The organism is Pseudodesulfovibrio sp. S3, assembly GCF_004025585.1.
Classification (GTDB): domain Bacteria; phylum Desulfobacterota; class Desulfovibrionia; order Desulfovibrionales; family Desulfovibrionaceae; genus Pseudodesulfovibrio.
This window is the reverse complement of sequence record NZ_QTZO01000008.1, coordinates 1-57,671: the sequence shown is the minus strand read 5'-3', so window position 1 is coordinate 57,671 and position 57,671 is coordinate 1. Positions and strand designations below refer to the sequence as shown.

At 57.3% G+C, this 57,671-nt stretch carries 53 protein-coding genes, 1 tRNA gene and 1 pseudogene (1 of these 55 running past the window's edge); 30 read left to right on the top strand and 25 right to left on the bottom strand.

Annotated features, from left to right (window positions below; translation table 11 throughout):
* The 3 genes from DWB63_RS10550 to DWB63_RS10540 form a co-directional block, all read right to left on the bottom strand.
* Window positions 1-50, bottom strand: partial view of a septal ring lytic transglycosylase RlpA family protein gene (locus tag DWB63_RS10550; RefSeq protein ID WP_128328803.1) — the start only. The gene continues 706 nt to the left of window position 1, outside the view; the window shows 50 of its 756 coding nt (coding positions 1-50); its start codon is at window positions 48-50; its stop codon lies beyond the left edge, outside the window.
* Window positions 51-468: 418 nt separating this feature from the next.
* Complete coding sequence (gene aspA, locus DWB63_RS10545) at window positions 469-1,878, bottom strand: aspartate ammonia-lyase (protein ID WP_128328802.1); 1,410 nt, start codon at window positions 1,876-1,878, stop codon at window positions 469-471.
* A 12-nt stretch (window positions 1,879-1,890) separates the two neighbouring features.
* A complete protein-coding gene (locus tag DWB63_RS10540) occupies window positions 1,891-3,120 on the bottom strand; it encodes an aromatic amino acid transport family protein (RefSeq protein WP_128328801.1) in 1,230 nt (409 codons plus the stop codon).
* Between the two features lie 172 nt (window positions 3,121-3,292).
* Between DWB63_RS10540 and typA the strand changes: the two genes are divergently transcribed.
* The 4 genes from typA to DWB63_RS10520 all read left to right on the top strand — a co-directional run bounded on the left by typA (window position 3,293) and on the right by DWB63_RS10520 (window position 8,220).
* Entirely contained in the window at window positions 3,293-5,140 is a 1,848-nt protein-coding gene (typA, locus tag DWB63_RS10535; RefSeq protein WP_128328800.1) for a translational GTPase TypA, read from the top strand.
* A gap of 216 nt (window positions 5,141-5,356) precedes the next feature.
* Entirely contained in the window at window positions 5,357-6,337 is a 981-nt protein-coding gene (wtpA, locus tag DWB63_RS10530; RefSeq protein WP_128328799.1) for a tungstate ABC transporter substrate-binding protein WtpA, read from the top strand.
* Between the two features lie 39 nt (window positions 6,338-6,376).
* Entirely contained in the window at window positions 6,377-7,171 is a 795-nt protein-coding gene (locus DWB63_RS10525) for an ABC transporter permease (RefSeq protein WP_241648784.1), read from the top strand.
* A complete protein-coding gene (locus DWB63_RS10520; RefSeq protein ID WP_128328798.1) occupies window positions 7,168-8,220 on the top strand; it encodes an ABC transporter ATP-binding protein in 1,053 nt (350 codons plus the stop codon). Before DWB63_RS10525 ends, DWB63_RS10520 begins: the two co-directional genes overlap by 4 nt.
* A 3-nt stretch (window positions 8,221-8,223) precedes the next feature.
* Here DWB63_RS10520 and DWB63_RS10515 read toward each other — a convergent pair whose 3' ends face one another.
* Together DWB63_RS10515 and DWB63_RS10510 are read right to left on the bottom strand one after the other, a co-directional pair.
* On the bottom strand, window positions 8,224-9,162 hold the full coding sequence (locus DWB63_RS10515; RefSeq protein WP_128328797.1) for a multidrug resistance efflux transporter family protein: 939 nt from the start codon (window positions 9,160-9,162) through the stop codon (window positions 8,224-8,226).
* A gap of 12 nt (window positions 9,163-9,174) precedes the next feature.
* Window positions 9,175-9,567 carry a DUF202 domain-containing protein gene (locus DWB63_RS10510; protein ID WP_164879848.1) on the bottom strand — a complete coding sequence of 131 codons (393 nt, stop codon included), beginning with the start codon at window positions 9,565-9,567 and terminating at the stop codon, window positions 9,175-9,177.
* A 122-nt stretch (window positions 9,568-9,689) separates the two neighbouring features.
* Between DWB63_RS10510 and DWB63_RS10505 the strand changes: the two genes are divergently transcribed.
* Window positions 9,690-10,616: a 4Fe-4S binding protein gene (locus DWB63_RS10505; protein ID WP_128328795.1), complete on the top strand. Its 927-nt coding sequence runs from the start codon at window positions 9,690-9,692 to the stop codon at window positions 10,614-10,616.
* Between the two features lie 75 nt (window positions 10,617-10,691).
* On the opposite strand, the gene DWB63_RS10500 is transcribed toward DWB63_RS10505, so the two are convergent.
* On the bottom strand, window positions 10,692-11,072 hold the full coding sequence (locus tag DWB63_RS10500) for a pancreas/duodenum homeobox protein 1 (protein ID WP_128328794.1): 381 nt from the start codon (window positions 11,070-11,072) through the stop codon (window positions 10,692-10,694).
* A gap of 105 nt (window positions 11,073-11,177) precedes the next feature.
* Window positions 11,178-12,464, bottom strand: coding sequence for a DUF401 family protein (locus DWB63_RS10495; RefSeq protein WP_128328793.1), 1,287 nt, complete (start codon window positions 12,462-12,464; stop codon window positions 11,178-11,180).
* A 198-nt stretch (window positions 12,465-12,662) separates the two neighbouring features.
* Between DWB63_RS10495 and DWB63_RS10490 the strand changes: the two genes are divergently transcribed.
* Window positions 12,663-13,130 (top strand): hypothetical protein, encoded by a 468-nt coding sequence (locus DWB63_RS10490; RefSeq protein ID WP_128328792.1) that lies wholly within the window; start codon window positions 12,663-12,665, stop codon window positions 13,128-13,130.
* 67 nt (window positions 13,131-13,197) lie between these two features.
* Here the strand turns inward: DWB63_RS10490 and DWB63_RS10485 are convergent, their stop codons facing one another.
* Complete coding sequence (locus tag DWB63_RS10485; RefSeq protein WP_128328791.1) at window positions 13,198-13,728, bottom strand: tetratricopeptide repeat protein; 531 nt, start codon at window positions 13,726-13,728, stop codon at window positions 13,198-13,200.
* A 92-nt stretch (window positions 13,729-13,820) separates the two neighbouring features.
* Here DWB63_RS10485 and DWB63_RS10480 point away from each other — a divergent pair, with 92 nt between their 5' ends.
* From DWB63_RS10480 to DWB63_RS10470, 3 genes are read left to right on the top strand one after another with little or no spacing between them, the layout of a single operon-like run.
* Window positions 13,821-15,572: an aldehyde ferredoxin oxidoreductase C-terminal domain-containing protein gene (locus DWB63_RS10480; RefSeq protein WP_128328790.1), complete on the top strand. Its 1,752-nt coding sequence runs from the start codon at window positions 13,821-13,823 to the stop codon at window positions 15,570-15,572.
* Complete coding sequence (locus DWB63_RS10475) at window positions 15,569-16,741, top strand: class II aldolase/adducin family protein (RefSeq protein ID WP_128328789.1); 1,173 nt, start codon at window positions 15,569-15,571, stop codon at window positions 16,739-16,741. Before DWB63_RS10480 ends, DWB63_RS10475 begins: the two co-directional genes overlap by 4 nt.
* Window positions 16,734-17,615 carry a CPBP family intramembrane glutamic endopeptidase gene (locus tag DWB63_RS10470; protein WP_128328788.1) on the top strand — a complete coding sequence of 294 codons (882 nt, stop codon included), beginning with the start codon at window positions 16,734-16,736 and terminating at the stop codon, window positions 17,613-17,615. The genes DWB63_RS10475 and DWB63_RS10470 overlap by 8 nt, the downstream gene beginning before the upstream one ends.
* Window positions 17,616-17,848: 233 nt before the next feature.
* On the opposite strand, the gene DWB63_RS10465 is transcribed toward DWB63_RS10470, so the two are convergent.
* The 6 genes from DWB63_RS10465 to DWB63_RS10440 all read right to left on the bottom strand — a co-directional run bounded on the left by DWB63_RS10465 (window position 17,849) and on the right by DWB63_RS10440 (window position 21,792).
* On the bottom strand, window positions 17,849-18,004 hold the full coding sequence (locus tag DWB63_RS10465; RefSeq protein WP_128328787.1) for a rubredoxin: 156 nt from the start codon (window positions 18,002-18,004) through the stop codon (window positions 17,849-17,851).
* Between the two features lie 86 nt (window positions 18,005-18,090).
* Entirely contained in the window at window positions 18,091-19,077 is a 987-nt protein-coding gene (gene ruvB, locus DWB63_RS10460) for a Holliday junction branch migration DNA helicase RuvB (protein ID WP_128328786.1), read from the bottom strand.
* The gene (gene ruvA / locus DWB63_RS10455) at window positions 19,074-19,685 is read right to left on the bottom strand and encodes a Holliday junction branch migration protein RuvA (RefSeq protein WP_128328785.1); all 612 of its coding nucleotides are present in this window, start codon (window positions 19,683-19,685) and stop codon (window positions 19,074-19,076) included. Before ruvA ends, ruvB begins: the two co-directional genes overlap by 4 nt.
* 197 nt (window positions 19,686-19,882) lie before the next feature.
* A complete protein-coding gene (gene ruvC, locus DWB63_RS10450; RefSeq protein ID WP_128328784.1) occupies window positions 19,883-20,386 on the bottom strand; it encodes a crossover junction endodeoxyribonuclease RuvC in 504 nt (167 codons plus the stop codon).
* Between the two features lie 9 nt (window positions 20,387-20,395).
* Entirely contained in the window at window positions 20,396-21,142 is a 747-nt protein-coding gene (locus DWB63_RS10445; protein WP_128328783.1) for a YebC/PmpR family DNA-binding transcriptional regulator, read from the bottom strand.
* A gap of 50 nt (window positions 21,143-21,192) precedes the next feature.
* A complete protein-coding gene (locus DWB63_RS10440; protein ID WP_128328782.1) occupies window positions 21,193-21,792 on the bottom strand; it encodes an RlmE family RNA methyltransferase in 600 nt (199 codons plus the stop codon).
* Window positions 21,793-21,904: 112 nt separating this feature from the next.
* On the opposite strand from DWB63_RS10440, the gene DWB63_RS10435 reads away from it, so the two are divergent.
* The 3 genes and pseudogenes from DWB63_RS10435 to DWB63_RS10425 all read left to right on the top strand — a co-directional run.
* A complete protein-coding gene (locus DWB63_RS10435; protein WP_164879847.1) occupies window positions 21,905-23,380 on the top strand; it encodes a glycosyltransferase in 1,476 nt (491 codons plus the stop codon).
* Between the two features lie 61 nt (window positions 23,381-23,441).
* Window positions 23,442-23,517: transfer RNA gene (locus tag DWB63_RS10430), tRNA-Ala, on the top strand.
* 140 nt (window positions 23,518-23,657) lie between these two features.
* Window positions 23,658-24,242 (top strand): annotated as a pseudogene (locus tag DWB63_RS10425) (IS1595 family transposase); the annotation flags it as partial.
* A gap of 229 nt (window positions 24,243-24,471) precedes the next feature.
* Here the strand turns inward: DWB63_RS10425 and DWB63_RS10420 are convergent.
* The 5 genes from DWB63_RS10420 to DWB63_RS10400 form a co-directional block, all read right to left on the bottom strand.
* Window positions 24,472-25,779: an RHS repeat-associated core domain-containing protein gene (locus tag DWB63_RS10420; RefSeq protein WP_128328780.1), complete on the bottom strand. Its 1,308-nt coding sequence runs from the start codon at window positions 25,777-25,779 to the stop codon at window positions 24,472-24,474.
* Between the two features lie 273 nt (window positions 25,780-26,052).
* The gene (locus DWB63_RS10415) at window positions 26,053-26,778 is read right to left on the bottom strand and encodes a hypothetical protein (RefSeq protein WP_128328779.1); all 726 of its coding nucleotides are present in this window, start codon (window positions 26,776-26,778) and stop codon (window positions 26,053-26,055) included.
* A gap of 303 nt (window positions 26,779-27,081) precedes the next feature.
* Complete coding sequence (locus tag DWB63_RS10410; protein WP_128328778.1) at window positions 27,082-27,312, bottom strand: hypothetical protein; 231 nt, start codon at window positions 27,310-27,312, stop codon at window positions 27,082-27,084.
* Window positions 27,313-27,677: 365 nt separating this feature from the next.
* The gene (locus DWB63_RS17475) at window positions 27,678-29,669 is read right to left on the bottom strand and encodes a methyl-accepting chemotaxis protein (RefSeq protein ID WP_241648782.1); all 1,992 of its coding nucleotides are present in this window, start codon (window positions 29,667-29,669) and stop codon (window positions 27,678-27,680) included.
* Between the two features lie 301 nt (window positions 29,670-29,970).
* Window positions 29,971-30,630 carry a transporter substrate-binding domain-containing protein gene (locus DWB63_RS10400; RefSeq protein WP_128328776.1) on the bottom strand — a complete coding sequence of 220 codons (660 nt, stop codon included), beginning with the start codon at window positions 30,628-30,630 and terminating at the stop codon, window positions 29,971-29,973.
* A gap of 329 nt (window positions 30,631-30,959) precedes the next feature.
* Here DWB63_RS10400 and DWB63_RS10395 point away from each other — a divergent pair, with 329 nt between their 5' ends.
* From DWB63_RS10395 to aguB, 13 genes are all read left to right on the top strand, one after another.
* The gene (locus DWB63_RS10395; RefSeq protein WP_128328775.1) at window positions 30,960-32,666 is read left to right on the top strand and encodes a sigma 54-interacting transcriptional regulator; all 1,707 of its coding nucleotides are present in this window, start codon (window positions 30,960-30,962) and stop codon (window positions 32,664-32,666) included.
* A gap of 394 nt (window positions 32,667-33,060) precedes the next feature.
* Window positions 33,061-34,362, top strand: a complete 1,302-nt coding sequence (gene gabT, locus DWB63_RS10390; RefSeq protein ID WP_128328774.1) for a 4-aminobutyrate--2-oxoglutarate transaminase — start codon at window positions 33,061-33,063, stop codon at window positions 34,360-34,362.
* A gap of 4 nt (window positions 34,363-34,366) precedes the next feature.
* Window positions 34,367-36,163 (top strand): aldehyde ferredoxin oxidoreductase family protein, encoded by a 1,797-nt coding sequence (locus DWB63_RS10385; protein WP_128328773.1) that lies wholly within the window; start codon window positions 34,367-34,369, stop codon window positions 36,161-36,163.
* Entirely contained in the window at window positions 36,153-37,175 is a 1,023-nt protein-coding gene (locus tag DWB63_RS10380; protein ID WP_128328772.1) for an ABC transporter ATP-binding protein, read from the top strand. The genes DWB63_RS10385 and DWB63_RS10380 overlap by 11 nt, the downstream gene beginning before the upstream one ends.
* A complete protein-coding gene (locus DWB63_RS10375) occupies window positions 37,168-38,088 on the top strand; it encodes an ABC transporter permease (protein ID WP_128328771.1) in 921 nt (306 codons plus the stop codon). Before DWB63_RS10380 ends, DWB63_RS10375 begins: the two co-directional genes overlap by 8 nt.
* 1 nt (window position 38,089) lies before the next feature.
* Complete coding sequence (locus DWB63_RS10370) at window positions 38,090-38,908, top strand: ABC transporter permease (protein ID WP_128328770.1); 819 nt, start codon at window positions 38,090-38,092, stop codon at window positions 38,906-38,908.
* Window positions 38,901-39,953 (top strand): spermidine/putrescine ABC transporter substrate-binding protein, encoded by a 1,053-nt coding sequence (locus DWB63_RS10365; RefSeq protein WP_128328769.1) that lies wholly within the window; start codon window positions 38,901-38,903, stop codon window positions 39,951-39,953. The genes DWB63_RS10370 and DWB63_RS10365 overlap by 8 nt, the downstream gene beginning before the upstream one ends.
* Window positions 39,954-40,002: 49 nt before the next feature.
* Window positions 40,003-41,556, top strand: a complete 1,554-nt coding sequence (locus tag DWB63_RS10360) for an amidohydrolase (protein ID WP_128328768.1) — start codon at window positions 40,003-40,005, stop codon at window positions 41,554-41,556.
* Window positions 41,557-41,617: 61 nt separating this feature from the next.
* On the top strand, window positions 41,618-42,970 hold the full coding sequence (locus DWB63_RS10355; protein ID WP_128328767.1) for a putrescine aminotransferase: 1,353 nt from the start codon (window positions 41,618-41,620) through the stop codon (window positions 42,968-42,970).
* Window positions 42,971-42,978: 8 nt separating this feature from the next.
* Window positions 42,979-44,733: an aldehyde ferredoxin oxidoreductase family protein gene (locus DWB63_RS10350; RefSeq protein ID WP_128328766.1), complete on the top strand. Its 1,755-nt coding sequence runs from the start codon at window positions 42,979-42,981 to the stop codon at window positions 44,731-44,733.
* A 14-nt stretch (window positions 44,734-44,747) separates the two neighbouring features.
* A complete protein-coding gene (locus DWB63_RS10345) occupies window positions 44,748-45,269 on the top strand; it encodes a 4Fe-4S dicluster domain-containing protein (RefSeq protein ID WP_128328765.1) in 522 nt (173 codons plus the stop codon).
* Complete coding sequence (locus tag DWB63_RS10340) at window positions 45,270-46,340, top strand: agmatine deiminase family protein (RefSeq protein WP_128328764.1); 1,071 nt, start codon at window positions 45,270-45,272, stop codon at window positions 46,338-46,340.
* A gap of 8 nt (window positions 46,341-46,348) precedes the next feature.
* Window positions 46,349-47,233 (top strand): N-carbamoylputrescine amidase, encoded by an 885-nt coding sequence (aguB, locus tag DWB63_RS10335; RefSeq protein ID WP_128328763.1) that lies wholly within the window; start codon window positions 46,349-46,351, stop codon window positions 47,231-47,233.
* Between the two features lie 84 nt (window positions 47,234-47,317).
* Here the strand turns inward: aguB and DWB63_RS10330 are convergent, their stop codons facing one another.
* On the bottom strand, window positions 47,318-47,638 hold the full coding sequence (locus DWB63_RS10330) for a thioredoxin family protein (protein WP_128328762.1): 321 nt from the start codon (window positions 47,636-47,638) through the stop codon (window positions 47,318-47,320).
* Window positions 47,639-47,799: 161 nt separating this feature from the next.
* On the bottom strand, window positions 47,800-50,670 hold the full coding sequence (locus tag DWB63_RS10325) for a sigma 54-interacting transcriptional regulator (RefSeq protein ID WP_164879846.1): 2,871 nt from the start codon (window positions 50,668-50,670) through the stop codon (window positions 47,800-47,802).
* Window positions 50,671-50,812: 142 nt separating this feature from the next.
* On the opposite strand from DWB63_RS10325, the gene DWB63_RS10320 reads away from it, so the two are divergent.
* From DWB63_RS10320 to DWB63_RS10305, 4 genes are all read left to right on the top strand, one after another.
* Window positions 50,813-51,055 (top strand): hypothetical protein, encoded by a 243-nt coding sequence (locus DWB63_RS10320; RefSeq protein WP_128328760.1) that lies wholly within the window; start codon window positions 50,813-50,815, stop codon window positions 51,053-51,055.
* Between the two features lie 185 nt (window positions 51,056-51,240).
* Entirely contained in the window at window positions 51,241-51,612 is a 372-nt protein-coding gene (locus tag DWB63_RS10315; protein ID WP_128328759.1) for a response regulator, read from the top strand.
* 57 nt (window positions 51,613-51,669) lie between these two features.
* Window positions 51,670-52,902, top strand: a complete 1,233-nt coding sequence (locus DWB63_RS10310) for a glycosyltransferase (RefSeq protein ID WP_128328758.1) — start codon at window positions 51,670-51,672, stop codon at window positions 52,900-52,902.
* Window positions 52,903-52,931: 29 nt separating this feature from the next.
* Window positions 52,932-53,477: a peptidylprolyl isomerase gene (locus DWB63_RS10305; RefSeq protein ID WP_128328757.1), complete on the top strand. Its 546-nt coding sequence runs from the start codon at window positions 52,932-52,934 to the stop codon at window positions 53,475-53,477.
* A gap of 61 nt (window positions 53,478-53,538) precedes the next feature.
* Here the strand turns inward: DWB63_RS10305 and DWB63_RS10300 are convergent, their stop codons facing one another.
* The 4 genes from DWB63_RS10300 to DWB63_RS10285 form a co-directional block, all read right to left on the bottom strand.
* Window positions 53,539-55,428 carry an AMP-binding protein gene (locus tag DWB63_RS10300; RefSeq protein WP_128328756.1) on the bottom strand — a complete coding sequence of 630 codons (1,890 nt, stop codon included), beginning with the start codon at window positions 55,426-55,428 and terminating at the stop codon, window positions 53,539-53,541.
* A 123-nt stretch (window positions 55,429-55,551) separates the two neighbouring features.
* A complete protein-coding gene (locus DWB63_RS10295; protein WP_128328755.1) occupies window positions 55,552-56,241 on the bottom strand; it encodes an aspartate/glutamate racemase family protein in 690 nt (229 codons plus the stop codon).
* 10 nt (window positions 56,242-56,251) lie between these two features.
* Window positions 56,252-56,578, bottom strand: coding sequence for an AzlD domain-containing protein (locus DWB63_RS10290; protein WP_128328754.1), 327 nt, complete (start codon window positions 56,576-56,578; stop codon window positions 56,252-56,254).
* Window positions 56,563-57,327 (bottom strand): AzlC family ABC transporter permease, encoded by a 765-nt coding sequence (locus tag DWB63_RS10285; protein WP_347231970.1) that lies wholly within the window; start codon window positions 57,325-57,327, stop codon window positions 56,563-56,565. Before DWB63_RS10285 ends, DWB63_RS10290 begins: the two co-directional genes overlap by 16 nt.
* 86 nt (window positions 57,328-57,413) lie before the next feature.
* Here DWB63_RS10285 and DWB63_RS10280 point away from each other — a divergent pair.
* A partial coding sequence (locus DWB63_RS10280) for a winged helix-turn-helix domain-containing protein (protein WP_164879845.1) occupies window positions 57,414-57,671 on the top strand: 258 nt, incomplete at its 3' end.

Below are 57,671 nucleotides of genomic sequence, written 5' to 3'. Positions count from 1 at the left end.
GCCATGGTCAGCAGGACAAATCCCGCGATCAGAACTACGACATAACGCATATTGCCTCCATCCGCTCCGAGTCACAGAAACAAGTAAAAATCTCAATTTTATCTAGAAAACAATAATGGAAGTCGCCGCAAAAGGCAACAGCCGACACAGGCTCAGCCCCAAAGGGAATGACGGCAACAGGATGCCCCGCGTGGCGTCGGAAGACGAGACCCCGCCCACAGGGAACGGCCGGATTCGAAGGCTACCGGGAATCAGGAACGAATGAAGACTGGCGATTCCAGTACTCTCTGACAGGAATATGGGCGAACAGCCTTTTCATCGCCGAGCGCGTACCACGGACTGCGCTTCCCACGACTCGTCCGTGGTCCCGCGCCTCAGGATGGCGTTTCCCGGGCAAGTGACGGCACGGCAGCATTCCCTGCCGAAGAAAAGGCGGTGCAAAACCGGCCTCAGCAAATGATAAAAACCTTAGGACCGCTTGATATACCTCGGCTTGACCATGTTCTCGGGCTTGAGGATATCATCCAGCTCTTCCTGGCTGAGATACCCCTTGGCCAAAACTATCTCGTAGACCGAACCGCCCGTGGCCATGGCCTCCTTGGCTATTTCCGCAGACTTCTCGTACCCTATGAACGGGTTCAGGGCCGTGACCAGGCCAATGGAGTTCTCCACCATCTCCCGGCAATGTTCCCTATTGGCCGTGATGCCGGACACACATTTGTCCGCCAGGGTGAGACAGGCCCTTCTGAGCATGTTCATGGACTGGAACAGGGAATAGCCGATGACCGGTTCCATGACGTTGAGTTCCAACTGCCCGGCCTCACAGGCCATGGTGACCGTGACGTCGTGACCGATGACCGTGAAGGCCACCTGATTGACCACCTCTGGAATGACCGGATTGACCTTGCCCGGCATGATGGAGGAACCGGGCTGCATGGGCGGCAGGTTGATCTCGTTCAGACCGCAGCGCGGCCCGCTGGAAAGCAGACGCAGGTCGTTGCAGATCTTGGAAATCTTTACGGCCACGCGCTTGAGTACGCCCGAGAGCTGAACATACACACCCGTATCCTGGGTGGCCTCGACCAGATCCGGCGCGGAGATAAGTTGCAGGGTCGTTGACTTTACAAGTTTTTCCGTGACGGTCCTGGTGTAGTCGGGATGGGCGTTCAGCCCGGTGCCGATGGCCGTGGCCCCCATGTTGATTTCGTGAACCAGGGCCTGAGCCTCGTCCAGCCGCTGCATATCCTCGCCTACCATGACCGACCATGCCGAGAACTCCTGCCCCAGGGTCATGGGCACGGCGTCCTGCAACTGGGTGCGCCCCATCTTGAGCACGTCGGAAAATTCCTCGCCCTTGCGTTTCAACGCCTTGCGCAGATAGTCCATGGCATCGACCAGCTCCCGGATATCAAGAATCAGGGCGATGTTCAGGGCAGACGGATACACGTCGTTGGTGGACTGGGACATATTCACGTCGTTGAGGGGATGAAGCTTGTCGTACTGCCCTTTCTCATGCCCCATGAGCTCCAGCGCCCGGTTGCAGATGACCTCGTTGGCGTTCATGTTGGCCGAGGTGCCCGCCCCGCCCTGCATGACATCCACCACGAACTGATCGTGCAGTTTGCCGTCGAGAATCTCCTCGCAGGCGCGGACTATGGCCCGGCTCTTGTCCTCGTCCAGCATTCCCAGGGAGGCATTGGCCTCGGCTGCGGCCATTTTGACGTAGGCGAGGGCGTTGATCATCCTCGGATAGTGGGCCATGGTGATTCCCGAAATATGGAAATTATCCAGGGCCCGCATGGTCTGCACGCCGTAATAGGCGCTTGCCGGGACTTCCGCCTCACCGAGACTGTCATGTTCATGCCTGTATTGTCCCATCAGAATCCTCCCCTATTTGAACACATGTTGTGACCAGTACTCCACATCCGGACTGATGTGCAGCATGCCGAATTCCTGGGCCAGCTCAACCATCAGAACGCAACCGAAAAAGGCCACCAACGCCCATCCGGAACGACGCATTGCCGATCCGGCGGTTCCCTGCCGTATGAGCAGAAGGCCCGGCAGGATACCAAAAAGTGTTCCCACACCGAACCCGCCGACAATGTTCAGGGCCTTGAGAAAGATATTCGGAAACAGGATGCCGATGCCAACGGGCGGAACAAACGCCATGAACCAAATCACGACCCGGCTTCGAATCGTCGTTCCTGCCACATCCTTGAGAAAGGCGAGCAGCGACACGCCCGTGGCCATATACGAAGTGGTCATGGCGACCACGGCGAACGCGATGGACGCATTGACGAACCAGGGCGATCCTATGAGGTTGTTGAGTGGCACTGTGGCGGGTACTCCCGCCTGGAACGCCGCAATGATCGACACACCGTCAGCCGCCTCCATGGGGAGCGTCAAAATGACGGCCACTGTCCACAAAAGGGTCATGAACGCACCTATTCCGGACCCCAGCCAAATGGCAATAGTAATGGACCGGCGGTCATGATCAAGCACACGGCAAAGGGTCGGTACCACGTTGTGAAAATTGAAAGCGGTCACGAGAATGGGCAGGCCCGAACTGAAGAACATGATGTCCCCGGCCCTGAGGTCGATCCCTCTGAAATGAGGCACGACCATGACCAGCAGCAACCCGAACAACAGCCACATGGCCCCCATGAGCAGGGCATTGCCCCGGCGCAACACAGCACTGCCGAAGGATGCAAGCAGCGTTGCTATGCAGAAGTAAACGAGCATCATCCCCCATTCGGGGATACCGACATCAAACGAACTGACCGCCACGGAAGCGACTCCGGCCAGATAGGCCGTGAGCAATCCGTAGAGAATGACGAGGTTGGCCCCGACACTGAGCCACTTTCCCGCCGGACCAAGTACGGCCCCGAAGAACGTGGGCAAATCGGCATCCCTGTTTTGAGCCAGGAACGGCTGCCGGGCGATGATCAACCCGGTACACGTCATGACAACCCATACGGCCAAAGCGCCGGACAGTGCGGGCAAAATACCGGCCGGACCAATATTGATCGGAAGCGCCAAAATACCCGCGCCAACCATGTTTCCTGTGATTATCAGCGCCGTGGTAACGATTTTGCCCCTGGAGGAACCGCCGCTATTCATACGAGTCTCCGATTCAGTATGGTAAATGATAGTTGCCGGTTACCCTATACCAAGGGATGATGATTTCAAAAGGTTTTCTAACTCGGCGCAAAATCTCCGCTTGCCAGCCGACGCGCTTTCGGTTAACCGCTTCCCTGCGCCTTTGCGCCTATTACATATTAATGGAGCACCCATGAGCAACAAAGTACAGAATACCGGACTTCGCAATATCGCCATCATCGCCCACGTCGACCACGGCAAGACCACCCTGGTGGATGCCTTGTTCAAACAGTCGGGCCTCTTCCGCGAGGGTCAGGATGTGGACGAACGCATCATGGACTCCATGGACCTGGAACGTGAACGCGGGATCACCATCGCAGCCAAGAACTGCTCGGTCTCTTGGAAAAACACCAAGATCAACATCATCGACACCCCCGGTCACGCCGATTTCGGCGGCGAGGTCGAGCGTTCCCTGTCCATGGCCGACGGCGCCATCCTGCTGGTGGACGCATCCGAAGGTCCCCTGCCCCAGACCCGCTTCGTGCTGAAGAAGGCCCTTGAGCAGGGACTGACGCTGATGGTGGTCATCAACAAGGTCGACCGCCAGGATGCCCGTCCCGACGAAGTGCTGAACGAAATTTACGACCTGTTCATCGACCTGGACGCCAACGAAGACCAGCTCGACTTCCCCCTGCTCTACGCCATCGGCCGCGACGGCATAGCCATGGAGACCCCGGAAGAACGCGGCGAGAACCTGCACATCCTGCTCGACATGATCGTGGACCGCGTCCCCGGCCCCATATTCGATCCCGAAGAGCCTTTCCAGATGCTGGTTTCCGACCTTTCCTACTCCGATTACCTGGGCCGTCTGGCCATCGGCAAGATCCACCACGGCACGGCCAAGTCCAACGACCAATTGCTCTGCCTGGCTGACGAAGGCAAGATCATTCCCCTCAAGGTGACCAAACTCCAGACTTACGACGGCCTCAAGGTCGTGCCTACCGAGATCTGCCAGTCCGGCGACATCATCGTCATCGCGGGCATTGAAGACGTGCATATCGGCGACACCATCTGCACCAAGGATTCCCCCAAGGCACTGCCCCGCATCACCGTGGACGAACCCACCGTGGCCATGCGTTTCGGCATCAACACCTCTCCACTGGCAGGCAAGGAAGGCAAACACGTCCAAACCAACAAGATCCGCGAGCGGCTGCACAAGGAAACCCTGCTCAACGTGGCCATTCAGGTGGAAGACACCGATGGCCGCGACGCATACCTTGTCAAGGGACGCGGCGAATTCCAGATGGCTATCCTGGTGGAGCAGATGCGCCGTGAAGGCTTCGAACTTTCCGTGGGCCGTCCCGAGGTCATCTTCAAATTCGACGACAACGGCAAGAAGCTGGAACCCATCGAGCACCTGTACGTGGACTGCGACGAGGCCTTCATGGGCGTCGTCACCGAAAAGATCCAGATCCGCAAGGGACGCATGACCAACATGGTCAACCACGGCACCGGCCGAGTGCGCCTTGAATTCTCGGTCCCTTCCCGCGCCCTCATCGGCTATCGCGACGAATTCCTGACCGACACCAAAGGCACCGGCATCATGAACTCCTACCTGGAGGGCTACGGCGAGTACCGCGGCGAATTCGCTTCCCGTTACACCGGGTCCCTGGTGGCCGACCGCGCAGGAAAAGGCGTGGCCTACGGTCTCTTCAACCTGGAGCCGCGCGGCCGCATCTTCATCGTGCCCGGCGACCCCCTCTACGAAGGCATGATCATCGGTGAGCACAATCGTGAAAACGACATCAACGTCAACCCCGCCAAAGAAAAGAAGCTGACCAACATGCGTGCTTCCGGCAAGGACGAGGCTGTCACCCTGACCCCGGTCAAGAACATGACCCTTGAATACGCCTTGAACTTCATCAAGGATGACGAGGAAGTGGAAGTCACTCCCCTGTCCATCCGCCTGCGCAAGACCGAACTCTCCGCCCTGGTTCGCCATCGCGAGGAAGGCAAGAAAAAGAATCCCAAGGACGTTTAGTCCGAAGAAAAGCACTACCGTCATGAGCGGGCTGCGATCTGATCGCAGCCCGCTTTGTCTTTCCCGCTCATCATTCCATTGGGACTTTTCTTCACACGAATACAGACCAAAAAGGTCTGAATTAACAGTATAATTGACGCACTATCTGTGATTATGCATAGTTTTTTCCATGTAACATACCCGGTGCAATGCACCCCACCTTCAAGGAGAAAACACATGACACGCCTCCTCACCTCCCTATTTCTGGCAGCAATCCTGGCCCTGCCCATACTGCTGGCACCTGAAGCCGCCCAAGCCGAACCTTCCGGAAAACTCATCGTGTTCCATGCCGGAAGCCTGTCCGTGCCCTTTGCCGCCATCGAGAAGAACTTCGAAGCAATGTACCCGAACGTGGATGTCCTGCGCGAATCCGGCGGTTCGACCAAAATGGCCCGCATGATCTCGGAAGTGGGCAAACCCGCCGATATCATGGCCTCCGCAGACTATGAGGTCATCGACAAGACCCTCATTCCCGGATTCGCATCCTGGAATATCCGGTTCGCATCCAACCAGATGGTTCTGTGTTACACGGAAAAATCCAAATTCGCGGACGAAATCAACGGCGACAACTGGACCGACATTCTCGGCAGAAAGGGTGTGGTATGGGGCCATTCCGACCCGAATCTGGACCCGTGCGGCTACCGTTCCCTGATGGTCCTGCAATTGGCCGAAAAATTTTACGCCAAGGCTGGCCTGTATGATGCGCTGATAGCCAACCGCCCCGAAAAGAACGTCCGTCCCAAATCCGTGGAACTGATCTCCCTGCTCCAGGCCGGACATATGGACTATGCCTGGGAATACCTTTCCGTCGCCGTGCAGCACGGCCTGAAATACGTCACCCTGGACAATCATCTCAACCTCGGCGATTTCGCCATGACTCCCTACTACGAATCCGCCAGGGTCCAGGTCACCGGAGCAAAACCCGGAACCTTTATCGAGCGCGTCGGTAAATCCATTACCTACGGCATCACCAAGATCGACAAGGCTCCCAACTCTGAAGCCGCCGACGCCTTCCTGGCCTACCTCTTCGCGCCCGATGGCGGCCTGAAGATTCTCAAGGACATGGGCCAGCCCCCGTTTGTTCCCGTCCGTACCGACGCCGCAGGCATGGCCAAGCTGCCCGAGTCCCTCAAACCCCTGGCCACTGTGGACAAATAGTTGATAAACTCTCTCGAAATCAACCGGGGAGGTGGTCGCTTGTTGCGGTCCCTCCCCGGCCGGATGTTCCTCTTCTGGAACGCCCTTGCAACGGGTATCGTACTGCTCTTCATCGCCGTCCCCCTCGGGACCACGCTGACCTCCCCGAGCCTGGAGGTGTTGACAGAGACCCTGGCCGATCCCGAGGTGCTCGCTTCCGTCTGGCTTTCCATGTCAGCCTCGGCCACGGCGGCGGCCATCGCCTTTGTCTTCGGCACTCCGCTGGCCTATTTCCTGGCCCGCAAGGACTTCCCCGGAAAGAAGATCGTGGAAAGCCTGGTGGACCTGCCCATAATGATCCCACACCCGGTGGTGGGCATCGCCCTGCTGACCATGACCAGCCCCAATGTCTGGCTCGGACGGTTTCTGCAATCCCTCGGCATCGAGATAATGGGAACGTCCACGGGCATCGTGGCCGTGCTTGTCTTCGTGGGGATGCCCTTTTACGTGAACGCAGCCAAATCCGGCATCGAATCCATCCCCCGACGGCTTGAAAACGTGTCCCGTTCACTTGGCGCAAACGCAGCTTCCACTTTTTTCCGGGTTACCCTGCCCCTGAGCTGGCGCTACATGCTGGTGGGCATGATCATGTGCATGGCCCGAGCCATTTCCGAATTCGGCGCCATCATCATCGTCGCCTATCACCCGATGGTCGCGCCGGTTCTCATGTACGAACGGTTCACCGCCTACGGCCTGAAATATTCGCAGCCCGTGGCCGTCATTCTCATCGTGGTCAGCATGGTCTTCTTCATGCTGCTGCGCACCCTGTCGCTGCCTGAAAGGAGAGATCGATGATCCGGCTGACCGACCTGCACATGACCCTGCCGGGATTCACCCTGGACAAGGTAAGCCTCCACGTGCGTGCCGGAGAATTTTTCGCACTCATGGGATCGACGGGGTCCGGCAAGACCCTGGTACTCGAAACCGTAGCCGGACTGACAAAACTCGACGGAGGCACCGTCGAACTCGACGGCCGGGACGTTACCAAACTTCCCCCGGAAAACCGTGCGGTGAGTCTGGTATACCAAGACCACTCTCTTTTCCCGCACCTGACCGTCCTGCAGAACGTCATGTTCGGTCAGCGGTATCACGGCATCGACACGACCAAAGGCCGCAAAGAAGCCCGCGCCCTGCTCTCCACCCTTGGCCTGGATCGTCTGGAAAACCGGAAACCGACACACTTGAGCGGCGGAGAAAAGCAACGGACCTCCCTGGCCCGCGCCCTGGCCTGCCGACCGGACGTCATCCTGCTGGATGAGCCTCTCTCATCCCTTGACCCGCAGTTCCGAGGCGAATTGCGCCTCACCCTCAAGGATATCCATGAGCAGACCGGTGCAACCTTCCTGATGGTCACCCACGACTTCGCCGATGCCCTGACACTGGCTGAACGCGCGGCGGTCATCCAGAACGGCTCACTGCTGCAACAGGATACCGTCGAGAACATCTTCCGCCACCCGGCCACGCCCTTCGTGGCCTCATTCGTGGGCATGACCAATGTCTTTCCCGCCAATTACTGCAACGGTGCGTGCTGTTTCGCCGGAACTTCGCTCACGGGACTGCCGGGACTGCCGGAGTGGGAGCACGGCTTTGCGGCCTTGCGTCCCGAAGACGCGGTGGTGGGAACGGCCACAGACTTTCCCGACGACTGGTACATCCTGAGGGGTACCGTTGAACGGCTGGAACGCGAGGGATTCACCTGGACTGCCATCGTGAAGTGCGGCGACCGGACAATCACCGCCATGGTGGACCGCCACCTGGTCCTGAATCGCGGCCTGGGCAACGGGTCACAAGTGGCCGTGGGTTTCTCCGGGAGACACCTGCACCACATGCCTGAAGCGGTCTGATCCTCAGCGCCGACTCTGCACCGTCACATACAGGGTCAGGCCGACCATGGTCAAAAGGATACCGGCCCACCCCATGAGGCCGGGCATCACATGGCCCAGCAGGACAGCTTCCCCGGCCAGCGAAAAGACCACTTCCATGGACTGGGTGCAGTCGGCTGCGGCCAGCTCGGCCGTGGACCCGGCGCTGTGACGTGCGACCAGAAACAGGCTCGTGGCGATGACGCCGGAACACAGTGCCACCAGGGCAGTCTGTGCCACCTGGCCCATGGACGGGGGCGGCGGCGCAGTGCATAGAATCAGCACAGCCCACAGGGGCAAAGAGCCGAGGGTGAGCAGCAAAACCCGGCAAAACGGGTCGTCCATGGCCGGGTCGTCGATGGACGGCAGAAAGGACTTCTCGCCCCTGCGCGCCTCCCAGACCAATTGATTGCCGAAGGGGTAGGCAAACGCAGCCACCAGCACGGGCAACGCGCCCATGAGCACCTCGCGAACGCCGGACTGCGATGCCTGTTCGAGGTTGACCAGGACCACGCCCGCAAAGATGATCAAAGTCAAAGCCAGGGCCTTGAGCGGCACCCTGCGACCGAAGCCGAGCAGCACCAGCGGTGTGGCCAGGATGGTGGTCTGCCAGGTGGCGGCCACCACCCAACCGGGCGCAAACACCGAACTGAAAGTGATGAGCGCATAGAACACCCCGAACCCGACGCTGCCCGCCACGGTCCAGAATATCCAATGCCGGAAGAAGAGCCTGAACGCCGACAGGCCGAGACGGGCCTTGCCCGTGACTGCCAGCCAGACCACAAGCATACCGAGCATCCAGAAATATCGCAGACTGGCGGACCAGACCCAGTGTCCGCCCTCCAGGCTCATGGCCCGGTTGAGCACAAAGGTGGAACTGAAGAACAGGGCGGCAAGGACACCTATGAGAATGATTCTAAACATGAACTCAGGGTGTTATAAAAAAACGTATATGATCGCACTGCCGAGGATCACCCCGAACAGGAGCATTTCCGGGATAACGTACAATTCGGCCCGATCAAACCCCAGCTCCTTCTCAAGCCGGTAATATCGCCAGCCCGCAAAAAGCATCAAAACCGGGCCTCCCATGAAGGCAAACTTTCCCAACGTCCCCAGTTCGCTCAGCACGACCTTGGAAATGGACGCATTATTGGACATCAGGAATGCGTCCACCTTCTCCAACAGAAAACCGAACGTCATGAAGGACAAAGACGTCCTGCACCAGGCCAAAAAAGTGCGGCGGTTGGCCAAACGCGTCCGGTTCCGCGCCAGTTCATTGCGCTCCCGAGCCATTGCCGTCCGCAAATCTTCGTGATTCGAATCTGTCATTGTGCCCTCCGCTATCCCACCTACCAGAAGTTGTTGGAAAAGTCGCTTCCTTGTTGTTGACTTTATCTCTCCAAGTAGTAACAATTTACCACATCGTTGCACCATCAACATTTGCAGGCACAATGAAAATTCCTTTCCTCAAGCAGTCCACCATCGACTATTACCGCGCCAGCCGGGAAAAGGGCATGTCCTTATTCGATTTCATCCATGGCTATGTCTATGGCCGTTGGTGTTTCCATTATATCGGACTGGCCGGGGACAAAGAACCATGGTGGCGCTACCTTTGGGTGCCCTTTATCGCTCTCATCAACTGTCACCGTCCGTTCCGCGCCACCCCGGAAAACCAGACCGGCGATCCCAACCAGAAAAAGGTCACCTGGGGCGACGCCTACCACGGCAAACCCCTGCCCCTGAACGAAGCCGTCAAATTGGTCAAGCTGGACCGCCCGGTGAACACCGAAGTTTCGGAGCACGTCCTGCCTTACACCCGCGCCCGAGAGATCATCCTGAGCAATCCGGAAAAGATCATCCTTCTGGATTGCCCGTGCCGTGCAGGCATGAAGAATCCCTGTACGCCCACGGATGTCTGCCTTCTGGTCGGCGACCCGTTCGCCACCTTTATGCTGGAACACCACCCGACCAAGACCCGGCCCATAAGCGCAGACGAGGCTGTAAACATCATCAAGGCCGAGCAAACACGAGGCCATGTTTCCCACGCCTTTTTCAAAGACGTCATGCTCGGCCGATTCTATGCCATCTGCAATTGCTGCTCCTGTTGCTGCGGTGCCATGAAGGCCCACGCAATGGGCATCCAGATGCTCTGTTCCTCCGGCTATCTGGCCGAGGTGGATGAAGAGAAGTGCGTCAAATGCGGAATTTGCGCTGAAAAATGCCAGTTCAAGGCTATCGGTTTCAACAGGAACAGCGCCTTTGTCCGCGAAGACCGATGCATGGGGTGCGGAGTGTGTACATTGTCCTGCGCCAAGGAAGCCCTGACCCTCAGGCTGGCCCCGGAAAAGGGCGAACCGCTGCTGGTGGACAAACTTTGACGATGAACATGACGCATGAAAAAACCGGCTCAAGGTAATCCTTGAGCCGGTTTTTCTTGATTTACAAGCAGCGCATCAGCCGAGGGTGATTTTGAGAGGAATGACGTGCAGTTCCCGCGACATCTCACAGGTGGCTCCCAGCTCCCAGGACGCGGAACTGCTCCCGACCGCCTCTCCTACGGCATTGGCAATGCCGGCAAGGTTGATCACTGGATGACGCGAAAAGACCTGCGGCAACCCATAGGTCAAATTACAAGCCAGACACTTGCCCGGTCGCTGAACAAGCCTGAGTTCGAAGTTCAGGTTTGTTTCTTCTTCTCCTACAAAAGCCAATGCGATATCGTAACTTCCCTCTTCAGCATCGCCGAACAATGCTTCGAAAAAAGCATCTGTACGCGATTCCGGAAAAATAGTTTTCAAACTCTCCTCAGTGAAGATCTCACCGTATCGACTCATGAATGCCCCCCATATGACTCTATTTCAGGAATGGTTCCGCCAGCAAAAAAAAGTCTGTACCTAATATCCTTGGACTGGGCAAGCGAGACGATCAACCCATGCTTCTTACAGATAAAAGAAAAACAGTCCGATACCCGAGCCCAGAAAAACCAGGCACGGCGCCACCAGCTTGCGCCAGGTCCGGGCCATGTCGCACTGAAAATATTCACACGTCAGGATGAAGCAGATATGCAGCGGCGAGATCATGACCCCGGTAAACCCGCAAAAGGTCGCCAGCACGAGGTAGGGGATCATCTGATCCTGCATGCCGAGCGAGGACAACACGCCGAGCAGCAACGGGAAAGTGGCTCCGACAAAGGCAACGTTGATGCCCGCCACCATTCCCACCAAAAACGGCAGAAACGCGGCCGATGCAAACAGGGCGGCCTCGCCCCCGGCAACACGCGCCATTTCATCCACCACGCCTGCAGCCTGCATGACGTCCTTGAACACGAAAATAGCCACAATGACGAAGAGCATCGACCAGAGGGACTTCTTCGCGAGCACTTCCTTCAGGAACTTCAGACCGAGTTGGGTGTTTTGCAGCATGACGCAAATCACACTTGCACCCAGGGCAGCGACCACTCCGAGCTCGAAAGGGATGGACGGAGCAAAGGCGGCAATGGTGGTCTCCAGGCCGATGGCCCCGACAATAGCGGTCAGAAGCGGCAATCCCTCCTTGAACGCTGCGCTCTTGCTGCGGGTGACGGGCAGATCGGGTATGACCAGATCCTTGGCGCCAAGTACGCCCGGACGCAAAAAGAAAATCCAGCCGGCCACAAGCATGATCGGTGTTCCGGGCCAGGTGTAGGCAATGAGATCCACAATCTGGATGTCGGCCAGGGCCAGGGTCAGGATGATGCCGGGATACAGCGGCCAGACCAGTTCCCATACATGCCTGAACCAATAATTGAGTACGGCCCGATCAGAATTGCGAATCTTCATGCCCTGGGACACGGTCTTGACCATGGGGGCCGAAAACACCGCTCCGCCGGGCATGGGCAGCAGCCCGATCAGGGCAGGAAAGAAGATGAGCCGAAGCCGTGGGCTGGTCAGGAAACCGGACAACGCCTCCATGAGCCGCCTGGACTGCCCGGACCGCTCCATGGCGTCGGAAAGAATCAAAATGAGTCCGACAATGGCCGCAAGAAAAATAAATTTTTCCTGGGTCAAGGCCATGATTCCCGTTTCGAAAATGGGCAAAGGTCCCAACCCGAACAACAATCCCATGGCAGCTCCACCGGCCAGTATGGAGGGGGCCAGACCGGCCTTGAGACGCATGCCCGTCAGCATGAGCAGAAAAGCGAACAGAACCTTGAGAAACGGTGCCAGCGTGGTGAAAAGCGATTCCATGTCGAGTATCCTTTGACCGGTTTCAAAACCCCGTATGGGGCCACCCCTACCCTCTTTCCTCCTGAAAGAAAACGGGAAAATCCCTTTCCGCATGTTCAGAACAGCAGGCTCATGCCGATCTGCCTCTTGCCCGGTCGGCCGCATTGAGCTATGAACTATGTGATTGAACGATCAATTTTCATTTGAAGAGGCGCATCCATGACCCCGAAACAGATACGAAAGCATATCTTTGCCACCATCATCAGCAAGGTGGAAGAACAGGATGAAGCCAAACGCCTGGAGGCCTTGAACGAATTCATGTCCGTCACCGGTACGGCGGGCAATGCTTCCGAGCAGGTGTCCAGCCTCATCCCGCCCATCATGCACGACCTCTACGTGAAGTGGATTACCATGTTCATAGACCGCCTCATGGAAACCGTCGGCCCGAAAAACATCGGACTGCTCTGTGACGGCTCCGAGGACAACAACGCCGCCTTGGTGCTGGCCTACATCATGTTCCTGGAATCGGCCCGCATGGAAAAACAGATAGACGAAGACTTGAAACAGCACGGCATGAACACGTCCGGAAACGACGAACTCGGCGACCTGGCCGCCAGTTATATCCGCACCCAGATGGCAAAAATCGCCCGGCAGGCCAACGACGAAAAGCCCAAGGGCAACGCCTAAAACACGTTTGAATAAATGATAAAGCCCTGCTTCTTTTGAGAAACAGGGCTTTTCTTATGCGGATTCGTCAACCGACGTCGCTCCCGGACCGGGCAATGGCCGCTTCCACGGCCTGGGCGATGACCTCCACCGGGTCCGGCTGCCCAGATTCGAGCAATCCCATTTGCAGATTCAGCTCCCGTTGGACCACCACGGCCTTGGGGTTGAAGTATCGGGTCCACAGGGCCGGAGCCTTTTCCGGCCGATCGAGTCGAACCAAAGTCAATCCCAGATAGAGAAAAGCATCCATATATTTCTGGTCAATGCGCAGACAACGCTCGAACTCCAACTTGGCCTGACGGTACTTGCCCACCTTATAGGAACAGACCCCCAACCGATACCGCACGTCCGCATCGTTCTTGTCCTCCGTGAGGTACTCCTTGTACCTCAGGCGCGCCTCCTCCCACTGCTCGTCGACATACAGCCCGTTGGCTTCCTTGATGATATCGATGGCTCCGGCGGTAGACGCCACGGGCTGATCCACATCCTCGTTTTTCAGACGGTGGACCGCACCAAACAAAAAGTTGCGGCGGGACTTGTCTATTTTCTTCTCGGCCATGATTCCTCCGGTCCGCAGAATACCCGTTTCACCTGTGGGGTCAAGATGCCCAACCGGTTGCCTTTTCATACGGTTCATGAAAGATTCTCCGCATGAACGAACGCTTCGGCTGGACCGGCTCGGTCCTGCACATCAACCTGACCTCGGGCACGATCTCGCACGAGCATCCCCACACTGCCCTGTACGATAAATATCTGGGCGGAAAGGGCCTGGCCGGGCACTACCTGCGCCCCCACGCCGCAAGGGAGTACACAGACCCCCTGCTGCCGCTGCTCATTTTCACCGGTCCCTTGACCGGAACCATAGCCCCGACCTCGGGACGCGGCACCATCATGTCCCGCTCCCCCCTGACCGGGACCATCTGCGACGCCTCGGTAGGCGGCAGGCTGCCCACCCAGTTGAAACGGGCCGGGTACGATGGACTGGTCATCACCGGACAAAGTGATTTTCCCTGCGGCATCGAAATCCGTGACTCCGATGTCCGCCTGGTCGAGACCGGCCTGTGGGGCGAGACTACGGATACGGTTTTCACCAAGCTGGAAACCATGAATCCCAAAGGCGTGTCCATAGCCTGCATCGGACCGGCAGCAGAAAACGGATCGCGCATGGCCTCCATCGCCGTGGACCGCCGCCACGCAGCCGGACGAGGAGGATTGGGCCTGGTCTGCGCGGCCAAGAACCTCAAATACCTGACCGTCATGGGCACCGGGAATATCCGCGTACACAACCAAGCCGCCCTCACGGAAGCGCGGGAGGAAATCCTGCGGCTGACGGCTGCATCACCCGTGCTCATGGGCCAACACGGTTTTTCCCGCTGGGGAACCGGAGCCCTATTCGACCTGATCGATGCCCGCCGAATGATGCCCACGGACAATTTCACGAAAACCCGGTTCGAGGACACTCCCCGCATCAACGCCGCCGCCTACAACCACCGATTCTCACCCCGAAGCCATGGTTGCATGGGCTGCCATATTCTCTGCCGGAAAATCGCCGAAGACGGACGAAACATGCCTGGATTCGAGACCATGTCGCACTTCACGGCACTCATCGGCAACACGGACATGGAATTGGTGTTGGCGGCCAATGACCTGTGCGGCAGGCTCGGGCTTGACCCTGTCTCGGCAGGATCGACCCTGGCCTGTTACCGCGAAATTACCGGACAGGATTTCACGCCGCATAGCCTGCTCAATGCCCTTCATGAAATGGCTCAGGGCGGCGACCTCGGCCAGGGATCATCGACTTTTGCACAAACCTGCGGACACCCGGAAGCCTCCATGACGGTCAAGGGCATGGAACTGCCCGCCTATGATCCGCGCGGGGCCTACGGCATGGCGCTTGCCTATGCCGTGAGCACTCGGGGCGGCTGTCACTTGCGAGCCTACCCCATCAGCCACGAAATTCTTCGAAAGCCCGTGGCCACGGACCGTTTTTCCTTCAGCGGCAAGGCGCGCATCATCAAGATCGCCGAAGACATGAATGCAGTGGTGGACTCCCTGACAGCCTGCAAATTCACCTTTCTCGCGGCTGGTCTGGAGGAATACGCCAAGGCCTTCACCGCTGTCACCGGCCTGGAGACATCGGGCCAAGCCCTGCTCGAAATCGGCGAACGCATCTATTACAATGAACGCATCATGAACGCGGAAAACGGATTTTCGGCCGAAGATGATGACTTGCCCGAACGCTTTTTCACCGAACACGGCACTTCCGGCGGCGGCGTCACGATCAAGCCCATCGACCGCCAAGAATTCATCCAGGCCCGAGAGAATTACTACACAGTGCGCAGACTGGACCACAACGGCAGGCCCATCCCGGAGATGATCAAAAAACTGGGGCTTGAAGCATGAAAAAACTGTGCGACAAATACGCCGCCAAACTGGCCGCCCAGGGACTGACCGCATCAAACGGACCGGACGCGCCGCTCATCGGCGGGCTGGATGCGAAGCTGGTCTGGAACCGCGAAGACCAGCGCACCAAGGAACTGGAGAAGCTCTTCGACCTCCTGTCCATCAATTCCCTGGTCTTTTCGCGGCCTGCCGAGCCGTACCGGACCATCCTCGATTTCCTGGCCCGCCGCCATCCCGACACCATCCGGCCAGAAGACACTGAAACGCGCACCTTCCTGCACGACATCCCGATCTGCCATGAATTTTCCGCAGCAGCCATCGCCAAGGGACTCAAAAAACGCAAGGCCGTCATCCTTCCGGGCCAGGGGATCATCTCCTGCGGCACGGTCAGCCCTGAGCAGGGATTCGTATTCTACTCCTCCACCATCTTTTCCTGTTTCGTGCTCTTCTTCTCCGACTACCTGACCCAGGCCAGACTCGGGACGCTGGACCCGGAGTACCGCGAGACCTTCAAGCTGGTTGCGAGCCAATTGCCCACGCCGCGCACCGTACCGCCCAAACTTGCCCAGGGTCCGCTCGACAACGATGAAAATGTGCTTGCAGCCATGACAGAAGCGGGCCGTCAAGTGGTCGGCTATGGCCTGGTGGACTCCTTTTTCGGCAACATTTCCTTTCGGTTGGATGATATCGTCTTCATATCTCAGACCGGCAGTTCACTGGACGAGCTTGCAGGATGCATTGACGCCTGTCCCATGGACGGCAGCGCCACCACCGGGCTGACCGCGTCATCCGAGTTGACCGCCCACGAAGATGTCTACCGCCGCTCCGACTACGCCTGCATCCTGCACGGCCACCCCAAGTTCTCGGTGATCATGTCCATGGACTGCGCCCGCGACCAGTGCCCCAACCGGGGCCAGTGCCACATCAAATGCACTGAATGCCGGACCGTGGACGGCATCCCCATCGTGCCGGGCGAGGTCGGCACCGGCCCCACCGGACTGTGCAACACCCTGCCGCCTGCCATGGCCTCCCACGGCGCGGCCATTGTACACGGACACGGCCTGTTCGCAGCGGGCGAAACAGACTTCAGCCAGGCCTTTTCCCGACTGCTGGACATCGAAAACCAGTGCCGGGAACGCTACTTCAAACGGGTGAGAGAATATGACTAGCACCACATCTTCCGGCTTTCGGCCAGTTCCCGTTCTCGCTTTTCTGGCCCTGACCCTGGGCTTCACCTGGACCCTGGAAATCTTACTCATCAGCGATGGGCTACGCTTCGACGACCTGGTCGCCCAATCCGCGCCCGCCCTCTGGCTGATGGGCGTCATGTGGATTCCGGGACTGGTCGGGCTGGCCGTGGCCGGATTCATGGAACGCACACGCCCCGGCGGCTTGGTTTCGTCCCTGAACCTGCGGCTCGGGTCCGTGGGGCCGTATTTCGCAGTAGTCCTCCTGATTCCCCTGGCCTACGGCATCATGTACCTGCTCACCTATGGGGCCGGACTGTCGGGATACGACCCGAATCTCTCGCTGTTGGCCGCGCTGACCGGCACCGAAATCGACCCGGCCTCCGTGTTCGAAGTCATGCTGCCCCTGTCCGTGGTGCTGGGACCGCTCATAAACTTCACTTTCGGCCTGGGCGAGGAACTGGGCTGGCGCGGCTTCCTGCTGCCGCGGCTCATGCCGCTGGGCAAGCCCACGGCCTACGTCCTCCTCGGACTGCTCTGGGGCCTCTGGCACGCACCGCTCATTTACGCAGGGTTCAACTATCCGGGCTATCCGGTGGGCGGCATGATCATGATGTGCCTGCTCTGCACGGCCTTTGGACTGTTCCTGAACGAAATGACCCTGCATTACCGCTCGTCCCTGCTGGCCGGTTTCATCCACGGCACTGCCAACGCCCAGGGATACGGCATCTGGATGTGGCTGTTCCCGGACGCCCACCCGCTCCTTGGCGGTTCCGCAGGACTGACCGGCGTGCTCGTCTGGCTGGTCGTATCCGGGCTGGCCATGGCTGCCCTCTCCCGACTGAAGCGCGACTAATCCGCCTTCCCATAAAAGAAGCCCCCGCTCTGCGGGGGCTTAAAACATGTTTTCTGCTGGAGGTTACCGGATGACGGGCCTCTACCAAAGGATCATTGTTTGTTAAAAGGTTGCCTTGAAACACTGTCCGATTCGATGAATCTTACGGGTTGTGGCGTTACCTGGAAACACTCCTTTGACTTGATTCAACCATACGCCATCGGCGAAGGATTGCAAGAGGCTTTTACGACTTTCTAGAGTTTTTCGAAATATTCCTTTTCCGCACCACACTGGGGACAAACCCAGTCTTCCGGCAGATCCTCGAACTTGGTGCCGATGGCAATATTATGCTCAGGGTCACCTTCTGCCGGATCATACACATAACCGCAAGGGCATTCCCATTTATCCATAACTGATTCCTCCGTGTTTTTTTCGTTCAAAACAACCGTAGCAAATCAGGATTGAGTTTCAACCCTTTTCAGAGAATAACCATTATTTATAACAAGGGAAGCTGATCGTCTTCCATGCGCATCTTCAAATGCTGGTATGCCTTGGCCGTGGCCACCCGGCCACGCGGCGTACGCTTCAGGAACCCGCATTGGATAAGATACGGCTCATAAATGTCCTCAATGGTCCGCACCTCTTCAGCACAGGCTGCAGCAATGGTCTTCAATCCCACAGGACCGCCGTTGAAATTCTCGACCATCAGGGAAAGAATCTTGCGGTCCATGTTATCCAGCCCGTACTGATCCACTTCCAGCCGTTCCAGCGAGGATTCAGCCAGTTCCTTGGTGACAACGCCGTCCCCGTGAACCAGGGCATAATCACGCACACGCCGGAGCAGCCTGTTGGCAATACGTGGAGTGCCGCGCGCGCGGCGGCCGATAGCCAGGGCACCGTCGGGCTCCACTTCCACACCCAGAATGACTGCAGCCCGCTCCACGATGCGCCCCAGTTCCTCGGGAGAATAGAATTCGATGCGGAAGATACAGCCGAACCGGTCGCGCAGAGGCGAGGTGAGCAGTCCGAGCCGGGTGGTGGCCCCCACCAGAGTGAACGGCTCCAGGTCGAGCTTGACCGTGCGCGCACCCGGACCGGAACCGATGACCAGGTCGATCTGAAAATCCTCCATGGCCGGATAGAGCACTTCCTCCACGGTGGCGGGCATACGGTGAATCTCGTCGATAAACAGGATGTCACCCCTATCAAGATTGGTCAGAATGGCCGCCAGATCGCCGGAACGCTCCATAACCGGACCGGAGGTGGAGACCATGTTCACGCCAAGTTCCGAGGCCATGATGCGGGCCAGGGTGGTCTTGCCCAGACCGGGATTGCCATAGAAAAGGGTATGGTCAAGTGAGCGGTCACGCTCCTTGGCGGCCCTGATGAACACATCAAGGTTGGTACGCAGGTCCACCTGCCCGATGAATTCGGAAAGACTTCTGGGACGGACGTTTTCCTCTGGGAGGGTGCATTTGCTCATGAGCGTGCCGCGTTGATCTTCTTGAGCACCGCACGGATGGCACCGGCGGCATCGAGATCGGGTTCTTCATCGAAGGTCTCGATAATCATGGGTCGAATTTCATCTTCAGAGTAACCCAGGCCCTTGAGTCCCGCAAGGGTATCCAGGTATTCACCCTGCGGTCCCTGCGGCGCGCTTCCGGCCTTGACTGTCACGCTTTTCAACTTGTCCACCTTGTCCTTGAGATTCCACAAAATCTGCTTGGCGGATTTGGGACCGATGCCCGGCACCGTGGAGAGCGTGTCCACATCCTCGCGGAAGGCGATCTCGCGCAGGTGGTTTGCATCGAACATGGACAGGATGGCCAAAGCTTTCTTCGGTCCCAATTTATCAATGGATATGAGGGTGCGGAACAGGTCCAGGTCGTCGGCAGTAAGGAAGCCGAACAGGTCGATGGCCTTCTCTGCCACCTGGGTATGCACGAACAGCTGCACCTCACCGCCCCGACCCGGCAGTTTGGCAATGACCGAGGTGGGCGCGGCCACTTCATATCCCACCCCACCCGGGGTGAGCAGAACCAGCCCTCTTTCGTCGGCAGACAGCAGTTCACCCTGCAAATATGCGATCATGGAAATCCTCCGTTGCAGGACATTATATGATTAGCCGATGCAATTCAAAGGGAATCCTCTGTGACCGCCAAGCACGATTCGGGAGCGGGAAAAAGGAAAGCAAGGAGGGCACGAAACGGAACCATCCTGCTGCAAAAGAGTACAGGATCACCTGATTTACCCAGGGGGAAGTTAGGCATTTGTAGAATTTTTCCGGATCACATGCCGGTCAGCTTGCGCATCCGCCGTTCGTTCAGATGGCAGATGGCCACGGCCAATGCGTCAGAGGCGTCTTCGGGCCAGTCCGGTTTTTTCAGCCCCAGGCAGTTGGCAACCATGAAAGCGACCTGGGACTTGGGCGCACTGCCCACGCCGACCAGGTTCTTCTTGACCTTGGTAGGCTCGTATTCACCCATGGAGATACCGTTGACGGCACAGGCGGCCATACAGACCCCCCTCGCCTGCCCGAGCTTGAGGGCTGACGAGGGGTTTTTTGATACGAATACATTTTCGATGGCAGCCTCGACCGGGCAATGCTGCCGGATAAGAACCTGCAGCTGCTCGAATATGACGCCCATGCGGGTCGCCATATCCTTTTTCACCGGGGTGCGGATGGTACCGGTGGCCACCAGTTCTGCCTGACCGGAAATCTCCCGGACAAAACCGTAGCCCGTCACCCGCGTTCCGGGGTCCAGACCGAGGACGACCAGGCCTTCCGCCATTCCGACCGCCTAGTCTTCGTCGTCAAACATGCCGTCGGGGAAATCGGCATTCATATAGACGTTCTGGGTGTCTTCGTTGTCGTCCAGCGCATCGAACAGGGTCATGACCTTCTTGCCTGTGGCTGCATCCACGGGAATGAGATTTTCGGGGACCTGGTTGAATTCGGCGGATTCGAACTCCATCCCGGCTTCCGTGAATGCCTGCTGGACAGCCATGAAATCGTTGGGTTCGGTATGCACGGTGAAGGACTCGCCGTCATCGATGATATCTTCGGCACCGGCTTCGAGGCCGACTTCCATCAGTTCGTCTTCGGTGTACTTGTCCTTGTTGAAGACAATGACGCCCTTGCGGTTGAACATGTACGAGACCGCGCCGTTTTCAGCCATGTTGCCGTTATGCTTGGTGAAGGCGTGACGGATTTCAGCCACTGTGCGGTTCTTGTTGTCCGTGGCGACTTCCACGAGCATGGCCACGCCGCCGGGACCGTATCCCTCGTACATGGTCTCGAACAGATCGCCGCCGGCCAATTCGCCGGTACCCTTCTTGATGGCGTTGTCGATCTTGTCCTTGGGAAGGTTGACCTGCTTGGCCTTCTGAATGGCCAGGCGCAACGTGGAGTTGTCTTCGGGGTTGCCGCCGCCAGCCTTGGCTGCCAGGATGATATCCTTGGCTGCCTTGGTGAAAAATTTCGCTTTTTTGGCGTCCTGACGCCCCTTGCGATGCTGAATGTTAGCCCATTTACTATGTCCGGCCATATTCCCTCCTGAATATCTCGATAAAAATTAGTGTCGGTTGGTCCAATCTTCTACCCGTCAACGCCCTTAAAGCCAAGTGCCACGATAAATATCTCTTTGCTTTCGGCACGGGAGCTGTGGGGTTTGAAATTTTTCAATGTATTGAAGTACGGCCTGACCATGTTGCGATAATCCCCGATCTCGCCGCCCTCAAAAATCTTGACCGCAAAATTCCCGCCCTTTTTGAGGTATTTCAACGCCACCTCAAAGGCCCGTTGGCACAGTTCCAGGGAGTTGGCCTGATCCGCGAATTTTATTCCGGTTGTCTTGGGGGCCATATCGCTGATAATGACATCAAAAGGCATGAGCGGCTCCATGGCCTCCAGCAATTCCGGCGAGTCCGAGAACACGTCTGCCTGCAAGAAGGTGATGTTGTCCTCAAAGGCATGCCGGGTTTCCTGAATGTCCACACTGAGGACTCGGCCTTCCCTGCCGACCTTTTCCCCGGCGAACTGAGTCCAGGAACCGGGGGCTGCGCCCAGGTCAAGCACGGTCTGGCCCCTCTTGAAGATGTGGAATTTTTTATCCATCTCCTTGAGTTTGTAGACCGAGCGGGCGGCGTAGTTTTCCTTTTTGGCCCGTTTGAAGTATTTGTCCTGATATTGTTTCATGGTGTCGCTCCTAAAGTCCGGCGTGGAGCGACTTACTAGCCGAATCCGCCGCAAAAGCCAAGTGAACGAAGTGTCCAGAACCCGACATATAACCGTTATCGATGAAATTGGCATGACCAAATCCATGCCCGCCACCAAAACTCAATTCGAGTGGCGCGTCAACCGGACTCTTGACGAGGCCCCTGTGGTCTTTCTCGGGCTTGGACCGGAGCCGAACAAGCTCCCGGAATGGTTTGATTTACCAAACGAGGAAATCTACTATTACCTTGAGAGTCAGGACTTCATTGACCAGGTGGACGGATGGGAGCAACTCGTCCCGACGAATTTCGAACGCATCACCCCCGAAGAGTTCACCATCGAATCTTCAAGCAATGCCCATGTAACCCGCTACCTGCCGGTGCAGAAAGCCTTCCCGTCATTCTTTGCCCCGCTCACGGCACGGCTCTCGCTCCACAGCGGCACCCGCCCCCGGTTGAACAAGACCGTCTGGCTGCCCACGGGCGACGACGACCTTTTGGTCAAGGAATTGGCCCATGCATTCAGGGCCAGGGGATACTCGGTGACCCTGATCGACCACGAAGCCTTGGGAAAATATCCGGGCAGCACCCTGCCAGACCTGTTGCAGCAAGGCGTGCCCGACCTTTTTTTCTCAGTCAACTTCAAGGGGCTGGACCACTTCGGCCTGGGCCATGCCATTCTGCGCGAAGCCGGGGTCCAGGTGGCTGTCTGGCTGGTGGACAACCCGTTCAATATACTGACCACGGTCAAATCCGCCTACTGGAAAGACATCCGTCTCTTTGTCACGGACCACAGTTTCATCGGCCCACTCATCGAGATTGAAGCCCGCTGGGTGACGCACCTGCCGTTGGCCACATCGCGTGACATCTTCGAGGCCTCCGGCACCCTTCCGGACCACGCCACTGGATTGGAGGGCCATCTGATCTTTGTGGGCCGTTCCCGATTCCCGAAGATGGACCAATTCTTTGCCGGAGAAACCATAGACAGCACTGATGTGGACGAAGTCCTAAGCGACAGCGGGTCCACGCGATTCGACTACCACTGGTGGCGGGAACGGCTGGGCATTACCCCGCTCTGGCCGGGCAACCAGGGCCGGGCCGTGGGTGCAGGCACGGAATTCGCCTCACACAACTGGAAACGGCGCTGCCTGGAGTCGGCCGGCAAGGTCATCATCTTCGGCGACGACGGCTGGAAAGGCATCAAAAACGCGGACGTGCGCCCCTTTGTGGACTACTACGCCCACCTGCCCGCCATCTACCGGACCGCAGCGGTCACCCTGAATGTCACAGGTATGCAGCTCCCTGCCGGACTGACCCAACGCCACTTCGACGTCTGGTGCGCGGGCGGCTTTCTCATCACCGATGCCCACCCCGGCCTCAAAATTTTCCCAGACGAACTGGTCGCCCCTGTCTCTTTCACCCGGCCCGACGAAATACACGACCTGGTCATCCGTTTTCGCGAAGACACCAAAGCCAAACAGGAGCTGCGCCGAGCCTGGCAGGAATGCATCCAACAGAATCACACCTACCTGAACCGTGTGGATACCGTACTCACGGCCTTGAGCCTCTGATCACCCCCTTCTCAAAGTGCTTGTGGTCACGCCCAAAAAGCGATAACAACCGAGCACCAATGGGGACGTAGCTCAGCTGGGAGAGCACTGCCTTCGCAAGGCAGGGGTCGAGAGTTCAAATCTCTTCGTCTCCACCAAATAAAACAAGGACTTACGGAGACAATCCGAAAGTCCTTTTTTGCTCGGTAATACTGGGCGGCAATACAAATGGTATCTTTTTGATACTGTTGTTGGCCCTATTGTCACTCCCCTTATTCGGCTGCGCAACACGCCCACCACTGCCCGCTGTGCGGCCGATCTGGTTGGGGTGAACTTCAAAACAGCCACCTTTTACTTTCATCGGCTCCGAGAAATTATAGCGGAAGAAGAGTCCAATGAAGAAATGGACTTTGGCGAATTCGAGGTCGATGAAAGCTACTTCGGCGGCAAGCGCAAAGGTAAACGAGGTCGTGGGGCCGCAGGCAAAGTACCTGTTTTTGGAATCCTCAAAAGAGGCGGGAAGGTATACACGCAGGTAATTCCCAACGCGAAGAGCAAAACCTTGATGCCGATCATTCGAAAGAAAGTTCGGCCGGACAGCATTGTTTATTCAGACGCGCTATACAGCTACAATGTGCTGGATGTCTCGGAGTTCAAACATTTCAGGATTAACCATTCAAAACTGTTTGCCGACAAGCTGAACCATATCAATGGAATTGAGAACTTTTGGAACCAGGCCAAGCGTCACATGAAGAAATTTAATGGTATCCCAACCAAAAACTTTCCTCTATTTTTGAAGGAATGTGAGTGGCGGTTTAATACACCAAGTCCACGAACACAGTTTAGGCAACTGAAACAGTGGGTTAAAAAGCATATGGGCTAGTTATCTGGTACAGCCCCTTTTTATTTATCTTTCGGATTGCTACGTGAGGGGGAGCGTAAAAACCAAGCCAAAACGGGAACGGCTATTCCTACCCCAATTAGCATCCATGCGAACAGCTTCGGATACATAATTGGGACATCGTAATGGTGCATAGTCCCATTCAGTAATCCAAACGTTCCTGCTGCAACTAGGGTCAGCCCCAGACCTATTTCAGACACTTTCACTCGCATTATTTCTTCTTTCTCCAATCGTTATACTCATCATACGCTTTACGTGTCCCGCTGCCCCAATAGCCAGGCCAAGACGCAGGAGGCGGTCCCGGCTCCAAAGCACCGGAGGCAAAGTCTGACGCAGCTTTCGAGCCCGCCGCCAACTTATCCGGATGCTGCATCGCAGCCGCCACAGCCGCAGGAGCCGCCTTTGCCGCACCTGCCGCGCCGACAATGCCGGAATTGATCCCGATCACCTTGTCCATGGCATCATGGACGCCCTCGGTGGCCGTGGGCTTGTCCGTGCCGTAATCCTTGTCGGTCTTCTTGCCGAACCAATCCGCAGCCTTGGCCGCCAGGTACGATCCGGTGGCACTGATGGCGGTCGCGCCTGCCATGCCTGCCACCAAGGGCAGGAGAATCGGCAGTAGTCCTCTCGGATCGTTGGCATTGACCGGATCATCCAAGCAGTACCCATACCAGTCCGGGTCGCCGCCCCTGTCCCCGATGGGATCGGGCGCGGTCCACCTGCCGGTGAAGGGGTCGTAGTCCCGCCAACCGAAGCGGACAAAGCCCAGGTCCCGGTCATGCAGGCCGCCTGCAAAGCCGATGGGCACGCGCAGGCCCGGATTGGTGTCCTCGATGATCCCACCGAAGGGATCGTAGAGGACTTCCTTTATCACGTCGCCGTCCGCGTCGGCAACCACGCGTAGGGAGCCGACCTGGTCATAGTGCAGGGTGAATACGCCCCCGTCCCCGCGCCGCATGGCCGAGGGCAGCCGCTCGTCGGCCCCGTACCCGAACTCGTAGCCCATGCGCCCGTCGTGAAACGCGCCGAGCCGGACGAAGTCGATCCACCGGTAGGCCTCGACGAGTTGGCCGTTGAAATACTTGGCGGCCCGCCTGCCGTCCTCGTCGTGGCGGTAGGCGTAGACGCGGCCCCGGTTCTCCACCTCCATCTTGAGCAGCCGGTAGTCCGGCGCGTACTCGTACAGGTGGTACGTGCCACCGTTCGACCAGATGGAACGGAACCCGTTGTCGTCGTGCGTGTACCCGTTGTTGCCAGCGCTCATAAGCCGGTTGTCCAGAGTATAGCGATAATCGCGATAGCCGGATCCCACGGTGGCAGGGAAGTAATCCCGCTGTCGGCGGCCTTCCCGGTCGTACCAGCACTGGCAGATGAGCCGGTTGTCCAGGTGCGCCTCGAAGAGCCTCCCGGCCTTGTCGTAGGCATACTTCCAAACAACGGGTCGATCGGCCACGGTTTCGATTTTCTCCACGATTCGACCGTTCCGGTCGTGCTTCAGCCTCATTTCAAATACGCTCATATGAATCTCCCTCGGGCCACTGAGCTGACGGCCCTGTCTTTGTTTGCGGAGAGCATACCACGGGTTTTCCGGCCCAAATGAGCGAAACACGGCGTTGTCGGCTAAATGCATTCTCATGTCGGTGAAAAACATTCTCATGTCGGTGAAAAACATGTTTCGGTCGACCGATTGTGCTTGACAGCTTTTAAAGCCCCGCAAATCAACCGCCTCAACCGCCCGAGCTGCCATCGAAACGGGCAGTCTGGGAGTATCCCCAGACTGCCCTGATTTTGCTTATTCGAAGAACTGACCATTGCTGATGCTCACATTGGAACTTGCAGCAGGGGCGGCTTTTTCATTGGTTATTGTGATGAGGCGCTCTCCTCCTTTCTGTCGGTCAACTTTTATACCTGACTTTCTCAGGAAAGCCTGACAGCGAGTCAACCGCTTACCAAGAGCCGATGGGGTTTGCGGCCAGAACCTCAGTCTGGTGATACGCTCATCCACAACTCCATCAAGCGCCTGCAAAAGGGCCGAGGGAGTACCTTCCCACTGGGCCGCCTTTGACATCAACGAGTGGATCGCATTGGCGACATGATCAGAGTCCAAAGCGCGTTCGATGGACTCGTCCTGATTGCTTCCATAGGCTTGCTGGAACTCTCCAGGCTCCCATGGCATTACTTCTTCACCCGCGACGCACCAGTGCGTGAAGTCCGCCATCCTCGGTGGATTTTCGACCTGAACGGTATGCTTGTTCTTCAGGGCGCACACGACACCATCACACAGACCACCTAGTATTTTGGGAGCGGCTGCATCGATTGCCAGCGACAACTCCAATTCCGTCAGCCTGTTTTCAGGTTTTATCACCGGCAGAGTGACTCGGAGACTCCGATCAGCCAGATCATGACGGTCTGCAACCTGATCGATACCGTTGAGGACGATAGGACGCATGATTGTAAACAGAGCCTCTTCATCATTTGTAAACAACTTCCGGGCCGAGAAACTGCCGCCGGTAGCCATGCAACCTAGCTCACGCAATAAGGACGCCATACGGATTGCCGCGCCTGAGGCTAAAAACGACGTAGGCTTGGCAGTTGAGAGGCGTATAGGCGATACAATTTGCAGGAGAATCGACGCGAAAAATGGACAGAAGGCTTACGGCAAGGCTATTTCCGAAAAAACACCATGAGAGGAGTAAACAGTAACCACGATGCCGGAAGAGATGGATCAACGCCTGAAACAACAAATAACATGAACTGATTCCTTTCCCCTACCCGTTAACGAATGAAATCCCGGGAGCACTGCTTGGCATTGTCAACTCCCTCAGGGCTTGATGGTGATTACGCCCTTTGGCCAAGGCAGTATATCATCGTGAGGCTTTGGTTCACCGCACTGAGCAGCCCACAGGTTGTCTAAAACCAGATCAAGGTCGCCTTGTTCATCGTCTTTGACCCATTCCGTCAGACAACCAAGGACCTGATATGCTTCTGCACAATCACCCTGGAGACGTTCAACCTCTGCCTCTAAATGCTTTATTCTTTCCTCTTTATTCATAACTTTTCTTGACACTCTTTGCCCTCAGGGGCAACCAAGTGAACTCAGAATCTTAGTAAGGCATGCATGGAAATCTTAGGACATGGTCAGAAAATAGGACTTTAAGTTCTTCCTCTCATGCGGAATTAGGCAGACACCTCGCTAACTCCTGAAATTATGGGGAGGGGAAATCCTCATAATTCTAGCCTGCCCACATTTTGTTTTCCCCACAGCTCACCGTCCGCCACCAGAGCAGACGGCACTCGATCAACGCTCCTGTTCAAAACAAAAAAGCCCTCATCCTCCGAGGTCGCACACATCCCCCAGGCAAAGAAAAAGGCCTCTGCAAAATGCAGAGGCCTCTCTCGATCGATTATTATGTGAGACTAGAATCGTTCAAACTCTTCGTCCTTGTCCATCTCGAGCGCGATTCCTGCCGAGCGTTTCGGCGAAGACTGTTTAGCGGTCGGCTTGGAGGTCGGTTTGGACGCAGCCAATGCCTTGGCTGGTTTTCTGGTGGCGACCACCTGCTTGCGGTGCCCCGCATCTCCAAGATTGAAGAAGGATACGGTATCCTGGAGTTGCGTTGCCTGACTGGACAACTGACTCGAAGTTGAAGACATCTCTTCGGAAGCTGCGGCGTTTTGCTGGACAACGCTGTCGAGCTGTTGGATCGCCAAATTGATCTGAGAAGCTCCGCTGTTCTGTTCATTACTTGCGGTGGTGATCTCCTCGACCAGTTCCGCGGTACGCTGAATGTCCGGGACCAGTTTGCCGAGCAGTTCACCGGCCCTGTCCGCCACATCCACGCTCTCGGTCGCCAGCAGGCTTATTTCGCCAGCCGCAAGCCCGGACCGTTCCGCCAGTTTCCTGACTTCCGCCGCAACAACAGCAAATCCCTTGCCATGTTCGCCCGCACGAGCGGCCTCAATGGCGGCGTTCAGGGCGAGCAGGTTGGTCTGCCTGGCAATTTCCTCGATGATACTAATCTTGTCGGCGATTTCACGCATGGCGGTAACAGCTTCGGATACAGCCTTTCCACTATCCTCAGCCTGCTTGGCGGCTCCGTCGGCCAGAATCTGAGTCTGGGCGGCATTTTCTGCATTCTGACTGATATTGGAAGCCATTTCTTCCATGCTGGAGGAGACTTCCTCAATGGAGGCCGCCTGTTCCGTGGCACCTTGGGACAATGCCATTGAAGTGGATGACAGCTCGTCGGAACCGGAAGCAACGTTATCTGTAACACTTCGGACATCACCCACAACGCTCCTGAGTTTACCCCCCATATCTGCAAGGGTCGAAGCCATGACACCGATCTCGTCTTTCTGGTCGATATCAAGACGAGCCATAAGATTGCCGGAAGCAATCTCCTTGGCGAAGTCAACGGCCTTGACAAGAGAACTGGTAATGGCCCTGACGAGCAGGAAAACAACGACAACAACCAGGAGAATGGCCGCGACAGTCAAAATGATACTCAAATAGAGGAAGGCATCAGCGTCCTCATAAATCTTGGCTTTGGGTATGGCTATACCGATGGACCAGGGAGTATCTGTACCTCGTATCAGAATAGGCTGAAGCAGGAACAAATATTCTATGTCATCAAGGGGAGATTTTATGAACGCTTCGAACTTCTTTCCGGTCTCCAGGGAGGATATGAGGCTCGATTTCAACTCGGCGGGAAAGGCTTCGGTGATACTTTTACCGACAACGGTACCGTCAGGGTGCGCAACACAATATCCCTTGTTGGAAGAAATGAATGCGTACCCTGTACCCATGGGTTTGATGCCATCCACCATTTTCTGGAAAGCGCTCAAAACGAAGTCAATGCCGACGATGCCGATAAACTTGCCGCCATCCCGAACGGGAACGCTGATGGTGGACATATTTGTCTTGGCGACTTCCGTGTAATATGGCTCGGTCAGAAATGGACCATTCCTGTCACGAGGGCCCTTGTACCACATTCGGGTGTTCGCATAGTCGTACTTGGTCAGGTTAACGACTTTCAACCCGCCGCTCTCGTGCCACCAGTAATTTCCGTAAGCACCTCCCATGTGCTCCCACATGGGATCACCGGTGGCATGGAAATCCGCGTCCTTGCCATCCAGGGCGTTGGGTTCGAAACAGGCCTGGATTCCATAAAACGATTCGTCCGACAACAGCACCTGTTTCTGGATTTCATCGATGATCGTGCGGTCAATAAGTGTGCGGTCCTTGACCATCCCCTCGATTACGGCGGCGGTAGTGACGCTGGCATCAAGAGCTTTTTCAATGTCGCCCTTTATCTGATTTCCATATCTGTTCGCCATTTCTTCGGCAATTTCCTTGGCGGAATCAATGGATATCGTTTCCGTTTTCGAAACAACGATAGCAGTATACACTACAAGAATAAGTGAAACGACCAAGCATACGCTTCCACCAATTTTAATACGTAATGAAAGATCCTTGAAAGCCATGACATACTCCCTTGATTGGTTTCCCTCGAATACTCTAATTGTGAGCGGCCATTATATGCTATTATAATCCTGCGATGGAATTCCAAACATGGAGCCAATAATTAAACAAAAAGTGTATCCGGAAAAAAGGATCTTCCCAACTTGTATGGCTTCACCAGGTTATGACCAGAAAAAAACCCCGTCGATATCTCTCGGCGGGGATTTATTATGTCAATTCGATGACCGGCTACTGCTTGAAATTCCTGTCCAGTATTTCCTTGTATGTCCCGTTTGCCTTGAGGGTATCCAAGGCTTCCTGCCATTGGACGATGCTTTCGTCCGAGACGTCAGAGGAAAATGCCAGCCATGCGGAGGAATCGCCGTATTTGACGTTGGTACGCTCGAAATCTGCGGGATTAAGGCCCACATTCTTCACCATATAATAATAGGTGCGCTCGCCCATTAGCACGAGGTCGATACGGCCATCGACCAGCTTCCTGTAGCTCGATGCATAGGTCGGCCCCACATCGAGATTGGTAAATCCATTGGATGCAAGGGTCTGATGGGTGTAGCCGTCCTTGCGCACTCCGATTCGCTTCACTTTCCGGACATCATCCAGTGAGTCGACCTTTAGGGGACTGCCCTGGCGCTTGAAAAAAAAATCGCCTTCTCCGAAGATCGGGCCAACCCATTTGAACAACGCTTCCCGCTCGGGAATTCGCACAATGGCAAACATGGCCTGCTTAGGCCCACGCTGGGTCTGCTCGTAAGCCCGCAGCCATGGGGCTTCCACCAACTTGCTGTCGTCTCCGATCAATTTCTGTATTTCCACAACCATTTCCGTGGCCACGCCGTAAAGCCTGCCGTCTTCGGAATAGACCAGAGGAGGATAGACAATGGCCTGCATCGTGAACCCATCGGCTATTGCAGCGCCAGGTAAGACCAACAACAAATATGCCAGTATAACTGATAGTAAACGCACCCAGTCTCCCTTAAATGTAATCACAAAAAAAAGCATATCCACCAAACCAAGTCCATTATTTTTCTGCACATCAGGCTATTCCTTAAAAAACATAATGCTCGCCTTCATGTTGTGTACAGTTTTAGACTCGAATCTGAATCACTTAACATCGAAACCCCATACCACATCCTGTTTTTTAATGACTTCCCCTTGGGGATGGGATAATTGATATGATGATCCGCTTTTGAATCAGCAGCTTGTCAGGAGTTCAGTGCATGCAGGAAAAGCTTCCCGTAGACATCCCATTCCATTCGATACTGAACCATCTGGATGTACCAGTCATTGTTGTGGATACTTCACGGCTTGTCGTGTACGCCACTCCAAGTGCGGAAAAGACGTTCGATTACGAGCCAGGCAAAATGCATGGCACGGACCTGATTCGGGTAGTGCCGGGAATGGATATCGAGCGGACCGGAGAAATGCAGTTCGAACACGCGACTGCCGGTGCCTTCCGGGTGTCCGTCACCCCTATCCGAGTCGATGGCACAACTGTCGGCAATATTCTCTCCATCCACACTGAAACAGGGACGACCCCGGTCGAACAAACCGACGCCTACAAGAAATTGACCGAATATATGGAAGCGGTTTTCCATGCGTCCAGCGATGGCATCTGGCTCACGGACGGCAAAGGAGTGGTGCTGAACGTCAACAACGCTTCAGAAAGCCTCAATTCCATTTCGGCCGTGGATGTCGTGGGCAAGCATGTGAAGGATCTGGTCAGGGACGGCATCATTGACCGGTCCGCCACCTTGGAAGTTCTCAAAAAGAAACGCAGGGTGTCGATCCTTCAGCATGTGACCAAGACAGGACGACAACTCATCGTCACCGGCACTCCGACTTTCGATGAAAAAGGCAGGATTCGTCTGATCGTGCTGAACGAAAGGGACATAACCGACCTCAACGAAATGCGCACCACCCTGGCCCAAACGAGAAAGGCCAAGGAAAAGGCTGAGGCGGAACTGACGGGCATGTCGCTCATGGAATTGAAAAAAGGCTATGTGGTGGCCGAAAGTCCGGCCATGCGCAAAGCAATGGCAACGGCCCAGAAACTCGCTCAGTTCGAGACATCGGAAATCCTGCTCATGGGAGACTCCGGCACCGGCAAGGGCTTGCTGGCCAAATTCATCCACGACAGCAGCCCCCGTCGCGGCAAGCCGTTCATCCAGGTCAACTGCGCAACCCTGCCTGAAACCCTGTTCGAGGCCGAATTGTTCGGCTATGAAAAAGGCGCATTCACCGGTGCTTCCGAACAGGGCAAATCAGGACTGTTCGAATTGGCCGCCGGCGGGACGTTTTTCCTGGACGAGGTGGGGGAAATCCCTTTGGAAATGCAGGCCAAACTCCTCAATTGCCTGGATGACCACGAATACTATCCCCTGGGGGCAAGCAAACCCAGGCGTATGGACTGTATCATCGTGGCAGCCACCAACCGGGATCTGGCGGCCCAGGTCAAGAAACAGGCGTTTCGCCGCGACCTGCTCTACCGCCTGAACACCTTCACCGTATACATCCCCCCTCTCAAGAAACGGCCGGAAGATGTCTTCGAACTGGTCAATCACTATCTCAAGCAGTTCAACGCCGCTTTCCGCACCAGCAAACGGATAGGTCCGATCGGCATGAGGCTGCTGCAAAAATATCCCTTTCCCGGAAACGTCCGGGAGCTCATCGGCATCATCAAAAAGGCCGTGGTCATTTGCGAGGAAGAAGTACTCGACCAGTATTTGGAAGACCTCTTCGACTTCAACGACAATACGGATTCGGGAACCGGCACCCTGGCCGAGGAAATCTCCAAGATTGAACGAAAAATGCTCATCCAGGCCATGGACGAATGCAAGAGCACCCGTGAAATGGCCGAATATCTCGGCACCAGCCAACCCACAGTCGTCCGAAAGATGCAGCGCCACAAGCTCAGCACATCATGATTCACAAATGAATCAACCGATCAACTGAAACCACATAATTATCAAATTTGTAAAAAACAGCTATCCGACAATTGATTCGGCTCTGGCATATGACTTTTTTAGAAACACAAGCCGATTAAACCCTTAACTCAACGGCGCTCAACCAGCCAAGATAACAATTTTGTTAATTATTGACCAGATTCATTTTTGCATCGCACGTTTTCACTGCTAATACAAGCGGTTACATTTTTTTGCCGATTCACAAGTGAATCACCCCCCTCTTTTCACACCACTTCATTCCTACGATAACATCCCTATTTTACACGGTTAGTTTTCCGAAGGTTCATCCTTTGCTCAGAGAGAACAGGTTTTCAACTCTGCATCGGACACATACATAATTGGGTGGGTATACAAAATGAAAACAAAAGCTTTGCTTGAACGGCGTGAAAAGGCAGTCCCTCGCGGGGTCACCAACATTACTTCCATATTTGCAGACAGCGCGAAAGGCGCCACCATCACGGATGTCGAAGGCAGGGAGTATATCGATTTCGCCAGCGGCATCGGCGTGAACAACATCGGCCATTGCCATCCCAAGGTTGTCGCCGCCATACGGGAACAGGCCGGAAAACTCCTTCATTCCTGTTATCACGTCGTCCAATATGAAGGATACGTGGCCCTGGCTGAAAGGCTCAACAAGCTGACCCCCGGCGACTTCGAGAAAAAGACCGTGTTGTTGAATTCCGGGGCTGAAGCCGTGGAGAATGCGGTCAAGATCGCCCGGCACGCCACCGGTCGCCCGGCCGTAATAGCCTCCGGCTCAGGCTTCCACGGGCGCACCCTGCTGGCCGCCAGCCTGACCGCCAAAGTCATGCCGTACAAAGCGGGCTTTGGCCCCTATGCGCCTGAAATATACCGCATCCCATTCGCCTACTGCTACCGCTGTCCTGTCGGGTGTTCCTACCCGAACTGCAACATTGCCTGTGCCGATCTGCTCAAGAAGCGGTTCGTTGACCTGGTAGACCCGGCCAGCGTGGCAGCCGTGATTTTGGAACCCGTGGCCGGAGAAGGCGGCTTCCTGGTCCCCCCCAAGGAGTACTTCCCGCGCATCAAGGAAATCTGCGAGGAATTCGGCATCCTGCTGATCATCGACGAAGTCCAGACCGGCATCTGCCGCACCGGCACCATGTTCGCCATCGAACAATGGGATGTGGTTCCCGACCTGTTGACCTCGGCCAAGTCCCTGGGAGGCGGCATGCCCATCTCGGCAGTCACCGGCCGCGCCGAACTGATGGACGCACCGCAGGTCGGCGGTCTCGGCGGCACTTACGGCGGCAACCCGGTGAGCTGCGCAGCCGCACTGGCGGCAGTGGACGTGGCTGAAAACGAGAACCTGGCCCAACGGTCCAGGGAACTCGGCGCAAAGGTCAGAACCGCCTTCGAGGACTGGGCCAGGAAATTCGACTGTATCGGCGACATCCGGGGACTCGGCTCCATGCTCGCCCTGGAACTGGTCCATGACCGCAAGGAAAAGACCGTGGCCCCGGACCTGGCCAAGGCCATGGTTGCCGAATGCCAGAAGAACGGCCTCATCATCCTTTCCTGCGGCAACGGCGGCAACGTCATCCGCACGCTCATGCCGCTGGTCTCCACCGACCAGGAACTTGAGCGCGGACTGAACATCATGGAAGCCGCCTTTGCTTCCGTGACGCAAGGATAATGCAATGAACGGGGTTTACGGTCGCATACTCTTCATCGACTGCTCGGCGCGGACCTTCCGCGTCGAGCCGATGAAAAACCTCGGCCTCGACCTGCCCGGGGGCAAGGCGCTGGGCACGCGTCTTCTGCTCGAGCTCAATCCTCCCGGAGTCGCTCCCCTGGCCCCCGAGAACCACTTCATCATCACCACAGGCCCATGCTGCGGCACATCGGTCTGGGGCGGCAGTCGATACGGCGTGTACTCCAAATCGCCGCAAACCGGCTTCTACGCCGAATCCTACTCCGGCGGCAAAACACCGGAAGCCATTGACCGCGCCGGATTCGATGCCATTGTCATCTCAGGGGCGGCCCACAGCCTGACCGCCCTGGCCATCCACCCGGACGGGTGCATCTTCCATGACGTGCCGGAGCTTGCCGGGGTCGAAACCTACGCTGCCGAAGACGCGCTCATAGAACAGTACACCCCCAATGGCGAGGGTTTCGGCAGACCCGGGGCCTTGGTCATCGGTCCTGCGGGCGAGAACCTGATCGCCTTTGCCGTCCTGGAGAACGATTATTGGCGCAGTGCAGGCCGGTGCGGCATGGGCGCGGTGCTCGGCTCCAAGAAGATCAAGGGCATCGTGTTTGCCGGGGACCGAAAACGAAAGGTGGCGGACCCGGAAGGATTGAAGGCCTTTGCCAAGCAATTTCGGAATCACAACATAGACTCCCCGGCAACCAAGGCCTACAGGGCGCGCGGCACCACCCAGATGGTGGCGCTCATGAACACGGTGGGAGCATTCCCCAGCCGCTACTGGTCCGCAGGCTCCTGCGACCATTGGGAGAGGATCAGCGGCGACGCCTTCCATGAACAGCACGAAATCACCCCCCACGCCTGCCTCAAATGCTTCATGGCCTGCGGCCGCAAGGCGCGTATATCCCACGGCCCGCACAAGGGACTGACCATCGAAGGCCCGGAATACGAAACCATCTATGCCTTCGGCGGCCTGTGCATGATCAGAAACATCGATGAGATCGCCCATCTCAACGACCTGTGCGACCGACTCGGCATGGATACCATTTCCGCTGGCAATCTCTGCGCACTGGTGGCCGAGGCATCCAGCCAGGGCCGCCTGGACGCGCCGCTGTCCTACGGCGACGCCAACGGCATTTCCGCCCTGCTGGAACAGATATCCAACAGGGAAGGGCTGGGAAACATCCTTGCAGACGGTATCGTCAAGGCATCAAAACAGCTCGGCCTCTCTGACATGGCCGTGCACGTCAAGGGTCTTGAACCCGCCGGATACGATCCCCGCGTACTCAAGGGAATGGGGCTGACCTACGGCACCTCCCCGCGCGGAGCCTGTCACCTGCGAACCACGTTCTACAAACCCGAATTGGCCGGAATGATTCCGCCGGAAGCCATTGAAGGCAAGGCAGACCTGCTCATTTCCTTTGAAGACAGGCTGGTCATATTCGACTGCCTGATTCTCTGCCGCTTCTATCGGGACATGTACGACTGGGACACCCTGGCCCGGATGCTCACCCTGGTCACGGGTGCCCCATGGGACCAAGACTCACTGCGGAAAGCCGCCGCCAGGGTGGTGGACGACACCCGCCGTTTCAATGTCCGGGAAGGCCTCACGCCCGACGACGACCGGCTGCCGAAAAAACTTCATGAAGCTCTGCCTTCGGGACATTCGATAACCCGGGAGGAATACGCCCTCCTGCTCAACGACTATTACCACCTGCGTGGTTGGGACGAATCGGGAATTCCGCCAATCGACACGCTCGCCAAGGAGAAGCAAAGATATGAGTCTTGAAGCATACGCCGTCACCAAAAGCTACGGAGAGGTCCAGGCCCTCAAGAATGTGGACATCACGGTCAAGAAGGGTGAATTGTTCACCCTGCTCGGCCCTTCAGGCTGCGGAAAGACCACCCTCCTGCGGATTATAGCGGGACTTGAACAGGCCGACTCCGGCTCGATCTTTCTCAACGGGCTGCCCATCTACAACAAACCCGCCAACGAACGGCCCGTGAACACGGTCTTTCAGAGCTACGCACTGTTTCCGCACATGACCAACGCGGACAACATAGCCTTTGGCCTGCGCTCACAAAAAATACCCGAATCGGAAATCAAACCCAGAGTCCAGAAGATGCTGGAAATGCTGGAACTGAACAACTTCAAAGACCGTTATCCCGACCAGCTTTCCGGCGGCCAGCGCCAGCGTGTTGCCATGGCGCGCGCCCTGGTCTGCGAACCCGAACTCCTGCTGCTGGACGAACCCATGTCCGCCCTGGATGCCAAGCTGCGCACCCAGTTGCAGGTGCAGCTCAGACGGCTGCAGCAACAACTGCACAAGACGTTCATTCTGGTCACCCACGATCAGGACGAAGCCTTGACCGTATCCGACCGCATCGCCGTCATGAAGGACGGCGAAGTATTGCAGTACGGTTCCCCCAGACAGATATACGACCGCCCCAACTGCCGTTTCGTGGCTGAATTCATCGGTACGGCCAACATCCTGGAGGCGGAGCGGCGCAGTGACCAGACCTTCACCCAAGTGGGCAGACTGACCCTGCCCTCCCCGCCCCAATGGAAGCACGGGGCACTGGTCATCCGTCCCGAGGGCATCCTGCTGCGCGACAAGGAGCCGGAGACCAACGGAGTACTGGCAACAGTCACCGAAACATTCTACCGAGGCAATTTCCTGGACATCACCCTGGAGCCCGGCGGCCTGCGCATGCGCTGCGCACCGCACAAGAAACTCAATGTGGGCGATCAGATCTGGGTGGAACTGCTCGAAGACGCACTGGTGGCCATCGATGACTAACGAATCCCATTCAAATACCCGCATCTGGTTCGGCGAACTGACCACCAGAAACTCGCTGAGGCGCCGGGGCCTGCTCCACATCTCACCGGGGCTGTTCTGGATTCTCATGTTCCTGACCATCCCGGCCCTGGCGCTCATTGCCCTCAGCTTTGCCACCCGCGGCGGCTACGGGGAGATCGAGTGGGTCTTCACCTTCGAGAATTACACCCGGCTGGCAGGCTACGGCATGTTCGGCTGGAGCCCGGACTATCTGGTCATCCTGGCCCGCTCCCTGTGGGTGGCCTTCGTGACCACCACCATCTGCATCGGTCTCGCCTTTCCCCTGGCCTTTTTCATTGCCAAAAAGCCCAAGCACACTCGGTACATCTGGCTGACACTGGTGATCATCCCGTTCTGGACCAACCTGGTCATCCGCACCTACGCCTGGCAGCTCGTCCTCTCTCCGGACCTGCCCATTGCCAAATTCGCGGCCGCACTCGGATTCATCCCGGCGGGCAGCCCGCTCTATCCCTCGTCCTTTGCCGTATACCTGGGCATGATCTCGGCATTTCTCCCGTTCGTGGTCCTGCCGCTATACTCCAGCGTGGAAAAACTCGACTGGTCTCTGGTGGAGGCAGCCTACGATCTGTATTCCAACAAACGGCGGATCTTCATGCAGGCCATCCTGCCCCAGACCCTGCCCGGCCTGTCCGTAGGCGCCATCCTGACGTTTGTTCCGGCCATGGGCATGTTCCTCATCCCGGACTTCCTGGGCGGAGCAAAGTACATGCTGGTGGGCAACCTCATCCAGCAACAGTTCGGCAAGAGCCGCGACTGGCCTTTTGGCGCGGCAGTGTCCCTGGCCCTCATGGCCCTGACCCTCATCGGCCTGTTCCTGTTCCGCCGCAAGGGCGACAAAATCGAGGTGGTCTAGCATGAGACAGCGCAAACCCTTCCTGATCCCCTTCTTTGCCATCGGAACCCTGATGTTCCTCTACATGCCGCTCTTGGCCGTGGCCTCTTTTTCAGTCAACAACTCCCGCTTCGGGCTGACGTGGCAGGGCTTCACCTGGAAATGGTATCTGGAACTCTTCCGCAATGAACAGATACTCGAAGCCGTGGGCAACACCCTGCTCCTCAGCGGCGTTTCCACCGTGATCGCCACCGTGCTCGGAACCGCCCTGGCCATTGGACTGAGCCGATTCCCGTGGGGCAGGAAAACAGCCGCCTTCTTCGAATTCAACCTGTACATGCCGGTCATCACACCGGAAATCGTGTTCGCGGGCGCACTGGTCATCGCCTTTGCCTCCCTGCGCTACATCTCTTCCGCCTTTGAACCCGGCATGCTCAACATGATCATCGGCCACGTCACCTTCCAGGTCGCCTTCGTGGCCCTGGTGGTGCGCAGCCGGCTGGCGGCCTTCAACAACGAGATCGAGGAAGCGTCCAGAGACCTCTATGCCGACAACTGGTACACCCTGCGAAAGGTCATCCTGCCCATGCTCACCCCGGGCATCGTGTCCGGGGCCATGCTCGCCTTCACCCTCTCGCTGGACGACTTCATCATCAGTTTCTTCACGGCCGGGCCCACTTCGGTGACCCTGCCGCTCTACATATTCGCAGAGGTGCATCGCGGCATCACGCCCAAGATTCACGCCCTGTCCACGGTGGGTCTCTTGCTGACGATTATACTGGTCGTCGCTTCAGAAAAGATTTCTAACAATTTGAACGGAAAGGAGAACGAAGATGCGTAAATTGCTGTTAGCCGTCATGATGGTCCTTTTGACGATCGCCGTACTGGCACCCTGTGCCTTTGCTGCCGAGGAAATGCGCCTGCTCATCTGGAGCGAATACATGCCTGAAGATTTCCTGTCCGACTTCGAAAAGGACACCGGGATCAAGGTCCGTGTGGAATATTACGAGTCCATGGAGGAAATGGTCGCCAAGCTCCAGGCCGGCGGCAAGAACCAGTATGACGTCGTTGTTCCGTCCGACTATATCATCCCGGCCATGGTCAAACTGGAACTGCTCAGGGAACTCGACCACTCCAAGCTCCCCAACCTGTCCAACCTCCAGGCGACGTTCATCAATCCCAAGTGGGACAACGGCAACAAATACACCGTTGCCTACCAGTGGGGAACCCTGGGCATGATGTACCGCAAGGACAAACTCAAGGACTTTGACGGCTCCTGGAAGGTCATCTTCGACGCCGACAAGCGTCAGGGCGCCTTCATCATGGTCGACTCCATCCGTGAGATGCTCGGCGTGGCCCAGTGTGCCATGGGCATGGACGTCAACACCACGGACAAGACGGAACTCAAGGCCCTGATGGACAAGATGCTCGAAGCCAAGAAATCCGACTACTTCGCAGGGTTCGACGTCGGCACCGGCGGTCGTTCCAAGGTCGTGGCCGGCACCGCTGTCGCCGCCATCGTCTACAACGGCGATGCCCTGCGCGCCGTGGCCGACAACCCGGACACCTGCGCTTTCGTGAATCCGTCCGAAGGCACCATCGGCTGGGTGGACAACATGTCCATCCCCATCGGCGCACCCCACCCGGACATGGCGCACACCTTCATCAACTGGGTCCTGAAACCCGAGGTCGGCGCCAAACTGTCCAACTGGACCCAGTACGCCACCCCGAACAAGGCGGCCTTCCCGCTCATCACGCCTGAGGACTTCAAAAACCAGGCGATCTACCCGGAAGAGGCCTACATGTCCAAGCTGCAGTTCATCCAGGACCTGGGCAACGACAACAAGATGTACGACCAGATCTGGACCATGGTGAAAACCCGCTAACATTTACCCCGGCGGCCGGGGTTCACCTCCCCGGCCGCCGACATACATCATGCAAGACAATTATATTCTCATAAACGGCAACATCCTCTCCATGGATGAAACGGATTCCCGACACACGGCCCTGGCCGTGGAAAACGGCAGAATCCGCTGTGTCGGCGACCATTCCGACATGGCCGGACTCATGGCCGCAGGCTGGCCCGTCATGGACCTTGAAGGCCAGACCGTTCTGCCCGGTTTCATCGACTCCCACCAACACCTCGGCCTGACCGGCCAGGTGCTCAACGGCATCGATTTCCAGGACGTTGACTCCCTGGAAATCGTGTATGAAAAGATTGCCGAGGCCGCCCGGACCACACGGCCCGGCGCCTGGATTCTCGGGTATACCCTCAACGACACCTCCCTCAAGGAAAAGCGCCTTCCCCTGAAGGAGGAGCTGGACGCCCTGTGCACTACCAGCCCGATCATGATCGTGCACTCGTCCTGGCATTTGTGCGCGCTCAACTCCAAGGCCCTTGAGATACTCGCCCCGCCGTCGGACCTGTCCGGCATGGACCTCGGCCCGGACGGCAAACCCACCGGGCTGATCCGCGATCCCGGCGCACCCGACTTCGTTTTTCCGGCCGTCTCCGGCCTGACCCCCGAGGACGTGAAGCTCGACAGCTTCCGCCGGGCGTGCCGGGCGGCCCAGAAACAGGGCATCACCACCCTGCACTGCCTGGAGGGCGGCGGATTCGGCCCCGGCGACACCCGCTTGGTGCTGCAAAACCGAGACAAACTGCCGCTCAACACCGTGATCTGGAACCAGGTCATGGACATCGACGAGACTGTGGCCCTGGGGCTGACGCGCATCGGCGGCTGCATCTGCGCCGACGGTGCCATCGACGCCTACACCGCGGCCCTGTTCGAACCGTACCTGAATCAACCCGACAACTGCGGCACACTGAATTTCACGCAGGAAGAGATGGACGCCTTCATCCTTGCGGCCCACGAAAAGGGACTCCAGGTCGCCATCCACTGCGAAACCGATCGGGCCATCGAGCAGGTTCTTTCGGCCATGGAAAAGGCCCTTGAGGCACACCCTCGCCAAGACCACCGCCATCGTATCGAGCACTGCGAGATACCCACGAAGGATCAGGTCGAACGCATGGGAAGGGCGGGTATCATGGCGGGTATGCAGCCCGCATTCCTGCCCTATCTGGTGGACATGGAAGACTACGAACTCCGGTTCGGCATGGAGCGGCTGCGCTGGATGCACCCCTACCGGACCATGCTGGAAAACGGCGTGAGGATGAGCGGCGGTTCGGACTGCCCCGTCACGCCCCACGGGCCGCTCGTGGGAATTCAGGCCGCTGTGCTCCATCCCATTGAAGAAGAACGGCTCACTGCACTTGAAGCCATTAGAATGTTTACAATAGATGCTGCATTCAGCGGATTCGAAGAAACGATCCGCGGCAGCATCGAGCCGGGCAAAATCGCCGATCTGGTGATTCTGAGCGCCGACCCCACAAACGTGGTCCCGGAAGCCATTCGCGATATCGCGATCATCAAGACCATTGTCGAAGGCAAACCGGTGGACGACGCCAGAGACGGTCCAAAAGCATAGGAGCAATGCACCACAAGGACCAGAACCTGCTTACACTCACCAGAAAACACGGAGATTCATCATGACTCGCGATATCCAACAGGCATTTCAGGAAGCAAGCGACTTTGTCGACATCATCAAGAAACCCACCGGGACGGTTTCATTGGATGAGCGCAAGGCAATCGCCATCGAAACCGTGGAAAACTTCCGTGATTACATCAACAAGGGGTTTCTCGAATACCGCAAATCCGTGACCGAAGCCGGCTCCTTTGCCGTGACCGAATGGACCGGCCAGGGCTCCATCCTGAGAGACGCCCTGGATCGCGAATACATCGACATCCTCGGCGGATTCGGCCTTTACAGCTACGGCATCCGCCATCCCAAGATCATTGAAGCCGTCAAGGCGCAGCTCGACCGCTCGCCCCAATACTCCCAGGAAATGCTCGACCCCTTGCGCGCCAAACTCGCCCGGATCATCGCCAAGCTCACCCCCGGCGATATCCAGTACGGATTCTTTGCCAACTCCGGCACCGAAGCCGTTGAAGGAGCCATGAAGCTGGCCAAATTCTACACCGGCAAAAAAGGGTTCATCTCCATGCTCAAGGGATTCCACGGCAAGACCCTGGGTTCCCTTTCCCTCATGGGCAAGAACGACTACCGCGCTCCCCTGTTGCCGCTGCTGGAAGGCGTCCGCCACGTCAACTTCGGTGATGCCGACGCCGTCGAATCGGAGTTGAAGCATGCCAAAGCCGTGGGCGACGACATCGCCGCCGTTGTTGCCGAGCCCATCCAGGGCGAAGCCGGGGCCATTGTACCGCCCGCCGACTACTGGCCCAAACTGCGCCAGATCTGCGACAAGTACGAAGTGCTGCTGATCGCCGACGAGGTCCAAACCGGATTCGGCCGCACAGGTGAAATCTTCGGAGTGGACCATTGGGACGTGCAGCCCGACATCATGTGCTTCGGCAAGGCACTGGGCGGCGGCGTGGTGCCCATGTCCGGCTTCTTCTCCACCCCCAAGATTTGGGAAGTCATGGAACCGAACCCGTTCATGCACACCACGACCACCGGCGGCAACCCCCTGGCCTGCGCCTCCGCCCTGGCCGCCATCACGGTCATGCACGAGGAAGACCTGCCCAACCAGGCCAAGGAAAAGGGCATATATGTCAAGAAACGCCTGAACGAACTTTCGGACAGGTATCCCGGCATCCTTGACTCCGTGTCAGGCCTCGGCCTGCTCATCGGCATGCAGTTCGCCACCAACGAAATCGGCTACGAAGTGGCTTCGGGCCTGTTCGCACGGGGCGTGATCACGGCAGGGACCCTGACCAACGCCAAGTGCATCCGTTTTGAACCCGCCTTGAACATCTCCTACGACCTGCTCGACGAAGCGCTCAATCGCATGGAAGATGTGATCAAGGACATCAAGGTCTAGGAGGAAGCATGTACCTCTATGCAGGCAAGATTCTCCGCGTTGATCTGAGTGCGGGAACCATCACCGATGAACCGCTGAACCGGGACTGGCTCCGCCAGTTCTGGGGCGGCTGGGGATTGGCGGCAAAGTATTTCACGGAACTGGCTAATCCCGCTGTCGACGCACTTGACGCGAGCACGCCCATGATTTTCATGACCGGTGCACTGGCCGGGACATTGGCCCCACTGTCCGGCAGATTCTGCATGGTCTCCAGGTCTCCGCAGACCGGTACCATCTTCGAATCCAACGTGGGCGGTTCCATCGGCCCGGAACTGAAACATGCCGGATACGACGGCATGATCATCACCGGCAGGGCTGCGGGTCCGGTGTTTATCAGCATCAACGACGCCGATGTCTCCATAGAGGACGCAGGATATCTCTGGGGCAAGCCCATCTTCGAGACCGAGAAGGCTTTGAAGGCGGCTTCGGGGTGCCCGGCAGCCAAGTCCATGGCTATCGGCCCGGCGGGCGAAAATCTGATTCCTTTTGCCTGCGTGGGCAGCGAGGCCTACCGCCAGTTCGGTCGCGGCGGCGTGGGCGCGCTCTTCGGGTCCAAGAATCTCAAGGGCGTGGTCATTCGCGGCACCGGCGGCATACGCGTTGCGGACATGGAAAAGTTCCTGTCCGTGGCAAGGACAGCCTCGGCCGAGAACCTCATGACCGAGGCCAACCTGTGGGCCAAAACCGACGGCACGCCGCTCATCGTGAACGTGACCAACGAAATGGGGTTGCATCCCACCCGGAACTTCACCTATGGCGTCAATGAAGACTTCGGGGCCATCGGCACCGAGTCCGTGAAAAAGGCGACCATCTCCCAGCGGGCATGCATCTCCTGCCCCCTGGGCTGCGGCAAGTTCACCTCCGTCGACGGGGTGGCCGTGGAAGGGCCGGAGTACGAGACGCTCTGCCTGGGCGGTTCCAACTGCGGCATGAACGACCTCGGCTCCATCATCAAGTTCAATCGCACCTGCGACGACTGGGGCGTGGACACCATCACCACCGGGGCCACCATTGCCATGGCCATGGACATGAAGGAGATGGGATTGCACGATTTCGGGCTGGAATTCGGCGGGAAAGCCGAGTATCTTTCAGTCGTTGAGGAGATCGCCACCCTGTCAACGGACCGGGGCAGGGATCTCGCTCTGGGCACAAGGGGATTGGGTGAGAAATACAACGCCGGACATTTGGCCGTGAACTCCAAGGGATTGGAATTCCCGGCATACGACCCACGCGGCAACCACGGCATGGGGCTGGCCTACGCCACTTCCGAACGGGGTGCCTGCCATTTGCGTGCCTTCCCGTTATTCTCGGAAACCCCGTTTGATCACGAGGCCCTGGTGGCCGAGGTCGTCAGCGGCCAAAACTTCAACGGCATCAAATGGTCCATGTGCATCTGCGACTTTTGGGGCAGCGTCAACTCCACCATTCTGGCAGACCTGCTCAGTGCGGCCCTGGGAGAGACCGTGACCTCCGAGGAACTCGATTTGGCCGGAGAGCGCATCTGGAATCTGGCCCGGCTGTTCAACCTCAAGGCGGGTTTCACGGCCAAGGACGACACACTGCCGGATAAGATCCTGAAAACCGCCCTCAAGAAAGGTCCGAATGACGGCAGCACCATGACCAGTGCAGATCTGGCGGACATGAAACAGCGTTACTACACCAGTCGCGAGTGGGACAGCAACGGCGTGCCCACGCAGGCCAAGCGCGCGGCCCTGAGCCTGTAAGGAAGGTGGATATCATGACCATGACGCTCATAACCAACCCCGACCTGTGCACGGGCTGCAACCGGTGCGCCTACGCCTGTTCGGCCAGACACGAAAACATGTTCGCGCCCGCCCTGGCCAGGCTGTCCATCAACAATTACCCGCTGCAAGGCTATTCAGTGCCGTCAGTCTGTTTCCAGTGCAAACGGCCGGACTGTCTGACCGCCTGCCCGGAACAGGCCATCACGCGCGGCCTGGACGGCATCGTCACCATCGATGCCGACATCTGCACCGGATGCGGCAAATGCATTCCCGCCTGTTCCTGGGGCATGGTTAGCAAACACCCGACCACGGGCAAGGCTTTCAAATGCGACCTGTGTGGCGGCGATCCGGCCTGCGTGGCGGAATGCCACTTCAACGCCCTGACCTTTGCGGAATGGGAAGGCGACACCGCAAAAAACAAAGCAAAGCAAATGAAATTCAGAAACGAATACGGCTCCCCGGAACTTAAACGGGACGCCTTTGGAAAATCCATAATGAACGAGGCTGGAAGATAAATGTCCAACACCCCTGTCCCCCCTGTCCGCATCCCGGTCCGCGCACCCTCCTGCGACGGACTCTTCATGCCTGGAGAATGGGAAGAACACGAAGCCACCTGGATGATCTGGCCGTGCAAGCCTTCGGCCTGGCCCTTTGGCCTGGACCGTCCGCGCCTGGCCTATGCCGAGGTCGCCAAGGCGATCGGCCGATTCGAACCTGTCTACATGATGTGCCGCCCCGAACTGATCGACCAGGCCGTGTCCCTGTGCGGCGACAGCGTGACCATTGTTCCCATGGACACCCGTGATTCCTGGGCACGCGACTCGGCCCCCACCTTCGTGGTGGACGGCAAGGGCGGCGTGGCCGGTGTGGACTGGGTGTTCAACGACTGGGGCCATATCGCCCGGTACGAAGGCAGACACGACGAGCCCATGGCCCTGAACGTCCTGGAGTACCTGAATATGCGCCGTTATGCCGCGCCCTTCATCATCGAAGGCGGCGGCATCCACTCGGACGGGGAAGGCACCCTGCTGACCACCGAACAGGTCCAGTTCGACCCACGGCGCAATGCGGGCTTCTCGGCCAGGGATTTCGAGGAACTCTTCGCCGCATACCTGGGAACGGAAAAGGTCATCTGGCTCGGCAACGGCCTGGAAGACGACGAGACCAACGGCCATGTGGACATCCTGGCCTGTTTTGTCCGGCCCGGCGTGGTCATGGTCCACGATTGCACCGACCCTGCCGACAACAACCACGCGGTCAGCCAGGACGCCATCCGGAGACTTGAAGCGGCCACCGACGCCAAGGGGCGCTCCTTCGAGATCATCCGTATGCCCGAGCCGGCACCGCGCCACCACGGTGACTGGCGTATGGATTTGAGCTACATCAACTTTTACATGGCCAATGGAGGCATCGTCATGTCCGCCTTTGACGACCCCATGGACGAAGTCGCCTTCAAGCTCATGTGCAAGGCCTTCCCGGACCGGGAGATCATCCAGATTCCAAGCCTGGACATCTTTGCCGGAGGCGGAGGCATTCACTGCATCACCCAGCAACAGCCCAAGGGCGCACCGCTGCCGGTCTTCTAGGAGTGAAAATGAGTAAAACGATCCTGGCCGTCACGCAAATGGCGTGCATCGACAACTTTGCCGCCAACCTCGACAAGGCGGAAACCCTGGTCCGCGAAGCAGCCTCAAAAGACGCACAGATCATCCTGTTGCAGGAACTGTTCGAAGGCCCCTATTTCTGCAAGACGCAAAATCACGACTATTTCGCCTATGCCCATGAGGCGACCCTGGACGATCCGCTGCTGGCCCGTTTTTCCGGCCTGGCAAAGGAACTCGGCGTGGTGCTGCCGGTGTCCTTCTTCGAGCGGGCGGGCAAGGCGTTCTACAACTCCATGGCCATGATGGACGCGGACGGGACCATGCTCGGCCTGTACCGCAAGACGCACATCCCCCAGGGACCGGGCTATGAAGAAAAATACTACTTCAACCCCGGCGACACCGGATTCAAGGTATGGAAAACTGCCTACGGCAACGTCGGCGTGGGCATCTGCTGGGATCAGTGGTATCCCGAAGCTGCCCGGGCCATGGCGCTGCTGGGCGCGGACGTGCTCATGTATCCCACGGCCATCGGCTCCGAGCCGACCATGCCCGGCTGCGACTCCATGCCCCATTGGCGACGTACCCAGCAAGGGCACGCGGCCGCCAACATCATGCCGGTCTGCGCCTCCAACCGCATCGGCACGGAACGGGACGGCAGTGTGGAAATGACCTTCTACGGTTCCTCCTTCATCACCGACCCCATGGGGGAACTCATTGCCGACGCCGACCGGACCTCGGAGGGCGTCTTCACTGCTGCGGTGGACTTCGAGGAAATCCGCAACTTCCGGGCCGGATGGGGCTTTTTCCGAGACAGAAGGCCCCAGCACTACGGCCCGGTCATGACCCTGGACGGCAAGACACGGATCAAGTCCTAGACAAGACTTATCTCGCCAAAACAGATGGGGACGCGCGATGATTCGTGCGTCCCCTTTTCATGATACTATTCGGATACAAGCAAATCACATTTGAAGGCACTCCCTGATGAACTCATCCAAGGTCTCATCATCGGACTCCCCGATGAGACGGTTCACTTCCCTGCCCTGGCTGAACAACAGGAATGTCGGGGTTCCCTCCACCGAAAACCGCTCCATGGCAGTGTCCAGATAATCTGAGTCATACAGGAAACAACGGACTGTGTTGCCATGTGATTTGCAGATGGTATCCATTATTTCAGTCTGAAAGGCGAATCGTTCGTTGCGCTTCAGAAATGCGACCAGAAAAGGTTCTCCATGGCTTTGCAATTCAAGGTCGAATGCCTGTGGCTCGATGGTTTTGATCATATATGAGTTCCCCACGCTCTCTTCATTTCAACTGACCCAATAAAAAAACCCGCCCCGATAATTCAGACCGAGCATAACAAGCGAAAAACACCAATGCATTATATCAATGCGTTATATCGATTATAATCTGATTCCGAGCCAAAAGGCGTAACAGAAAAGGGCTATCCGTCAATCCCCCAGGCCGCAAGCTTCCGGTAGAGTGTGGCCCTATGGATGCCGAGTTCACGGGCCGCACGGGCCTTGTTCCCTCCGCACTGCTCGAGCACGGACAGGATGTCATCCCTGCCGGGCCTGCGCGACACGAACGGCGCCAGGGGTGCGGCCGGCCCTGCCATAAGCTGCTCAAGAACCGGAGTCTGCAGGCACTCCACCAGATCCTTGCGAACATACTTGAGGCCGATGATCTTGCCCGGCGACAGAATGCAGGCGTGCTCCAGGGTATGTCGGAGCTCCCGGACGTTGCCCGGCCAGCCGTAGCTCAGGAACAGGTCCATGACGTCTTCGGACACCCCTTCGAACTGCTTGCTGAAACTGTTGGAAAAGATACCGAGAAAATATTCCACCAACAAGGGAATGTCCGCTTGCCGCTCCCTGAGCGGCGGCAAGGAGACGGGCATGACGTTCAGGCGATAGTACAGATCCTCGCGGAACACTCCCTGTCTGACCGATCGCCGCAAATCCACGTTGGTGGCCGCGATAATGCGCACATTGGCGGTACAGGTTTTGGATTCCCCAACGCGCTCATACTCCTTCTGTTCCAAAAAACGGAGCAGCTTGAGTTGAAGCATGGGGGAAATATCCCCGATCTCGTCCAGGAAGAGCGTACCTCCCTGAGCCGCCTGGATGCGTCCGACCTTGTCCCGTACCGCGCCGGTAAACGCACCGCGCACATGGCCGAACAATTCGCTCTCAAGCAGGTTTTCCGACAGGGCGGAGCAGTTGACCTTGATCAGGGGCTTGCCTGCGCGTGCGCCGCCGTAGTGCAGGGCCTCGGCCACCAGCTCCTTGCCGGTTCCCGATTCGCCGAGAATGAGCACAGTGGAATCCAGAGGCGAAAGCTGTTCCAGGAGATGATAGACATCCTGCATGGGACTGCTGCGCCCCACTATGCCCCTGAACCCCTGCCGCTGCTGCAACTGCTTTTCCAGATCCGCGATATGGGAGACATCGCGCACGATCAGGACAGCGCCGGTCTGCTGTTTGTCCTTGCCCACCAGCGGCGAACAATTGATCTCCACCATGCGCCCGCCGAGAGACGGTGTGTCCAGCTCGATCTCGTAGCCGCGCACCGGCTTGTCGGTTTTGAGAACCTGCTTGAGCACGTTGACGCAGGGGTTGCCGTCGCCCTCGACCACCTCGTTGAGATTGAGCCCCCTGGCCTGATCCCGCTCGAACCCGAACAGGGCCTTGGCCGCACTGTTGGTGGCCATAATGGACAAGTCGGAATCCACGGTCAGGATGGCATCGGGAATACTGGCGAAGGTCGCCTCCAGGTTGGAGCGGTATTGTTCCTTTTCCAGCGTGGCCTGATTCAGGGCCTGCTCGGCGTCCTTGCGCTCAGTAATGTCGCGCCCTACCGCCTGTATCTCGACAACGTCTTTTCTGTCGTTGAAGATGGCGCGGTGGGTCCATTGAATCCAACGCTCGTCTCCGTCGTTGCGCACCTGGACAATCTCCCTGTTGAGCACGGCCTGGCCGGAATCGGACTTGGCAAGCCATTCGGTCAGGGCACGGTGATCCACGGAGCCGAGGCTGGAAAAGAAATCCCTGCCGAGAATCTCGTCCTCGTCCAGCCCCAGGAATCGCTCATAGGCGTCGTTGACAAAGGTCAGAGTGCCGTTCGGGGCGTAGCGGCAGATAAGCTCGGTCTGATCCTCGACCACGGCCCGATACAACCGCGCCCCTTCGCGCAACGCCTCTTCAACGATCTTGCGACGGGAGATATCCTGGGCGTAGAGGATGCAGACCTCACGTCCCGCATTGGTGTAATAGCTCAAGGACATCTCCACAGGAAACGAGGAACCGTTCTTGCGCCTGAGGTAGTCGTATGAAATACGTTCGGTTCCGTGGCCCATGGCCTGCAATGTCTTGTCCGGATGCGCCACCAGATCGCGAAGGTTGATTCCGTGCATTTCCCCCGGCCCATACCCCAGGGCACGGGCGGCGGCTTCATTGCACTCGATGACCACACCACGGTCCCGGTCTATGAGGATAATGGCCGCAGCCGCCCCCTCGAAAACACTGCGGTACTGCTTCTCGCTCTCGGCCAAACCCACTTCACTGCGCCGCTTGGCAGTGATATCCCTCACGCACACCACGAACCCGGACAACCGCTCGCCGTCCGAGACGGGATTGATCTCGGTCTCCATGACCATGCCGCCGCGATGCTCTTCCAGACGAGCCGCCTGGCCGGACGCACGGACCTTGGCAATGGTTTCGGCATGCAACCGCGCCACCGGTCCCGGAAAGAGGGAAAGATACGGAACGCCGACGCACTGCTCGATATCCACTTGCAGCCTCGCCATCACCTGTCCGCCCCGCTCCAGGACGATCGCCTCCGCATCAAGGACCAACGTCATCCCCCCGTCCATGCCGAGCATGGTCTGCATGAATGACTTCATGCGGATCAACTCGGACGATTGGGCTGCAACCCGGGCCCTGAGTTCGCCCAAGGCCACTCCCTGGCGGGCCAGCATCTCCAACTGCATCCGATTCACCGGTTTTTTGAGGTAAGCCATGGCGCCGCAGGCTTCCACAACTCTACCGGCATCATCAAAGCCTGCGTCGACCACCAGAATAACCGGCGCGGTCTGGCCGAGCTTTCCCGCCTCGCGCACCAGACTCCCCTCATCTTCACCTTTTCCGAAAGAGGCAAAAATGAGATCGGGGTCATGGCGGGCCATGAAGGCGGCGGCCGAGGCCGGGCTGGAAGCGGCTTCCACACGATATCCCCTGGCCGAGAGGACATCGTGTATCAGTGTACGAATGGAAGCGTCGCTATCAACGACAAGAATGGTCGAATTCACAGGCATATCTCCTGCAAAGATCCATACATCACTTGCCTGTCGAAAACCAGCCCCTCATCTATTCGGACGTTTTGCACTGTTCATTTTTCTTTTCTGGGTGTATGGGAGAATCGTGGAGGATTCCTTTCCAACTTACCAGGAGGAGAATATGTCATCATTTACCGAAGCTGATCTGCCCGTCGATGTACATCATGGAGAAATGGTCACCCTTGCCGACGGGACCACCGTCAGATTCGAATCCAACGGCGAGGCCAAGGACATCATGGTCAACGACGGATTCGAAGCCGCCTGTACCCTGTTCCCCGGCAACGAGTACACCCTGGGAACAAGTGGAGGGAATTACAAAATAACCTGTGAATTCGAAGACTGCATGCACGTCAAGAAGGTATGATGCAACCGGCCGCGTTTGCTCCCGCAGACGCGGCCATCCTCTGTCGAACACTTCGCTGACAAATGGTGTATCATGGACTTTACTTTTTACCATGGCATGCTAGAGTCTCAACTGCTAACATCGTGACGGTACAGAATCTCTTTTTATCAACATAAACCGCGTCGCGTCGAGAAGAGGATCATTCCATGGCTAAAATACTCATTGCCGAAGACGACAGAATCTCCCAAAAACTCGCTGTCAAAATCGTCGAAGAGTTGGGGCATACCGCTTTTGTCAGCCCCCATGGGAAACACGCCTATGAAACCCTCCTGGCCAGCAATGACTTCGACCTGCTCCTGACCGACATAATGATGCCGGAAATGGACGGGCAGCAACTCATCCAGACCCTGCGAGGCGATCAACAGTTTGACTCCCTGCCCATCATCATCATGTCTGCCGTTGTCGGCATCAACGACATTTCCAATCTGCTCAAACTGGGCGCCACCCTGTTCATGGCCAAGCCATTGGACCGGCAGGAACTCCAGAGCTATATCTCCCGTTGCCTTGGAAGCAACTAGGCCAGCACAATGCAGAATTTTCCGCCAATGCACCCCGCTCCATAATTCCTGGCCCCCATGCGCATACTCATCTCTCACATCAACTTTCCCGGACAATTCAGACATATTGCCGAATACCTGGGCAGAATCAAAGGCAACCAGGTGGTGTTCGCCACAAAGAACCCACGCCCCGAATGGTCCATTCCGGGAGTCACAAAAGCAATTTTCTCTCCACCCGCCGCCACCGGCAACGACATACATATCCTGAGCAAAGGGTTTGACGAGGGGGTCCGCCACGGTGCAGCCATGCTCAAGCTTTGCCTCGACATCAAAAACCGTGGATTCATCCCCGACGTCATCCTCGGCCATTCCGGGTGGGGACAGACCCTGTTCCTGAAAGATGCATTCCCGGACACGCCGTTCGTCGGTTATTTCGAATGGTATTTCAATACGCAAAGCGCAGAGGTGCTGTTCGACGGTCGGCCGAGAACCGAAATCCAGGATGCCCAGTTGCGAATGCGCAACTCCACCACCTTGCATGATCTGGCCTCCTGTCACGCAGGAGTGACGCCCACGGCCTGGCAACAGGCCCAATTCCCGCCGGAGTTCCAGTCCAAGATCACCCAGATTCACGACGGCATCAACACCAGCTATTTTGCCCCTGCCGATGAAGGCCTGCTGCCGATCTCGGGCCTGAACATCCCGGGCGCGGACCTGACCGGAGCCCGCGAACTGGTCACTTACTGCGCCCGCGGCCTGGAACCATACCGCGGTTTCCCCCAATTCTACGAAGCACTACCGGCTATCCTGGATGCACGGCCTGAATGCCACGTACTCATCGTGGGCGAGGACCGCACCTGCTACAGTCCCAGGCTACCGAACAACGCCTCCTACAAGGCATGCATGCAGCAAAAGATCAAGGTGGACCAAAACCGCGTCCACTTCACGGGCCCGCTCCCCTACGGCCTATACAAGCAGGTACTCCAGGCATCCTCGGCCCATGTCTACCTGACCTGGCCCTTTGTGCTCTCCTGGTCCCTGCTTGAAGCCATGTCTTGCGGCTGTCTTGTGGTCGCCTCCGACACCGAACCGGTACGTGAAGTCATCCGCTTCGGAGAAAACGGCCTCAAAACGGACTTCCATTCCCCGGAAAAAATAGCTAAAGCCACTCTGGAAGCTCTGACCCGCCAAACGGAACTGACACCGCTCAGACGGGCGGCGAGACAGACCATTCTGGACAGGTATTGCCTGAACAAATGCCTGCCGGTCCACGTGGACATTCTGACGAAGCTGGCCCAAAACGGCCCATGAAACACTCAAGTCAACAGTACGGAAACACGATGAAAATCATACTGAAATCCCTGCTCGCCAGCATCTTGCTGGTCATGTTCGCCTTTTCCACAGCCAATGCTGCCGACCTGGAAAACACCCTGTACCTGGACCTGGAAGACGGGCGGGTGGTCATCGAGATGTTCCCTGACCTGGCCCCGATCCATGTGGCCCGCATCAAGGAACTGACCCGGATGAGATTCTACGACGGCATCGTCTTCCACCGGGTCATCGACGGCTTCATGGCCCAAACCGGCGACCCCACCGGCACGGGCCGCGGCGGCTCCGGCAAGAATCTCCCCGCCGAATTCACGTATACCCCGTTCGAACGCGGCACCGTGGGCATGGCCCGTTCCCAGAACCCGGACAGTGGGGACAGCCAGTTCTTCATCTGCTTTGCCCCGGCCCCGTTTCTCGACCACCAGTACACGGTATGGGGGAAAGTGACCTCGGGCATGGAATTCGTGGACAAGATCAAGAAAGGCTCCGGCGGCAGCGGTTCGGTATCGAATCCGGACAAGATAGTGCGCATGCAGGTTGCGGCCGACGTACAGTAATCCAGAACAAAAAAAGGGCGCAACCCGATGGGTTGCGCCCTTTTTTCATGCCTGACGTTTTCTATCGGTCCAGATAAATAAATCGTTTGATCTTCTGTGTCGGCGTCTTCTCAAACGGCTCAACCTGCTCGACGACACGATGCAGGCGAGCAAAAGTGGATACCTTGGAATTCACTTCCACCCGGATATCCTCCATGATTTTCTCAACTTTCTTGCGCACTTCAGATTCGATCTTCTTGCTGACGCCGAATTCTTCATCCAGAACATCATAGTTGAGATGAATCCGGGCCAACACCTTTCCTTCCGACTCATACACCAGAGATTCCTGAACATAATTATTCGAATTAATTATTGATTCAACCTCTTCCGGGTAGATGTTCTCACCGCTGGGACCGATAATGACATTCTTGAGCCGCCCCTTGAGGTACAGATATCCATCCTCTATCTTGCCGAGATCACCGGTCTTGAGCCAGCCGTCCTCGGTGAAGGTATCTTTGGTATCGCTGGGGGCCTTGTAATACTCCCGCATGATATTGGGACCTTTTGCCAAAACCTCTCCCTCGCCCGTTTCCGGGTCCGGGGAGTCTATCATGATTTCAACGCCCGGCAGAGGCGGGCCGATGGCCCGGAGACGCTGCCTGCCCGGCTCTATACCGGCCAGCAACGGCGAGGCCTCGGTCATGCCGTAACCGATGGCATACGGAACCTTGGCATCGGTCAGAAACAACTCCACTTCGGCAGACAGGGGCGCACCGCCTATGCACATACAGCGCAATTCGCCGCCAAAGGCCTCGACAAGCTTCTTGCCCGCCACCTGTGACAGCTTTCGACGGGTCAGACCGATCTTCATGAGCCCGCGGGCCACTCCCGATCCGGTAAGCTTCCGTTTGATTCTGGTCTTGTAGATTTTCTCGATAATCAACGGCACCACATTCATGACCGTGGGCCTGACCTTCTGCATGGCAGGCAGCAATGTCTTTGGGGTCGGCGGCTTTTGCAGGTAATAGACCGCACTGCCGCAATGCATGGGAACTATCAATCCCACCGTACATTCATACGTGTGGGCCATGGGCAGGACGGACAGGAAGCGGTCGGTATGAAAAACCGGGATGGTCAAAACACCGGACAAACAGTTCTGCACCAGATTCCGGTGGGTCAGCACCACCCCCTTGGAATGGCCTGTGGTCCCCGAGGTATAGAGAATGGCTGCCACATGGTCTTCGGTCAGGGCAAAGACTTTCCCTGTTCTGCGGTCAATAAACTTCCGGGCCGAACCACTCAGTTTATAAACCTGTTTCATGGCGGAATCGGAAAACCGCTCCACCCTTTCCTTATAGCTACCACTCAGCTTTTCGACTTTCTCCCTGGCCGTATCACTGAACTTGTCCACCTTTTCCCTGGCTGAATCCGGCAACTTGTCCATGGCCGCTTCGCCGAACTGTTCCATGCGTTCCATGGCCGCTTCGCCGATCTGCTCCATACGCTCTTTGGCGGATTCCAGAGCGTCCCTGTAAGGCGTCAGTTTTCCCTCTTCGTCCTCCAAGGAAAAATCGTCCATGATCACGACCGTTTCGAGATTGGGGAAATTCTCCCCCTCCACCTTCTCGGCATAGCGTCTGGAAACGATCACCATCTTGGCTTCTGAATGACGCAGGATATGATGAACCGCGCTGTGGTGGAATTCCTGAAGAATGGGAACAACGACGGCCCCCATGGTGGTGATGGAAAAATAGGCAATGGCCCAATTGGGCATGTTTTCGCTGATGATGGCGACCTTGTCCTCGGGCTTGATCCCCAGTCCCTTGAGCACGGTCTGAAAATCTCGCACATGCCCGGCAAGCTCGGCATAGGTGATCGGCTCACCATTCACGAACCCGAGAGCTACCCGGTCGGCATGCTTTTCCACGGATTCGGCCAACAGGTCTTTCAATGTCTTGATAGAATCGCTCACACACCCTCCCAGATGATTACGCGACTGAAAAAACGCACCCCCGGTGCGCCCACAAGGAATACCATGTTACCGGCGCGGGTCAAGCATGTGATTTGTTTTCCGGACGGTGGGAGGAATTGGTGATCAGGAAAGGGCTTCGGCGACCACCCTGACCGCGTGGATCCGGCAGGTGTCCAGAGTGGGAACTTCGGTATCGCCGGGCCGGACCAGCAGGCCGATTTCGGTGCAGCCAAGGATAACCGCCTCGGCACCCTGCACGGCCAGTTCACTGATAATGCGCAGAAACTCGGCGCGGGAGCCGTCCAGCAACGCGCCCTTGCACAGTTCGTCAAAGATGACGCGGTCCACCAGTTTGCGGTCATCCGCCTCGGGCACGAGCACCTCGAACCCATGGTCCACGAGACGCTGCCTGTAGAAGTCGTCTTCCATGGTGAAAATGGTGCCGAGCAACGCAACCTTGGAATACCCCTGCGCCCGTGCCGCATCAGCCGTGGCGTCAGCAATATGCACCAGAGGGACAGACACCGCTTCCGCCACCTGCGGAGCCAGTTTGTGCATGGTGTTGGTCCCGATGACAATAAGGTCGGCCCCGGCCTGTGCCAGGGTCCGGGCGCCTTCGGACAGATGTTGGCCCACCCCGCCCCAGTCTCCGGCAAGCATCAGCTCGCGGAGCGGAGCAAAATCCACGCTGTACATGAGAATTTTGGCGGAATGCAGACCACCCAGCCGAGTTTTCACTTCCTCATTCATGACGCGATAATATTCCAGTGAGGATTCCCAGCTCATGCCGCCGAGCAAACCAATGGTCTTCATGAGACAACCCCTATCCGAGAAAGTACCGGCCGGCCGCCACCAGGACCATGCCCAGTGCCACAGTGCCGAAAAAGGACTTGGTACGCCAGGCCAGGAGGAATGCGGGGATGGCTGCCCACAGGAAATAATTGTCCGGTGCAAAATTGAAATGGCCGTCTTTCAAGAGCAGCGCCGGAAAGAGCATGGACGAAAGCACGGCAGCGGGTACGAAGGAAAGCCAGCGTACCACGGACTCGGGCAGGGTACGGGAGGCCAGGGCCACCAGAGGTACCATGCGCGGCACATAGGTCACGGCCAACATGCCGACAATGGTCAGGAACACTATTTTCTGGTCCATGATTCCACTCCTGCGCCGAACGAGGCGCCGATAACGGTGGCGAGAATGACGCTCCATTGGTCCGCCCCGGCCTGGATCAGCGCGATGGACACCAGTCCGCTGAATCCGGCCACCAGCAAGTGCAGCTTGTTCTTCACCTGCATGACCAACAGCGCAATGAACATGGCGGGCAAGGCGTAGTCTATGCCCAGCGGCTCCACGTTCGGAATCGACGAACCGGCCAGGTAGCCCACCCAGGAAGACAGTATCCAAAAGGATTGGGCAATGGCGTTTATGCCGAAACAGGTTGTCTTGTTCAGGTCGCCGCGGGCAAACCGAACCGAGTGCACGGCAAAGGACTCGTCCGTGACTTCATAGGCGAACAGGGCCAGCTCCCACTTGTTCCACGACTTGAGATTCGGGGCCAGGGAAGCGCTCATGAGCAGGTGGCGCAGGTTGACCACGAAGGTGGTGGCGATGATGGAGAGCGGATTCAATCCGGTGGCGAACATGGCCACACCGATGAGCTGGGCCGACCCTGCATATACCAGGACCGACATGAGCACGGTGTTGAGCATGGACAATCCGGCCTGCTGGGCCAGGACCCCATAGGCCGCGCCCACAGGCAGGTACCCCATGACAATGGGGGCCACCTGTTTGACTGCCGACATCATCGGAGAATCAGCCTGCTCTCCAGCAATGGCATCAATGGTCATAAGGAGTGTCTCTTTGAAAGTTTGTCGGGCCATGGCCCGGTTAATCTTATTCATCCCTGGCTTGCAGTAAAGCGGAAAATCTGTAACCAGTACAGATACAGAACAAACAAAATAGACACATAACAGTTTCAGAATACGTCATGAAAACATACCGATATCAAAGCGTAGAGAAAAACATCATGGCCCTGATAGCTTCGGGAGCCTTGGGGCTTGGCGACAAACTCCCCTCGCTCCGGGGCTTCAGCAACAGGCTGGGCGTATCCGTCTCCACCGTAAACCAGGCATACCTTGAACTGGAACGCAAGGGTGTCATCGAATCCCGTCCCCGTTCCGGGTTCTTTGTGCGCCAACAGTCCCAAAGGCTGCCCCCAACCGAAACCACGCCCACCCCCATGGAC

Bases quoted from the DNA above. Each gene is read 5' to 3' on its own strand.
- aspA (WP_128328802.1), bottom strand. From the start codon at position 1,878: ATGGGACAATACAGGCATGAACATGACAGTCTCGGTGAGGCGGAAGTC.
- DWB63_RS10540 (WP_128328801.1), bottom strand. From the start codon at position 3,120: ATGAATAGCGGCGGTTCCTCCAGGGGCAAAATCGTTACCACGGCGCTG.
- typA (WP_128328800.1), top strand. From the start codon at position 3,293: ATGAGCAACAAAGTACAGAATACCGGACTTCGCAATATCGCCATCATC.
- wtpA (WP_128328799.1), top strand. From the start codon at position 5,357: ATGACACGCCTCCTCACCTCCCTATTTCTGGCAGCAATCCTGGCCCTG.
- DWB63_RS10520 (WP_128328798.1), top strand. From the start codon at position 7,168: ATGATCCGGCTGACCGACCTGCACATGACCCTGCCGGGATTCACCCTG.
- DWB63_RS10515 (WP_128328797.1), bottom strand. From the start codon at position 9,162: ATGTTTAGAATCATTCTCATAGGTGTCCTTGCCGCCCTGTTCTTCAGT.
- DWB63_RS10510 (WP_164879848.1), bottom strand. From the start codon at position 9,567: ATGACAGATTCGAATCACGAAGATTTGCGGACGGCAATGGCTCGGGAG.
- DWB63_RS10505 (WP_128328795.1), top strand. From the start codon at position 9,690: ATGAAAATTCCTTTCCTCAAGCAGTCCACCATCGACTATTACCGCGCC.
- DWB63_RS10500 (WP_128328794.1), bottom strand. From the start codon at position 11,072: ATGAGTCGATACGGTGAGATCTTCACTGAGGAGAGTTTGAAAACTATT.
- DWB63_RS10495 (WP_128328793.1), bottom strand. From the start codon at position 12,464: ATGGAATCGCTTTTCACCACGCTGGCACCGTTTCTCAAGGTTCTGTTC.
- DWB63_RS10490 (WP_128328792.1), top strand. From the start codon at position 12,663: ATGACCCCGAAACAGATACGAAAGCATATCTTTGCCACCATCATCAGC.
- DWB63_RS10485 (WP_128328791.1), bottom strand. From the start codon at position 13,728: ATGGCCGAGAAGAAAATAGACAAGTCCCGCCGCAACTTTTTGTTTGGT.
- DWB63_RS10480 (WP_128328790.1), top strand. From the start codon at position 13,821: ATGAACGAACGCTTCGGCTGGACCGGCTCGGTCCTGCACATCAACCTG.
- DWB63_RS10475 (WP_128328789.1), top strand. From the start codon at position 15,569: ATGAAAAAACTGTGCGACAAATACGCCGCCAAACTGGCCGCCCAGGGA.
- DWB63_RS10470 (WP_128328788.1), top strand. From the start codon at position 16,734: ATGACTAGCACCACATCTTCCGGCTTTCGGCCAGTTCCCGTTCTCGCT.
- DWB63_RS10465 (WP_128328787.1), bottom strand. From the start codon at position 18,004: ATGGATAAATGGGAATGCCCTTGCGGTTATGTGTATGATCCGGCAGAA.
- ruvB (WP_128328786.1), bottom strand. From the start codon at position 19,077: ATGAGCAAATGCACCCTCCCAGAGGAAAACGTCCGTCCCAGAAGTCTT.
- ruvA (WP_128328785.1), bottom strand. From the start codon at position 19,685: ATGATCGCATATTTGCAGGGTGAACTGCTGTCTGCCGACGAAAGAGGG.
- ruvC (WP_128328784.1), bottom strand. From the start codon at position 20,386: ATGGCGGAAGGCCTGGTCGTCCTCGGTCTGGACCCCGGAACGCGGGTG.
- DWB63_RS10445 (WP_128328783.1), bottom strand. From the start codon at position 21,142: ATGGCCGGACATAGTAAATGGGCTAACATTCAGCATCGCAAGGGGCGT.
- DWB63_RS10440 (WP_128328782.1), bottom strand. From the start codon at position 21,792: ATGAAACAATATCAGGACAAATACTTCAAACGGGCCAAAAAGGAAAAC.
- DWB63_RS10435 (WP_164879847.1), top strand. From the start codon at position 21,905: ATGACCAAATCCATGCCCGCCACCAAAACTCAATTCGAGTGGCGCGTC.
- DWB63_RS10420 (WP_128328780.1), bottom strand. From the start codon at position 25,779: ATGAGCGTATTTGAAATGAGGCTGAAGCACGACCGGAACGGTCGAATC.
- DWB63_RS10415 (WP_128328779.1), bottom strand. From the start codon at position 26,778: ATGGCTACCGGCGGCAGTTTCTCGGCCCGGAAGTTGTTTACAAATGAT.
- DWB63_RS10410 (WP_128328778.1), bottom strand. From the start codon at position 27,312: ATGAATAAAGAGGAAAGAATAAAGCATTTAGAGGCAGAGGTTGAACGT.
- DWB63_RS10400 (WP_128328776.1), bottom strand. From the start codon at position 30,630: ATGCAGGCCATTGTCTATCCTCCTCTGGTCTATTCCGAAGACGGCAGG.
- DWB63_RS10395 (WP_128328775.1), top strand. From the start codon at position 30,960: ATGCAGGAAAAGCTTCCCGTAGACATCCCATTCCATTCGATACTGAAC.
- gabT (WP_128328774.1), top strand. From the start codon at position 33,061: ATGAAAACAAAAGCTTTGCTTGAACGGCGTGAAAAGGCAGTCCCTCGC.
- DWB63_RS10385 (WP_128328773.1), top strand. From the start codon at position 34,367: ATGAACGGGGTTTACGGTCGCATACTCTTCATCGACTGCTCGGCGCGG.
- DWB63_RS10380 (WP_128328772.1), top strand. From the start codon at position 36,153: ATGAGTCTTGAAGCATACGCCGTCACCAAAAGCTACGGAGAGGTCCAG.
- DWB63_RS10375 (WP_128328771.1), top strand. From the start codon at position 37,168: ATGACTAACGAATCCCATTCAAATACCCGCATCTGGTTCGGCGAACTG.
- DWB63_RS10370 (WP_128328770.1), top strand. From the start codon at position 38,090: ATGAGACAGCGCAAACCCTTCCTGATCCCCTTCTTTGCCATCGGAACC.
- DWB63_RS10365 (WP_128328769.1), top strand. From the start codon at position 38,901: ATGCGTAAATTGCTGTTAGCCGTCATGATGGTCCTTTTGACGATCGCC.
- DWB63_RS10360 (WP_128328768.1), top strand. From the start codon at position 40,003: ATGCAAGACAATTATATTCTCATAAACGGCAACATCCTCTCCATGGAT.
- DWB63_RS10355 (WP_128328767.1), top strand. From the start codon at position 41,618: ATGACTCGCGATATCCAACAGGCATTTCAGGAAGCAAGCGACTTTGTC.
- DWB63_RS10350 (WP_128328766.1), top strand. From the start codon at position 42,979: ATGTACCTCTATGCAGGCAAGATTCTCCGCGTTGATCTGAGTGCGGGA.
- DWB63_RS10345 (WP_128328765.1), top strand. From the start codon at position 44,748: ATGACCATGACGCTCATAACCAACCCCGACCTGTGCACGGGCTGCAAC.
- DWB63_RS10340 (WP_128328764.1), top strand. From the start codon at position 45,270: ATGTCCAACACCCCTGTCCCCCCTGTCCGCATCCCGGTCCGCGCACCC.
- aguB (WP_128328763.1), top strand. From the start codon at position 46,349: ATGAGTAAAACGATCCTGGCCGTCACGCAAATGGCGTGCATCGACAAC.
- DWB63_RS10330 (WP_128328762.1), bottom strand. From the start codon at position 47,638: ATGATCAAAACCATCGAGCCACAGGCATTCGACCTTGAATTGCAAAGC.
- DWB63_RS10325 (WP_164879846.1), bottom strand. From the start codon at position 50,670: ATGCCTGTGAATTCGACCATTCTTGTCGTTGATAGCGACGCTTCCATT.
- DWB63_RS10320 (WP_128328760.1), top strand. From the start codon at position 50,813: ATGTCATCATTTACCGAAGCTGATCTGCCCGTCGATGTACATCATGGA.
- DWB63_RS10315 (WP_128328759.1), top strand. From the start codon at position 51,241: ATGGCTAAAATACTCATTGCCGAAGACGACAGAATCTCCCAAAAACTC.
- DWB63_RS10310 (WP_128328758.1), top strand. From the start codon at position 51,670: ATGCGCATACTCATCTCTCACATCAACTTTCCCGGACAATTCAGACAT.
- DWB63_RS10305 (WP_128328757.1), top strand. From the start codon at position 52,932: ATGAAAATCATACTGAAATCCCTGCTCGCCAGCATCTTGCTGGTCATG.
- DWB63_RS10295 (WP_128328755.1), bottom strand. From the start codon at position 56,241: ATGAAGACCATTGGTTTGCTCGGCGGCATGAGCTGGGAATCCTCACTG.
- DWB63_RS10290 (WP_128328754.1), bottom strand. From the start codon at position 56,578: ATGGACCAGAAAATAGTGTTCCTGACCATTGTCGGCATGTTGGCCGTG.
- DWB63_RS10285 (WP_347231970.1), bottom strand. From the start codon at position 57,327: ATGAATAAGATTAACCGGGCCATGGCCCGACAAACTTTCAAAGAGACA.